The sequence below is a fragment of the Variovorax sp. YR634 genome (assembly GCF_900106655.1).
In the GTDB taxonomy this organism is placed as follows: Bacteria; Pseudomonadota; Gammaproteobacteria; order Burkholderiales; family Burkholderiaceae_C; genus Variovorax.
This window is the reverse complement of sequence record NZ_FNOL01000002.1, coordinates 1-56957: the sequence shown is the minus strand read 5'-3', so window position 1 is coordinate 56957 and position 56957 is coordinate 1. Positions and strand designations below refer to the sequence as shown.

Below are 56957 nucleotides of genomic sequence, written 5' to 3'. Positions count from 1 at the left end.
TTTCCGGCCTGGGCCGCGGGCACGCTGGCCATCGTGCTGATCGCGACCATGAAGCTGCCCGACGTGCGCGAGCCGCCCGCGGCGCACGACGCAGTGAAGGAGCCCATCGGGCCGGTGTTGCGCAATCCGGCGGTGCGGTGGTTCTTCGCGGCGCTGTTCTTCCAGGTGATGTCGCACTTCTCGGTGTACGCCTTCTTCTCGCTGTACCTCGATTCGATCGGCTACGGCAAGAGCACCATCGGCCTGCTGTGGGCGCTGTCTGTGGTGGCGGAAATCGTGTGGTTCTTCTTGCAGGGCCGGCTCATCGGCCTGATGCCGATGCCGCGCTGGATGCTGGTGTGCGGCATCGCGGCCGTCGCGCGGCTGGGGCTGACCGCAGGGCTGGGCGGCTGGATTGCGGCGCTCATCGTGGCGCAGTGGTTGCATGCGCTGAGCTTCGCGGCGCATCACACGACCTGCATCGCGGTGGTGTCGCGCCGCTTCCCCGGCCACCTGCGCGGGCGAGGGCAGGCGCTGTTCACGGTGATCGGCTATGGCTTCGGCGGCGTGCTGGGCGTGTTGCTTGGCGGTGCGGTCGCGCAGGCTTTCGGCTATCGCACGATGTTCACGGCGGCGGCGCTGCTGGCTGTGCTTGGCAGCCTTTGTGCGTGGCGTGTGGTGAGGCTGGATCGGATGGAGCGCGCGGCCAGTAAGAAGTAGGGCCTGACGGGGAAACAATGTGTCATGGGCCTTGCATGCGCATGTCACCGCAGCTTTCTACGCTGCGAGCTTCGCAATTTCTCCTCCTTTTCCATGTCCGTTTCCGACGACCCGCGCGGCGCCCGCACGCCGCGCATTGCTTCGCCTGCCGAATCGAATGATTCCGAACAGAACAACAACACGCCGCCGCGCCGCCAGGTGCTCAAGCTCGGCGCATCGCTGCTGACCGTTGGCGGCAGCAGCGCCTTGCTCGCGGCCTGCGGCGGTGGTAGCGGCGGTTCACCCGCCTTGGGCCCGCTGCCGGCGCCTGCACCCGCCCCGGCATCGGCGCCGCCGCCCGCTCCGCCGGCCGTCGCAGCCAAGATCTCAAGCTTCGCGCTCGCCGTGATGCCCGACACGCAGTTCTATGCACGCTATGCCACTGCCGCCGAGAGCGACCAATATGACAAGCGCTTCGGCAGCGCACCCTTCGCCGCCCAGACGAAGTGGATCGCCGCCAATGCCAAGGCGCTGAACATTCCCTTCACCATCCACCTTGGCGACGTGGTCGACCAGGTCGGCAAGCCCGATCAGTGGAAGGTGGCCGATGCCGCGATGAAGGTGCTCGAAGACGCGAAGCTGCCCTACAGCGTGCTCGCCGGCAACCATGACGTGATGAAAGACATCGACTACAGCATCGACCCCGTCGGCGGCACCGATGCCAGCCGTACTCCCGCCAACGAGCCCTACATCCAGTGGTTCGGCACTGAGCGCGCGAAGAAGCAGGCCACCTTCGGCGCGCGCGACCCCAGCGGCTTCCACGAGTACCACGTGTTCGAGGCGCAGGGCCAGAAGTTCATGGTGCTGTCGCTGTCATGGCGCATTTCTGACGCAGGCATCGCCTGGGCCCGCCAGGTGATCGCGAAGAATCCGACGTTGCCCGTCATCCTGGTGAACCACCAGTTGCTCAACATCGCGCCCGACGGCACCAGCCCGCTCGAGACCGACTACGGCAAGATGCTCTGGGAGAAACTGATCCGCGACAACGACCAGATCTTCATGACGCTCAACGGCCATCACCATGGCGCCGCGCATCTCACGAAGACCAACGACTTCGGCCGCAAGGTCGAGGAGATGGTGGTCGACTACCAGATGGCCTACCAGGGCGGCAACGGCCTGATGCGCCTGTACGAGTTCGACCTGACCAACAAGAAGATCAAGGTGCTGTCGTTCTCGCCGTGGGTGCCGCAGAAGCCGGCCGCCACGCTCAACAGCTTCGACCAGGCCGTGCTCACCACGCCCAACGAGGCCTTCGTCATCGACATGGATTTCGCGCAGCGCTTCGCGGGCTTCAACAAGAGCTTCGGCACCGGCAGCGCCACCATCGAGAGCTCGCTGGTGGACAAGGCCCGCGCGATGATCCTCGCCAACTACAAGGACCCGGCCACGATCGAGCAGCGGCCTGCGGCGAACTCGGACGACTACCCCAAGGTCGCGAACACGCTGGCGCACTGGCGCTTCTTCGGCGGCGCGGTCAACCAGCCGGTGCTGCCGGGCACTGTGGTAGCTGACGTCACGGGCAACAACCCGCTGCACCGTGATGCGCTGAATCAGGGCGGCGTGGTAGGTGCTGCCGACGGCGACATCGTGTGGACGGATGACCGCCACTACCTTTCCGCCGCACCGGGCTCGGTGCGTTTCCTGAACACCAACAAGAACACGCCGCGCCTGAGCTACTTCCTCACCGACACGGCTGCGCCGATCAACGCGCAGACGCTGGAAAGCGGCTACACCATCGAGGCTTTCATCAAGATCGACAAGAGCTGGACCAGCGCCAACCAAGCGTGGATGAACATCATGACGCGCGACGGCCGCCGCGGCGATCTGGCGGGCTATTCGGGCGGCGACCCGGAATCCCCACCCATGCTGTTCGCCATTTCGAGCCTGCGCGAAGTGCAGTGGGAAGTGGTGCCGAGCCCGGCCGGTACTCGCGAGCCCAAGGCCAACTGGTCGGGCGAGGTCATCGCCGATCGCTGGGTGCACGTCGCGATCGTGAACGACCCGGTGTCGCACGACACCACGATGTACGTCGAAGGCGCGCCCGTGCTGCGCAACGCGGCGGCCATCCCTGGGTTGGCCACGCTCTCGGCCACGTCGCCCTGGGTGGTGGGCGGTGGCTCGTGGGACGGTGCGCGCGCTGACGGCTTCTTCGGCAACCTCGGTGAGGTGCGCGTGGTGGCGGCGGCGCTGACGCCGGCGCAGTGGCTCACGGCACGCAAGCCGGCCTGAGCCCCCTTGGCACGGAAAGGCCGGCTTACTGCTTCTTGCCGGCCTTTCCCGCCTTCGCTGCTGTCTTCGCGGGACCCTTGCCGTTCCCTTCTCGAAGATCGCAAAGTGCTCCGAAGCCAGTTTGCGCAACGACCGCCCGATGTTCGGGTAGTCGTATTCATCGAGGTTGGCCAGCGATACGCGCCCTGACGCGTTTTTGTCGCCAAAGCCCCGGCCCGGCAGTGGCTTCGTCACGCATAGCCAAGGGCGAGCATCGGAAATAGCGCAATTCGGGCTCGCTTTTCAGTCTTCCGACCAGTGCTCACTCATCACGGGCCGAGCCTTCTCCGGCACGGCAATTGATTCGGACCAGTAATTCATCACGCATTGACCCTCCGCGTGACTTCCTGCACTGGCAGTGGCAGGGGGGCGAACTTTATGCTGATTTAATTGGCCATCTATTTTTCGCATCGATTCTTACGATAAATCAACATTTAAAATAATTGTCAAAATGTGCAGCGGGAGGTGGGCATGAGGCTCATTGCTAAAACAATATTCTTATTTTCTAAGTCTTTATTAATTAATTGGGGCTACAGGACTGACGGGGCGTTGCAATGACGCGCCGAGTAACGATCCAGACGCCCGCAGGCGAAGCGTTGCAATTCCGCCAGCTGGTAGGCCGCGAAGCGCTGAGCCAGCTGTACGCCTTCGACATCGAGTTGCTGGGCAACAGCAACAACATCGACCCCAAGACCCTGCTGGGCAAGGCCACCACCGTGTCGGTGGAAACCGAAGGCGGCGTGCGCTACCTGGGCGGCATTGCCACCCGCTTCGGGCTGGAGCAGGAGGATGCGCGGCACTCCTTCTACCGGATGCGCCTGCGGCCCTGGCTGTGGCTGGCCACGCGGCGCAGCGACTTTCGCATCTTCCAGGGCAAGAGCGTGCCCGACATCGTGATGGAAGTGCTCGGCAGCTACGGCTACCCCATCGAGAAGAAGCTCACGCGCGGCGACTACCGGCAGTGGGACTACTGCGTGCAGTACCACGAGAGCGACTTCGACTTCATCTCTCGCCTGTGCGAGCTCGAAGGCATCTACTACCACTTCAGGCACGAGGCCTCGCAGCACGTGCTCGTGTTCGCCGATGACATCGCCCACTCGCACAGCCCGCTGCCCGGCGGGGAAGAAGTGCGCTACCACCCGCTGGAGAAGTCCGGCATGGGCCAGCGCGAGCGCATCTATGCGTGGGAGATCGCGGAAGAAGTGCGCTCGGGCCACCACTACAACGACGACTACGACTTCCAGAAGCCCAAGGCCGAACTGTCGCACCTGCGCCAGATGCCGCCCGGGCACGACCACGACGCCTACGAACAGTACGAATGGCCCGGCGGCTTCGTGCAGCACGGCGACGGCGAGACCTACGCGCGCATCCGCAACGAAGAACAACTGAGCCAGCGCAGCCGCGTCACCGGCCGCGCCAACCTGCGCGAACTCGCCACCGGCCACACCCTGCGCCTGACCGGCCACCCCAAGGCCGACCAGAACCAGCAGTACCTGCTCGTGGGTGTGAGCTACCACCTGCAGGAGAACCTGCAGGCCAGCGAGGGTGCAGAAGGCACAGACGGCTCCGTGCAGCGCTTCGCCTTCGACGCGCAGCCCACCAGCTACGCCTGGCGCCCGCAGCGCACCACGGCCAAGCCGCGCACCCGTGGCCCGCAAACGGCCATGGTGGTGGGCCCGCAGGGCGAGCAGATCTGGACCGACCAGTACGGACGCATCAAGGTGCAGTTCCAGTGGGACCGCATCGGGCAGGAGAACGAACACTCCAGCTGCTGGGTGCGCGTGTCCACCGCGTGGGCGGGCGCCACCTTCGGCATGACCTCCGTGCCGCGCATCGGCATGGAGGTGATCGTCGACTTTCTGAACGGCGACCCCGACTACCCGATCGTCACCGGCTGCGTGCACAACGCCGACACCATGCCTGCGTGGCAGCTGCCCGAGCAGAAGCACCTGTCGGGCATCAGGAGCCGTGAGCTGGGCGGCGGGCGCAGCAACCATATCGTGCTCGACGACACCCAAGGCAAGATCCAGGCGCAGCTGCGCAGTGATCACCAGGCCAGCCAACTGAGCGTGGGGCACATCGGGCGCATCGAGGACACGGCGGGGCGCAAGGATGCCCGGGGGCAGGGCTTCGAGTTGCGTACCGACGGGCATGGGGTGATGCGTGCGGGCAAGGGGCTGCTGGTCACCACCGAAGCGCGCGCGAACGCGCAGGCGCACATCACCGACATGAGCGAGACGGTGGGCCGTCTCACTCAGGCGCGCGATCTGCATGAAGGCCTGAGCGAAGTGGCGCAAGGTGCGCAGGCCCACGAGGCTGGCGACCAGGACGAGGTCACCACGAGCCTCAAGGAGCAGAACGATGCCATCAAGGGACAGGGCGGCAATCGCGAGCAGGGCGACTTTCCCGAGTTCCAGGAATCGCACCTGACATTGGCCAGCGCCAAGGGCCTGCAAACCGTGGCGCAGGGCTCGACCCACATCGTGAGCAACGAGCACAGCGCGCTCACCAGCGGTGGCCATACGAGCGTGAGCGCGGGCAAGAGCCTGCTGGTGAGCGTGCAGAGCGCGATCCGCATGTTCGCCTCCAAGGCCGGCATGCGGCTCGTGGCGGCAGGTGCAGACATCGACATCAAGGCGCTGAAGGACAGCGTCAACGTGCTGGCCAAGCTCAACATCACGCAGACCGCCAACAAGATCACCATCCACGCAAAGGAAGAGGTGGTGATCAACGGCGGCTCGAGCTACAGCCGCTGGAGTTCGGGCGGGATCGAGCACGGCACTTCCGGCATCTGGCGCGAGCACGCATCGGTACACAGCCTCGTCGGGCCCGCCAACGAGGGCAAGCCTGCGCTGCCCAATCCGCCGCAGGTGCCGAAGGGGCAGCTCGACCTGTACCACCAGTACATCAAGCCGACTGGCGAAAAGCGCCAGGGCGTGGCGCAGGGCGACTTCACCGTGGTCGATTCGGAAGGCGGCACGCACGCCGGCAACTTCGACCGCAACGGGTTCGCGACCGTCTCGGGCCTGCCCATCGGCACCGCCAAGGTCACATTCGGCAAGGACCCCCGCGACCCGTGGGAGGAGGGGAGCTACTTCGGCACGCCCAAGGACTGGAAGGCAAAGGGTGCGACGGGCGCAGGCGCCGAGGGCGGCGGCGGCGCAGTATCAGGGCTTTCGGGCTTGACCAGCGGCTTTGCGGGCATGACCGGTTCGGCAGGCGGTGTTGCGGGCGCGCTCGCTGGTGTCGCAGGCATGGGCAGCAAGGCCGCGAGCACGCTGGGCCAGGTAACCCAGGCGGCCGGTGTCGCGCAGCAGGCTGTGGGTGCAGCGCAGGCCATCCAGCAAGGGGGCGCCAAGGCGCTGCTCGGCCAGGCGAGCCAGGCAGCAACCGGCATGGCGATCCAGGCGGCCGGCGCCAAGCTGGGGCCGATGGGTGCGCCGATCACCGGTGTGATGAGCGGCATGGCTTCGGGTGGCATGAAGCCGGGCATTGCAACAGCTGCCGCCAACCCCGCACTGACAGGTCGAACACCCGGCTTCATGGGCTGACCCGCCGCGGCGCGCCGCACTCCACCAACCCAACGCACAAGCTCGAAGAGAACAAGAAAAAATGGCAGGACCGGAAGCAGCGCCGACGCCGCAGGCGACGGAGCGCGAACCCCAGACGGCGGTTGCGCCACTGAACACCATCGTTACGGAAGACATCGCCGCCGCGAGCAAGGCGGTGGACGACTGGCTGCGTTCGTTCAGCGGTGGCTACGTCACGCTGGAGCGGTTGACGATGGTGCTGGGGAGCATCCCGATCGTCGGCAACATCATGGCGTTGGTGGATGTGTTCCTGGACATCATCAACATCGTCGAGAAGAAGGCCAAGGACGGGATCGACGCATTCCTGAACTGGGTCAGCCTGGGCATCAACCTGATCGGGTTGATCCCGTTGCCGATGAACATGGCGGCCGCGCGCATGAGCCTTCGGCCCACGCTGCATCTGGTGAGGCAGGAGCTGAAGGCGGCCGCCTCGAACCTGGGCGAAGCCATCGTCACTACGCTGGTAGGACACCTGAACGCGACCATCGTCGGCGAGCTGGAGGTCTTCATCGATGGCGCTATCGCCAAGCTTGGAGACATGTTGCAAGGCTGCACAAAGCTGGGCGACAGCATCGTGGACAACCTGGTCGACATCCTGCAGCGGGTGCTGGGCCAGAAGGACATGTTCACGGTCAGTACGCCCGTCGTGGCGGAAACCAGCGTGCACGACCCGAAGACCCAGAGCACATGGAACCGGTTGTGGGGCAGCGCTGTCAAGTACACGAAGCAGTCGGCCAACTACGCCGCCAAGGTTGCTGCCAACCGCTTGCCCGAGAGCGTGGCGGGGCAGGTCAATGGCGTGATCGGGAGCCTGCTGGACTTCAAGAAGAACTTTCGAAACCAGCTCGTGCGCTTGGCCGACAAGGAGGCGCAGGCCAGCATCATGTGGCTGCTGCACAAGCTGCTGGCCGCCATCCAGCGCAAGAAGGGACAGCGCGGCGCGATTGTTTCGCCGAATGCAGGCGCGGTGGCCCAGAAGGACAAGCCGGGCGACCAGCTCGGGCACATCGGCAAGCAGGCGGATGGCCAGAAGGACGCAGGTTGCAAGAATTGCCCGGCGCCTGTCGCGCTCGGCAAGTCGATCAGCCTCGTCACTGGCTGCGAGAGCTTCACCCACACAGACTTCGTGCTCGCCGCGCCGTTGCCGATCGAATGGGCACGCACGTACCGCAGCCAGCTCGATGCCTACGACCGAGGCATCCTGGGCGCGCGCTGGCTCACGCCCTACAGCACGCGCGTGGACCTGATGACGCCAGTCAGGGGCGAGCGCAAGGGCCAACCGAGTCTGGTCTATCACGCAGCCGATGGCCGCAGCCACGCCTACCCCTTGCTGGCCGTGGGCCAGGTCTATCGCGATCCCATCGAAGAGGTGACCGTCTCGCGCCTGAGCGAGGCGTTGCTGACGCTGGACTTCGGCAAGCCACTGCCTCTGGGTGAGCAGGGCAACTGGCGTGAGATCTACGAGCTTGTGGAAGGCCGGTCGCACTATCGGCTTGTGACGCTGCAAGCCAGGGACGGCGCCTCCATCGGCCTGCGCTATGACCATGTGATCTCGGACACGGGCGAGCAGGTGCTGAGCGACATCATCAGCAGGCAAGGCGAAGTCATCATGGCGCACGTGGGCACGCAGCCCGATGCGCGCACGGGCCTGATCAAGTCTCTGTGGGAGTTGAAGGACGGCCAGGTCGTGCGCCAGCTTGCCGCCTACACGCACGATGCAGAACGCGATCTCGTGTCCGCGAAGGACGAGAACGGCGCCAGCTGGAGCTACAGCTACAGCCATCACCTCGTGACCCGCTACACCGATCGCACCGGCCGCGGCATGAACCTCGAATACAACGGCACTGGCGCCGATGCCAAGGCGGTGCGCGAGTGGTCCGACGATGGCAGCTTTGCACTGAAGTTCGAGTGGGACAAGAACATCCGCCTGACCTACGTGACCGATGCCCTGGGCGGCGAGACATGGTTCTACTACGACATCCTGGGTTACACCTACCGCATCATCCATCCCGACAAGCTGCAGGAATGGTTCTTCCGCGATGACGCCAAGAACGTCACCCGTCATGTGCATACAGACGGCAGCACCGACGACTACACCTACGACGTCGCCGGCAACCTGCAAATGCACACACGGGCCGATGGCAGCCGTGTTCATTTCGAATACGACCGGCTGAATCGCCTGACGGGCTTGCGCGACGCCGAAGGCAGCATCTGGAAGCGCGACTACGACGCACAGGGTCATCTCACCGAAGAGATCGACCCGTTGGGTCACAAGACCGAGTACGCCTACGACAAGGCCGGCCGGCCGGCGTGCATCACCGATGCCAAGGGCGGTTCGAAGCAGCTGACGTACACCCCGGCCGGCCAGCTCGCCAGCTACACCGACTGCTCGGGAAAGACCAGCCGGTGGGAGTACGACAGTCGCGGGCGGCTGACCAAAACCATCGATGCGGCAGGGCAGGCCACCCGATATCGCTACACCCCGGAAGGCGAAGCTGCTTCAAGGAGCGATGGCAATCATCCGGGGCAACTCGAAGAAGTCTCCCTGCCCGACCAGACCCGCGAGCACTTCACGCATGACGCCGAAGGTCGCTTGCTCGCTCACACCGATGCGTTGGGTCGTCGCACTCGCTATAGCTACAACCGCGCCGGGCTCGTGGCCGGACGCACCGACGCCGCGGGCCAGACGCTGCAATACCACTGGGATCTGCTGGGGCGCCTGACCGAACTGCGCAATGAAAACGGCAGCCGCTACAACTTCAGCTACGACCCGGCGGGGAGACTGCTGGAGGAAACCGGCTTCGACAGGCAACGCAGGCAGTACCTCTACGAGGAATCCACCGGCGCGCTGGTGCAAGTCGTCGAGGCGCAGGCGCACACGACAGGGTTTCGTTTCGATCCGATGGGACGCCTCGTCGAGCGCAATGCGGGCGAGGGGCAGGTCGAGACCTTTGCCTTCGATCTCAACGGCATGTTGATCGAAGCAGTCAATTCCGACGCAAGGTTGCAGTGGTTCTACGATCCCGCCGGAAACCTGACGCGCGAGCACCAGCACCATCTGGCCAGTGCGCAGACGGCAGTCTGGCAGCACCGCTACGACGAGCTCAACCAGCGTATTGCGACCATTCGCCCCGACGGCCATGTCACGCAATGGCTGACCTACGGTTCGGGCCACGTGCATGGCTTGCTTGTTGATGGACACGACATCCTGGGCTTCGAACGCGACGATCTTCATCGGGAGATCGGTCGAACGCAGGGCAATGGCCTGAGCCAGCGCCTGCGGTACGACCCGGCCGGCAGGCTGCTGGAGCAGCAGATATCGCATGCGAAGCCGGACAGCTCCGGCGCACTGAGCCTTCGCCGGAGCTATGGCTACGACAAGGCCGGTCAGCTGACCGCCATCGGGGACAGCCGGCGCGGCAATCTGAACTACAGGTATGACCCCGTGGGCCGCCTGCTCGAAGCCAACAGTCGCCTGGGCCGCGAGACCTTTGCATTCGACCCGGCCGGCAACATCGCCGACGCCGCACGCGGCGATGCGCCGCAAGGCCTGCGCGCAGTCAGCAAGCTGTTGGACAACCTGCTGAAGGAATACGCGGGCACCACCTACCGCTACGACAAGCGCGGAAACTTGATCGAGCGCGTCAAGAACGGGAAGAAAACGGTCTTCGAATGGAACGGCTTCAACCGCATGACCGCGGCCACAAGCGAAGAGGGCTCCACGACCTTCAGCTATGACCCTGTGGGGCGACGCATCGCCAAGCGCTCACGCGAAGCCATGACGCTGTTCGGCTGGGACGGCGACACGCTGGCCTTCGAGAGCACGCAGAGCATGGCCGGCGAGAGCGAGCGGCAGGGCCGGGGCTGGAGCGTCCACTACATCCACGAGCCGGATTCGTTTGTGCCGCTGGTGCAGATCAGGCAAGCGCGAGCCGTCGCGCTGAGCTCGACCACGGACGTGAAAACGCTGATGGATGCCAATGGCGGGGAGTACGACATCGAGCAGGACCCGTTGTGGAACGGCGAGCAACTGCCGAGGCCGGGTGCCTTCGCGAAGGAGGAGATTGCCTTCTACCAGTGCGATCACCTCGGCACGCCCCAGGAGCTGACGGATCATGAAGGCCAGATTGCCTGGTCGGCGCAGTACAAGGCATGGGGCGAGGCAAGAGAGGTCATCAGCGAAGCAGGAAGACGGGCCGGCTTTGCCAACCCGATCCGTTTCCAGGGGCAGTATCTGGACGATGAGACCGGGCTGCACTACAACAGGCATCGTTACTACGATCCGCAGGCTGGCAGATTCATCAGCAGCGATCCGTTGGGCTTGGGCGGCGGTCTTAACACCCATGCATACGTGCCCAATCCCGTGGCGTGGGTCGACCCGTTGGGCTTGCAAGCTGCGCCTGTCAAATGCAAGACAGCCAAGGGAGGTCGTTTCGCCACGGCGGACGGCGCGGCCAAGGCGGCGATGATGCGTTACAACGACAAGTCCATTCGAGACAACGTGGAGTACGGCGGCCTGGTCTACAAGACGCCGGATGGCAAATACGACTTCACCAAGGCGACCAGGGGCGAGAAGGACACCGTCAACCCCTGGGGCCCTACGGCCAAGAGCATTCCGAAGTGCGCCCAGGAAGTGGGCTACTGGCACACCCATGGGGATCACTCGGATCAATACGGGAATCGCACAACGCGGGCCAAGGACTACTACGGAAGCAACAACTTCTCTCCCGAAGACAAGGACGCCGCCAAAGCAGGAATGCAACATGATCATCCGGACTACCGAGGCTACGTCGGCACGCCAAGCGACGGCTACAAGGGCTACAACCCGAAGGCGAATCAAACCTACAGGCTTTAAGAGCCTGATCATTGCGTTGGGAATTTTCATGAACTTCAATGCCTCTGCCGCACCGATCTTCGAAGTCGAGTCGCCGGATCAGCTGCTGCTCAATACACCTGTGGTCGTTGCGTTGGGCAACGCGTACAAGCTGTTCGAGAAGACCGGGCAGGACCTGAACAATTTCAACGTTCACATCGCCGAGAGGAAAAAGGAAAACGGCGAAGACGAGAACGGAGTCAACACCATCGGCATTGCATTCACGGCCAAGCTGCCTCCGGGGCAGAAGGGGCTCGGCAACGCCAGCAAGCTGGGGCGGTCGATCACGTACATCGCCTCCAAGACCACGGGCGAAATACTCCGGGAGCAAGGAAGCCGGTAGTGACGCCCGGCACCGGGTCTGGCTCGAAAGACGTTGCGCCTGCCTGGACTCGTGCTTTCAATTTTGCAGAGGGAGGAAGAATGAGAATGAACGAAACCATCGAAGTTGATGGTCTGGCGGCGCAGGCGATTGCGGCAGCCTGTGAAGATGCAAGGTCTTCAGGCCTGCAGCTCGCAAACTACAAACTCGTCCTGGCCGAAGAATCCGACGACTACAGCGCGTCGTGGGTGGCGAAGGGCAAGCCGCAAGGCCATCGGGGCGCCTTGCCGGGCCTGCCCGAACCCAGCCTGCTGATCGAGAAGCGCGCTGGCCGGATCCTCCGGAAGCAGCTCTCGCGTTGAGTCGACGGCGTCATCCAAGGATTCGACATGTCTTCTCAAGTCATCATCCTCGCCCACGACATGTGGCGCAAAGGCGCGGGCGGTGCGCCCGCCGGGCTCGTGGGTCAGGCCGACAGCTTCGCTTATGCAGGGCTCGACCTGGGGCTCGCTCAGTTCGCCGCAACGACCTTCACCGGCACCAGTTTCACCGCCACCAGCTTCAAGCAGGCGGGCTGGAGCGCCTGCCAGTTCACGGGCTGCAGCTTCACGCAGTGCGACTTCGGCGGCATTTCGATCACCGGCTGCACTTTCATCAACTGCAGCTTCACGCGCGCCAACTTCGATGGCGGCAGCATCAGTACCAGCACCTTCACGCAATGTCAGTGGGACGACATCAGCTTCGCGGGCGGCCACTGGAACGACGTCGGGGTGCTGAACTGCGGCGGCACCGTGGTGCGTGCGCAGGGACTGCAGGGGCGCAGCGTGGACTTCACGGGCAGCACATTCGAGCAGCTCGAGTTTCAGGGCGCGAATATCAATTGAGCCCTGACGGGCAACGCCATCACTTCATCGATTCCATGTTCATGAAAAACATCAAGACCGTCTTTATCGCCACTGCCCTCCTGGGCGCCGTCTCTCTGTGCTTGGCGCAAACGGAAACGAAAACCACGCTGACCAAGCTGCACCAGAGTTACGAGAAGCAGGGCCGCCGCGCGCTCGGCATGCCGGAGTACGGCAAGCGTGTGCAGTTCCCGGCGGTGGTCGTCGAAGCGTCTGATTCCTTCGGCGGCACGTCGATGATCCGCGCCGCCGATGTGCGCGGCAATCAGGAACTGGCGCGCTTGACCCCGGCGGACGACGCACAGAACCAGAAGATGGGCGAGATGCGCAGCGGTGCGAAGTTCACTGCGAGCTGCGAGGTCGGCTTTGCGATGGGCTCGGCGTTTCTCACGATGAAGGACTGCGTGATCCGGCCCTGAAGCCCGCATCCGCAGCAAAGGCAACGTACCAGTTCGAGGCAGGGAGGGAAGATGGCAGGAAACGAAGGCCCGCAACAACAAGGCCAGAAACCAACTGAGAGAGAACCCCAGACGGCGGTAGCGCCGCTGAACACCATCGTCAAGGAAGACGTCGCCGCCGCAAGCAAGGCGGTGGACGACTGGCTGCGCTCGTTCAGCGGCGGCTACGTGACGCTGGAGCGCCTCACGATGGTGCTCGGCAGCATCCCGATCATCGGCAACATCATGGCGCTGGTGGATGTGTTCCTGGACATCATCAACATCGTCGAGAAAAAAGCCAAGGACGGGGTCGAGGCATTCCTGACCTGGGTCAGCCTGGGCATCAACCTGATCGGGCTGATCCCGTTGCCGCCGAGCATGGCGGCAGCGCGCATGAGCCTTCGGCCCACGCTTCATCTGGTGAAGCAGGAGCTGAAGGCGGCCGCCTCGAACCTGGGCGAAGCCATCGTCACGACGCTGGTGGGGCACCTGAACGCCACCATCATGGGCGAGCTCGACAAGTTCATCGATGGTGCCATCGACAAGCTCGACGGCATTCTCAAGAGCTGCGCCGACCTTGCCGACAAGATCATCGACAACCTGGTGGATATCCTGCGGCGCGTGCTGGGCCAGAAGGATTTGTTCGACGTCGCGAAGCCCGGTGCGACGGAAACGCGCGTACACGATCCGAAAACGCAGAGTACCTGGAGCCGCATGTGGGGCACGGCCGTGCGCTACACCAAGCAGTCGGCAAACTATGTCGCCAAGGCAGCCGCCAGCCAGCTGCCCGCGGGCGTTGCCGGCAAGGTCAACGGCGTGATCACGCAGATGCTGGACTTCAAGCGCCTGCTTCGCAGCCAACTGTCGGCGCTGGCCAACAAGGAGGCTCAGGCCAGCATCATGTGGCTGCTGCACAAGCTGCGGGATGCACTGCTGCGCAAGAAGGGGAAGCGCGCGGCCATCGTGCCGCCGCAGGCGGGCGCCAAGGCAGAGAAGGACAACCCGGGCACGCCGCTTGGACACATCAGCAAGCAGGCGCCGGCGCAGGGAACTTCGGGCTGCAAGAACTGCCCCGCGCCGGCACGCAAGGGCGCCTCGATCAGCCTCGCTACCGGCAACGAGAGCTTCACGCACACCGATTTCGTGCTCGCCGCGCCGCTTGCGATCGAGTGGGCGCGCACCTATGCCAGCGACCTCGATGCCTTCGACCGCGGCAGCCTGGGGGCCCGGTGGATCACGCCTTACAGCATGCGGGTGGACATTGCCACGCCAGTGCGCGGCGCACGCCAGGGACAGGCGAGCTTGGTGTATCACGCAGCCGACGGGCGCAGCCATGCCTACCCGCTGCTGGAGGTGGGGCAGACGCATTTCGATGCCATCGAAGAGGTCAGCATCTCGCGGCTGAACGAGAGCCTGCTGGCACTTGACTTCGGCAAGCCACTGCCTGCGGGCGAGCATGGTGAATGGCGTGAGATCTACGAGCTCGTCGACAGCAAGCAGCCGCACTTCCGGCTCGTCGCGCAGCAGGCGAAAGACGGCATGTCCATCGGCCTGCGCTACGACCACGTGATCGCCTCGACCGGCGAACGCGTGCTGAGCGACATCATCAGCAAGCAGGGCGAAGCTGTCATGGCGCACGTGGGCACGCAGCCGGATGCGCAGACCGGCCTGATCAAGTCGCTGTGGGAGCTGAAGGACGGCCAGGTCATTCGTCAACTGGCCGCCTACACGCACGACGCAGAAGGTGACCTCGTCGCCGCGCAGGATGAAGACGGCGCGAACTGGAGCTATACCTACGCGCACCATCTCGTGACCCGCTACACCGACCGCACCGGCCGAGGCATGAACCTCGAATACGACGGCACCGGCGCAGACGCCAAGGCCGTGCGCGAGTGGTCCGACGACGGCAGCTTCGCGCTTACGCTGGAGTGGGACAAGAACATCCGCCTGACCTACGTGACCGACGCCCTGGGCGGCGAAACCTGGCACTACTACGACATCCAGGGCTACACCTACCGCATCATTCACCCAGACAAGCTGCAGGAATGGTTCTTCCGCGACGATGCGAAGAACATCACGCGCCACGTGCACACCGACGGCAGCACCGACGACTACACGTACGACGAAGACGGCAACCTGCAGACGCACACGCGTGCCGACGGCAGCCGCGTGTATTTCGAATACGACAAGCTGCATCGCCTCACGGGCATCCTCGATGCCGAAGGCGGCGTGTGGAAGCGTGACTACGACGCACAGGGCCATCTCACGGAAGAGATCGATCCGCTCGGCCACAAGACCGAGTACGCCTACGACAAGGCCGGCAGGCCCGTACGGATCACCGATGCGAAGGGCGGCGTCAAGGTGCTCGCCTATTCCCCATTGGGGCAACTGCTCAGCTACACCGACTGCTCTGCCAAGACCAGCCGCTGGGAGTACGACGAAAGGGGCCGTCTTGCCAAGGCGACCGACGCTGCCGGCAACACCACCGGCTATCGCTACGCAGCCGGCCAGCTCGAACAGATCGTGCAGCCCGACGAGACGAGCGAGCATTTCGAGCACGATGCCGAAGGCCGCCTGCTGACGCACACAGACGCGCTCGGACGAGCCACGCGCTACAGCTACACGCGCGCCGGGCTGATCGCCGGTCGCACCGACGCGGCGGGCCGCTCGCTCAAGTACTACTGGGACCTGCTGGGCCGCCTGACCGAGTTGCACAACGAGAACGGCAGCCGCTACGACTTCCGCTATGACCCGGTGGGCCGCCTGCTCGAGGAAACCGGCTTCGACCGCAAGACCACGCAGTACATCCATGAGGAGACCACCGGTGTCCTCGCCGGGGTGATCGAAGCGGGGCACCGCACCGAACTCGAGTTCGATCCGCTCGGCCGTTTGAGCGAACGCCGAGCCGGCGATCGGTCGGAGCGCTTTGCCTACGACCGCAACGGCCGCCTGCTCGAGGCGACCAACAGCGACGCACGCCTGCAGTGGTTCTATGACCCGGCCGGCAACCTGACGCGCGAACACCACCACTACCTGGAGCGCAAGCGCACGGCAGTCTGGCAGCACCGCTACGACGAACTCAACCAGCGCATCGCCACCGTGCGGCCCGACGGCCACGTGACCCAGTGGCTGACGTACGGCTCCGGCCATGTGCACGGGCTGATGCTCGATGGCCAGGACATCCTCGGCTTCGAGCGCGACGACCTGCACCGCGAGGTCACACGGGAACAAGGCAACGGACTGAGCCAGCGCCAGAAGTACGACCCGGCCGGGCGGCTGCTCGAGCAGCAGATCTCGCGCACCAGGCCCGGCGCCATCGAGTCGAGCGCTGGCATCCAGCGCAGCTACAGCTACGACAAGGTTGGCCAACTAGTCGCCATCGGCGACAGCCGGCGCGGCAACCTCAGCTACCGCTACGACCCGGTGGGCCGCCTGCTCGAAGCCAACAGCCGCGTCGGACGTGAGATCTTCGCCTTCGATCCTGCTGGCAACATCGTCGACGCTCCACCGAGCGGCGACCCGCTCAGGCATCCAGCCAACAAGCTGCTGGACAACCTGCTGAAGAACTACGCGGGCACCAGCTACCGCTACGACGAACGCGGCAACATGACCGAGCGCGTGCGCAACGGCTGGCGGACCGTCTTCGCGTGGGACGGCTTCAACCGGATGACGGCTGCGACGGACCACAGCGGCATCACCACCACCTTCAGCTACGACGCGCTAGGGCGTCGGTTGGCCAAGCGCTCGGGCGAGACCATGACGCTGTTCGGCTGGGATGGCGACGTGCTCGCGTTCGAGAGCACTCAAAGCAAGTTAGCGATCGAAGAGGGCGGTGAGCACGGCTGGAGCGTGCATTACATCCATGAGGCGAACTCGTTCGTGCCGCTGGTGCAGGTGCGCCGGGCAACAGCGATGACGCTGAGTGAGACGACGGATGCGAAGGCGCTGATGCAGGCCAATGGCGGCGTCTACGACATCGAGCAGGATCCTTTGTGGAACGGCGAGCAGAGGCATGTGCCGCGTGCGTTCGACAGGAAGGAGATGGCGTTCTATCAGTGCGATCACCTGGGCACGCCGCAAGAGCTGACAGACCATGACGGACAGGTCGCGTGGTCGGCGCAGTACAGGGCGTGGGGCGAGGCGCGGGAGGCGATCAGCGAGGCTGGCAGGAGGGCGGGGTTCAGGAATCCGATTCGGTTCCAGGGGCAGTATTGGGATGAAGAGACGGGGCTGCACTACAACCGATACCGATACTACGACCCGCAGGCGGGGCGGTTTGTCTCAAGAGACCCCATTGGTCTTATTGGTGGCCTCAATCTTCACCAGTTTGCGTCTAACCCGGTCATATGGATAGATCCTCTGGGCCTTGCTCGAAAGAAAGGGATCACGCCAAATGACCGAGGTACTCGGACCACCATTGAAGGAGGGAAGCTTTCCGAGCCTGCGGTCGGGTACAGCGGCGGGGCTGGCGGAAAGGGGGCGCAAAACCCTGTCGTTAAACAAATGTACGACGACGTTGAAGTCGACCAACGCTCTGAGACGCATGCTTGGTGTGGTGAGCCAGATGCACTCAGCAAAATTGCTGATGCTCATAAGGTAGCTAATGCTGATGAGCTTCGTAGCGTCGTTCAAGGGGCGACATCGATGACTGAACGAAATGATGGAAAGCTCCTACCGTACTGCCGCTCGTGCAGCATTGTTATGGGCCGGCTCGGCGTCTGTGACGGAGTAAAAAAATGACAGAACCATATAGTGAACATGAGGCGGAATTCCTCGATGCCATTGAAGATCAGTTGATGGAAAAAAACGTTCCCTTTCCCCGAATGATGAAAATGTATGCGGAATTTCTGCGTAATTGCATTCTGGCGGGACGTTTCAACGAGGCCGCTTCATCCGCGCAACTGGATAGTGTTGCTGAGCATTTGCAGGTGGCAATAGTTGGCTTGGGTCACGACAATAGTGACGAGTTACGGAGGCCGCACAGGATTGAGCTTTGGACGCTATTCGATTGTTCTGAAAAAGAAAACCCAGCTCTGGCTGCACTTATCCGGTGCGCTGTTTGCTGCTTTTACGATGAGGCTGGATGGGATCCAGACACGAGCGAAAGTGTGACCCCAATGCCGCTTTATCTCTTTCTCCTCAAGCGGATTATTCCTACTGTGGGCGTGGAGTTCTTGAAGTACGCGCAAAGGTCCTTGCTTGGTCCCTCGTTAAGTGAGTAATTCATCCGGACTTTGAGTGACTTAGCCGGCGACAGAAGTACGAACCGGCGAGGTGGTGGATGCCGCTTCGACATAGTTGGCCAACTGGTACGACCAAAGCGGCTTCACCACCACCTTCAGCTACGACGCGCTGGGGCGGCGCCTCTCCAAAAGCTCGGGTGAGACCACGGCGCTGTTCGGCTGGGACGGATACGTGCTCACACTTGAGAGCACGCAGGGCAGGTCGGTGATCGAGAAGGGCGGCGAGCGCTACATCCACGAGGCGGCCTCGTTCGCGCCGCTGGTGCAGGTGCGCCGGGCGACCGCGGTGGCGCGGAGCGAGACGACGGACGCGAGGCGCTGATGGAGGCCAACGGCGGCGTCTACGACATCATGGAAAAAATGATTGATTTCGCATTGATTGAATGTTCCAGGATTGACTGGAGCAAGTACGAAGTGATCCAAGGGCGAGCGGATTCAGTCCCCCTCGCCTTGGAGGCTTTGTTGACTTCCCCAATAAAAGAGGCAGAAAAATATTATTGGAGAATTGAAAATCATGTTGTCGTTCAAGGGCGGCTGTTTAGCGCTGCCGAACCGACGCTTCAGGTGCTCATTGCCTCGCTTTTGAATGCTCGCCCTAGGCATACTAAAATTGACGTGCTTGAACTTATATTTCAGATTGTTGTTGGTGCTGCTGCAGAGTCTGCAAATGAGGAATATAAGAAAATGCAGCAGCGAGTTCAATTTCGCGCTCTGGAAGGATTGTGGGTTTTTTATGCCGAATTGAACGGAGAGCATGCCAAAGCTGTGGGTGAGGTGTTGGATGTGCTCGATCCGTCACGTTTGAAATTTTTTCTTGATGCCAGTAAATGATTAATTTTTATTTTTTAGCGTAGAGGCTCTAAATGGATGAGGCTAAAGAGGTTTGGGTTTTTAATGGGTCTAGGGCGAAATTTCCTTCTGCGATTTTTATGGCCAAGGAGAATGCCCTGGAGTGGATAGAAAAATATAGATTAACTGGAATTTTGACCAAATATCCCGTGGGTGTTTCAGTTTATGAGTGGTCAATTCAAAGCGGAAATTTCCAAGTGAGGTTGGAAAGAGATTCGACGCCGGACTTCATCGGGAACTTTTCTAGTGCGGCGCAAGAGCACATGCATTTCGAAAACGGGACCACGGCGAGCGCGGCAACATGATCGAGCGCGAGCGGTTGGCGAACCGTCTTCGCAGGGGATGGCCTCCCCATGACGGGGGTGACTGGCCACAGCGGCATCACCGTCGCCTTCAACTGCGACGCGCCGGGCACCGGCCATGCGACGCTCAGGGGGAGCCTCGAAACTGTTTGATTGAAGGTCTCCATGAGGCCGACTCGTCTTTTCGCTGGTGTGAGCACATCAACCTCTTTTTCATCTTCGGGTTTCCGATAACTAAATCGCCTTGATTTAGTCGCCCCGCTGCCCGATAGTCCCCTTGCGCCCGGACGCCCACCTGCAAGGCCAGCGATCCGGATCCAAAACCGCAGGGCGCATCACCCAGCGCCCGCCCAAGGAGACAAACCATGCCCAGCAGCAGCCCCCGCACCATCCTGGCCGTCGCGGCCCTGTCCCTCGCCGCAGCAACCGCATCGTCCACCGCCTTCGCCGCAGACCAACCCATCATCGGCCTCGTCACCAAGACCGAAACCAACCCCTTCTTCGTCAAGATGAAGGAAGGCGCGCAGGAAGAAGCCAAGAAGCAGGGTGCCAAGCTGCTCTCCGGCGCGGGCAAGGCCGACGGCGACAACGCGGGTCAGATCACCGCGATGGAAAACATGATCGCGGCCGGCGCCAAGACCATCCTCATCACGCCGAGCGATGCCAAGGCCATCGTGCCGGCGATCAAGAAGGCGCGCGACAAGGGCGTGATGGTGATCGCGCTCGACAGCCCGGCCGATCCGCCGGATGCGACCGACGCGCTCTTCGCCACCAACAACTACACGGCCGGCGTGCTGATCGGCGAATACGCCAAGGCCGCGATGGCCGGCAAGCCCGCAAAGATCATCGCGCTCGACCTGCTGCCGGGCCACCCGGTGGGCGCGCAGCGCCACAACGGCTTCATGAAGGGCTTCGGGCTGCCGGCCAACGAGGCGAAGTCGAACGAGCTGTCGAAGGCGCCCGAGATCGTCTGCATGGCGGACAGCTATGGCGACCAGGCCAAGGCGCAGACGGCGATGGAAAACTGCCTGCAGAAGGCGCCTGACGTGAACCTGGTCTACACGATCAACGAGCCCGCCGCGGCCGGTGCCTACAACGCGCTGAAGCGCGCGGGCAAGGAGAAGGGCGTGCTGATCGTCTCGGTCGACGGCGGCTGCCAGGGCATCAAGGACACCAACGCCGGCATCATTGCCGCGACCTCGCAGCAGTACCCGCTGAAGATGGCCGCGATGGGCGTGGCCGCGGGCGTCGAATTCGCCAAGACGGGCAAGAAGGCCTCGGGCTATGTCGACACGGGCGTGACGCTGATCGCGGGCAAGAGTGTGGCGGGCGTCGACAGCAAGGACACCAAGACTGGCGCCGAGCTGTGCTGGGGCAAGAAGTAAATAGCTGACAGCCCCCAGGGAGTATCTCGATGGCGAAATCTGCGACGCACCACATTCCGTGGGGCGCCTTGGGGCCGTGGCTGGCCCTTCTTGGCGCGTGCATCTTTTTTGCAACCCAGTCCGACCGTTTTCTCACGGGCGGCAATCTTTCGCTGATCCTGCAGCAGGTGATGGTGGTCGGCGTGATCGCCATCGGCCAGACGCTGGTGATCCTCACGGCGGGCATCGACCTGTCGTGCGGCATGGTGATGGCGCTGGGCAGCATCATCATGAGCAAGTTCGCCACCGAACTCGGGCTGCCCGTGCCGGTGGCCATTCTGTGCGGCATCGGCGTGACGACGCTGTTCGGCCTGCTCAACGGGCTGCTGGTCACGCGCATCAAGCTGCCGCCTTTCATCGTGACGCTGGGCACGCTGAACATCGCCTTCGCGATCACGCAGCTGTACTCGTCGTCGCAGACCATCACCGACCTGCCCGGCGGCCTCACGGGCCTGGGCACCACCTTCACCATCGGCAATGCCGAGGTGGCGTGGGGTTCGGTGCTGATGGTGGTGCTCTATGCGCTCACGTGGTTCGTGCTGCGCGAGACGGCGGCGGGCCGGCACATCTATGCGGTGGGCAACAACGCGGAGGCCACGCGGCTGGTCGGCATTCCGACGCAGCGTGTGTTGCTGGGCGTGTACGTGGCGGCGGGCGTGCTGTACGGTATCGCCTCGCTGCTGTCCGTGGCGCGCACCGGCGTGGGCGACCCGAACGCGGGGCAGACCGAGAACCTCGACGCCATCACGGCGGTGGTGCTCGGCGGCACCAGCCTGTTCGGCGGGCGCGGCATCGTGCTGGGTTCGCTGATTGGCGTGCTCATCGTCGGCGTGTTCCGCAACGGGCTCACGCTGATGGGCGTGTCGTCGATCTACCAGGTGCTGGTGACGGGCGTGCTTGTGATTCTCGCGGTGGCCGCGGACCAGCTCTCGCGCCGGGGAGCCCGCTGATGAACACCGTCACCAACCCCAAGATCGTCATGCAGGCCAAGGGCCTGGTGAAGCGCTATGGCCAGGTCACGGCGCTCGACGGCGTCGACTTCGAACTGCGTGAAGGAGAAATCCTCGCGGTGATCGGCGACAACGGCGCGGGCAAGTCGTCGCTCATCAAGGCGCTGTCGGGCGCGGTGGTGCCCGACGAAGGCCAGATCCTGCTCGACGGCCAGCCGGTGCACTTTCGCAATCCGCTGGATGCGCGCCGCGCCGGCATCGAAACGGTTTATCAAGACCTGGCCGTGGCCCCGGCCATGACCATCTACGAGAACCTGTTCCTCGGCCGCGAGCTGCGTCGCCCCGGCTTCCTGGGCAGCGTGCTGCGCATGCTCGACAAGAAGCAGATGCTGCTCGAAAGCACGGCCCGCATGGCGGACCTGAAGGTCGGCATCCAGTCGATGACGCAGGCGGTCGAAACGCTCTCAGGCGGCCAGCGCCAGTGCGTGGCGGTGGCGCGCAGCGCGGCCTTCGCGCGGCATGTGGTCATCATGGACGAGCCCACCGCCGCGCTGGGCGTGAAGGAGGGCAACATGGTGCTGGAGCTGATCCGCCGCGTGCGCGACCGCGGCCTGCCCGTGGTGCTCATCAGCCACAACATGCCGCACGTGTTCGAGGTGGCCGATCGCATCCACGTGGCGCGTCTCGGCAAGCGCGCGGCGGTGCTCGACCCGAAGAAGATCAGCATGAGCGACACGGTCGCCGTGATGACCGGCGCCATGACGGCCGACCAGTTGCCCGCGGAGGCGCATGCCTGATGCGGACACTTCTGCGCGCACGCCCGACCTGTTGCGGCCCCGTGGCTCCAACCAGGTCGGCATGCGCCAGTTCAACGAACGCACGGTGCTGCAGGCATTGCGCGTTCACACCAGCCTGCCAAAGGCCGACCTCGCTCGGCTGACCGGGCTCAGCGCGCAGACCATCGGGCTCATCACCGCGCGGCTGGAAGAAGACGGACTCATCGTCAAGCAAAGCCGCGTGCGCGGGCGCATCGGGCAGCCTTCGGTGCCGCTGGCGCTGAACCCGGACGGCGCCTTTGCCATCGGCATCAAGGTGGGCCGGCGCGGCGCCGAATGGCTGCTGATCGACTTCACCACGCAGGTGCGCGAGCGCCATGCCATCAGCTACGACTTTCCCGACGTGGACGAGCTGCTGCCCGCCATCGCGCAGCACATCCACCGGCTGCGCGACGGGCTGGGGCCGCTGGCGGCGCGCAACGTTGGGGCCGGGCTGGCCGCACCGTTCCAGCTCGGCGGCTGGCACCGCACGCTGGGCCTGTCGAAAGCGCAGTCCGACCTGTGGAACCAGATGGACCTGGCCGCCGAGGTGCGCGCGCGCACCGACGTGCCGGTGAGCTTCGCGCGCGACACGGTGGCCGCCTGCGTGGCCGAGCTGGTGGGTGGGCGAGGGCACGACCTCAAGAGCTTCCTGTACATCTTCGTCGACACCTTCGTGGGGGGCGGGCTGGTCATCAACTCGCACCTGCACACCGGTGCGCACGGCAATGCGGGCGCGCTCGCTTCATTGCCGATGCAGCCACCGGGCAGTCGCGGTGCGTTGCCGCCTCAACTGGTTGCGCAAGCGTCGCTCTGGGAGCTGGAGCAGCGCCTGATCGGCGAAGGCCTCGACGCCATGGCCGCGTATGACGACCGCGCCTTGCAGCCTCCCTATGCCGCGACGACGCAAGCGTGGCTGGAAAGCGCATCGCAGGCGCTGGCGCATGCCATCGTGAGCGGCACCGCCATGCTCGACCTGCCGGATGTGGTGGTGGACGGCTCGATGTCGCGCCCGCTACTGCAGGCGCTGCTCGACCAGACCCGCGCCGCGCTGGACCGCTGCAACTGGGAAGGCCTGTGGCAGCCGCGGCTGCATGGCGGCAAGGCGGGGGCGCAGGCTTGTGCGCTGGGCGGCGCGATGCTGCCGCTGCACGCGAACTTTGCGCCGGACCACGATGTGTTTTTGAAGGCGGCCTAACCTGCTTTACGCGAGCGCGCGAGGCTCAATGCCTCGGCGATCAGCGGCTTCACCGTCTCGAAGGTCTTCGCACTCGGATTGATCACGCTGACCCAGTACATCTTCGCATACACCGGGTGCGGCATCAGCGTGTCGAGCGCGGCGTGGTCGGCGGTAGCGGGCACTTCGCCGAACAGTGCGCGAAAGGTCTCTTTGCCCACGCCTATGTTCAGGCGAAACACGCCCGGGCGGTTCAGCTGCGAGGCGCTGTCGAAGTCGTTGTCCTTCGTCACGATCGTGGCGAAAGGAAACTTGTTGTCCCCGTCGTGAAAGAAGAAGGTGTTGTCGTCGGCGATCTGAAAGTGGCCGCCGGCCAGCATGTCGATGATGTGTTGGGTGATGGCGTCTTCGGTCATGAGCGCGATCTTGCCTGCGTTCATCAGGAGGGCCAGCGCCGCAGTCCCAGTTCGTCCGCCAGCCGGCGGTAGGCCTTGATCTGCGCCTGCACGTAGTCGTCTAACGCTGCGCCGGTGAGCGCGAAGGGGTACAGGCCGTGCTGCTCGCGCAACGCGGCGTAGCCGGGCGCGGCACTCGCTTCGCCGAAGGCCGCGACCCATGCGCGTACCGCGGCTTCAGGCACGTCAGCGCTCAGGTACAGGCCGCGCACGGTCGGCCACACCAGGTCGATGCCTTGCTCGCGCGCGGTCGGCACGCCGGTGAGCGCGCCGCCCAGCCGCTTGTCGGACAGCACGGCCAGCAGGCGCACCGCCGCGCCGCCCGCAATGGCCTGCAGGGCTTCGGCTGCATCGCCGGGGAACACGTCGACATGCTTGCCCTGCATCGCACCCAGCGCGTCCCCGCCGCCCTCGAACGACACGAAGCGCATGGCCTTGTGATCGCGCCCCGCCGCGCGCACCAGCAGCGCGGCCTTTACCCAGTCCTGGCTGCCCACAGTGCCGCCCGCGCCGAAGGCGATGCGCGACGGGTCTTGCCGCAGCGCGGCGACCAGGTCTTGCAAGCGCTTGTAGGGCGAGTCGCGATGCACCGCGATCACGCCGTAGTCGGTGCCCAGCGTGGCGATCCAGCGTACAGCCGAGGGCGAATGCGGACCGAAGCGGCCTTGCGCGAGGTTGAGCAGCGAGCCGCTGGAAAACGCCACCAGCGTGCCCGGGCCGCCGAGCTTGCCTGTGGCAACGCGGTCGAAGGCTACGGCGCCAATGCCGCCCGGCAGGTAGCGCTGGGTGAGCGGTGGGCGCGCGGGTCGCACGGCCTGAAGCGCGTCGCGCGCCAGTGCGCAGGTCAATGCGAAGCCGCCGCCGGCCTTGGCGGGGATCACGCAGTCGGCAGCGTTTTCGGAGGGATCGTTCGCGGCGGCCATCGCGCGCACGCTGAAAGGCATCAGCAACGCGCACAACGCGCGAAGTGCATGGCGGCGGGTGGGCGGCGTGGACATGGAAATGGGCCCGTCAGGTGGCGGCCGGGCGAGGCCACCAGATGATCGCATGCAGCCCCGGGCCGGCCTCGCGCGCCTCAAGTCGCAGTTCGCCCCGGTGCCGCTGCGCAATGGAGCGCGCAATGGCCAGCCCGAGCCCGAAGCCGCCCTTGCCGGCGCGCGCGCCGCGCCGGAAGCGCTGGCCCAACGCGGCGCGCTCTTCGTCGTTGAGACCGGGCCCGTTGTCCTCGACGTTGAGGCTCCAGCCCGCTGCGTCGCCCGCGGCAAAGAGCGTGATCGTGCCTTCGGCCGGCGTGTAGGTGATCGCGTTGCTCACCAGGTTGCCCAGCGCCTCGCGCATCAGCCCCCGGTCTGCCACGGCAAGGAACTCCGGCGTGGGCGAATGAATGCCCAGGTCGATGCGCTTGGCGCGTGCCAGCGGCAGCAGGTCGACCGCCACTTCGCGCAGCAGCGCCGCAAGGTCGAACTCGGCGGGCTCCACCGACACCGTGTCGCTGCGGCCCAGCGCCAGCAGCTGCTGCGCGCTGCGCGTCGCGCGGCCGATCTCGGTGCCCAGCGCGTCGAGCGCCACCTGTACTTGCGCCGGGTCTTGTTCGCGCCGTGCGTAGTCGGCCTGCATCTGCAGCGTGGTGAGGTGGGTGCGCAGCTGGTGCGAGGCGTCGTCCAGAAACTGGCGCTGCTGCGTCACGAGGTCTTGCGTGCGCGACATCTGCTGGTTGACTGCGGTCACCAGCGGGCGCACCTCGGCAGGCAGGTCGGTCTCGGCGATGCGCGTGAGGTCGTCGGGCGTGCGCGAGCCCACCTCGCGCGCCAGTCGCGAGAGCGGCCGCAGCGCCGCCGCGAGTGCCAGGGCGGTGCCGCACAGCAGCATCGCCAGCACTAGCCCGTCGCGCAACGCCGCGCTGCGCACAAAGCGCGCGCTGAACTCCTGCCGCGAGCGCGTGCTTTCCCCCACCTGGATCAGCACGCTGCGCCCGGTGCTGCCGGCCGGCGCGCGGTCGAGATCGCGGCGGTAGGCCGCGAGCCGTACTGCTTCGCCGAAGTAGGTGGCGTCGTAGAAGGCCGGCACGCCCATCGCCAGTTCGGTGGGCGGCGCGGGTAGGTCGGCGCTGCCGAGCTCCACCAGCCCGTCAGACGTGGACACGCGAAAGAAGACCTGGCCGCTCGCCGTCAGCTCGAAGAACTCGAACATCGTGTACGGCAGCTCGACCGACAGGCCGCCCGATGCGGTCGAGATGTTGGCGTCGATGGACTTGAGCGCACCCAGCAGCGAGCGGTCGTAGGCCGCGTTGGCCGCGGCCAGCGCGTCGTGCCGCGTCATCCACAGTTCCAGGCCGGTCACGACCAGCAGGGCGGGGAAGAGCAGCAGCGCGAGCCGCTGCCAGAGGCTGGCGCGGCGCAGGCGTTCACGCAGGCCGCTCACTCAGTCTGCTTCCAGTACATAGCCGAGCCCGCGCAGCGTGACGATGCGAACCCCGGTGCCGTCGAGTCGCTTGCGCAGCCGGTAGACGAAGACTTCGACCGCCTCCGGGTGCACCTCTTCGTCGTCGGAGAACACGCGTTCGAGGATCTGCTGCTTCGACAGCGGTTCGCCACTGCGCTGCACCAGCACGCGCAGCACCGCCAGTTCGCGCGGCGAGAGCGCCAGCGCCTCGCCGTTCAGCGTGAAGTGCCGGCGCGCGCCGTCGTACACCAGCGGGCCGCAGGCCAGCCGCGGATGCTCTACGCCACGCGCGCGCCGCACCAGCGCGTGCAGGCGCGCTTCGAGCTCGGCCAGCGCGAAGGGCTTGGCGAGGAAGTCGTCGGCGCCCGCGTTGAGCGAAGCCACGCGCTCGTTCAGCGAGTCGCGCGCCGTGAGGATCAGCGCCGGCAAGCGCTGGTCACGCTCGCGCAGCCGTTGCAGCACCGTGTGCCCGTCGAGCCCGGGCAGGCCCAGGTCGAGCACCAGCGCATCGTGGTCGCGCTGCTGCAGCGCCCGGTCGGCCAGGCGCCCGTCGTCCACCCATTCGACCTGGATGCCCGCATGCTCCAGCGCCTTGCAGAGCCAGGTGCCCAGGGTGTGTTCGTCTTCCGCCAGCAGGATGCGCATGGCGCCGATGCTAGGGCCTGCCGGGATCAATCAGGCTTGATGTTTGCCCTTGCGATGACCTTTTGCCAGCGGGTTTGCTCGGCAGCGATGAACTGCGCGAACTGCTCGGGCGTGCCGCCAATGGCTTCGGCCGCATCGGCCGTCAGGCGCTGCATGGAGTCGGGCGACTTCACCGCCTTCATCGTCTCGGCCGAGAGCTTGGCCAGGTTGGCGGGCGTGATGTTGGCGGGCGCGAGCATGCCGTACCACTGAGTCATTTCGAAGCCCGGGAAGCCTTGCTCGGCCACGGTCGGCACGTCGGGCAGCTGGGGCAGGCGCTTGGCCGATCCGGTCGCGATGCAGCGCACCTTGCCCGCCTTGATGAACGGAATGATCGCCGCCGCGCCGATGGCCGATGCGTCGAGCCGGCCCGAGAGCAGGTCGGTCACCATCGGGCCGGTGCCGCGGTAGGGCACGTGCAGCATGAACACGTCGGCCGTCATCTTCAGGTACTCGAAGGCCAGGTGGCCCGCGCTACCATTGCCCGCCGAACCGTAGCTGAGCTTGCCCGGCTTCGACTTGGCGTACGCGATGAACTCCTTGAGGTTCTTCGCCGGCACGTCGGGGTGCACCACGTAGAGGCTGGGCACCTTGGCCAGCAGGCTCACGGGCTTGAAGTCCTTGTTCGCGTCGTAGGGCAGCTTGGCGAAGATGTACGGGTTGACCGCCAGCGTGCCGATGTGGCCGAGGATGATCGTGTGCTGGTCGGTGCTGCGCGCCACTTCGCTCATCGCGATGTTGCCGGCCGCACCGGGCTTGTTGTCGACGAAAACGCTCTGGCCCAGCGTGCGCGAGAGTTCGGCGGCGGTCGAGCGCGCGACGATTTCGGAGCTACCGCCCGGCGCGAAGGGCACGACGAAGCGGATCGACTTGCTGGGCCAGGTGTCCTGGGCGGAGGCCAGCGAAGGCAGCAGGCCGCCGAGGGTGAGGGCGCCGCCGGCTTGCAGCCAGTGGCGGCGGCTCAGGCTGTGGGCGTCGTCAGGGGAAAAGAGATCGGACATGGTGCTTGTGTCTCCAGCGCTTTTGGATTGAAAGCGCGCATCCTGCCCGGTCGATGCTGTCGGAAAGCTGTCAGTTGCGGTTCGTCCAGTAATCCCGACCGAATTCGCCCGCGAGCCGGGCAATCAAGGTTTCCACGCGCGCCAGCACGATTTCGACCTGCGCGCGCACTGGAGCGTATGCGAAGCGCAGGTTGTGGAAGGTCTTGCCTTCGTCGGGGTCGTCATCGCGCAGGTACAGCGTGCCGTCGTGCAGCCGCAGGTCGAGGAACCAGCCCTGCTCGTAATCGGAGAAGACTTCGCCGGGTGTGCCTCTGGTCAGCGATTCGATGAAGGCTCGGCCCTCGCTGAAGCGGTCGTGCCATGGGAAGCTCAGGAGGAAGCGGCCGGGCGCATGGACTACCGGCCTGTTCCAGAAGTAGGGGCCTTCGGCCGGGTCCTTGCCGTGGCGCGCGGCCTTGGCCAGCAGGTCGCGGTAGTGACTGCCGAGCTCGTCCTCGTGGCCGACGCAGTCGGCCGACAGCACGAAGCCTTGTGCCGCGCCCGGAATTGCCGGCTGGTACAGCGGTTCGCACAGGTTCGCCCATTGTTCAGGCGAGATGCGCGACGACGGGCCGTAGTAGAACGAGTGCTCGACGATGAATGCAATGTCGATGTGCACGTCTTCCAGGGGCTCCGACTGCGCCGCCCAGTCGGGCAATGTCGTCTGGCTCGAAGAACCCGAGGCGTTTACGGTCATGGCGCTTCTCAGATCAGATTGCGCATCGCCTGCGCCGTCTCGCGCAGCACCGGCAGCACTCGCGCAACAGCGTCTTCCGAGCTCTCGTGCCCCATCGGCATCGTGATGTTCAGCGCCCCCACCAGCGTGCCGTGCCGGTCGCGCAGCGGCACCGCGATGCCGCGAGAGTTCAGGTCGAGCTGCTGCTCGGAAAGTGCCCAGCCCTGCGCCCGGATGCGCGCGAGCTCGAGCTTCATGCGCTCCATGCTCGCGATGGTGTGCGAAGTGAAAACCGTCAGCTGCCGTGTCGTCAGCCATTCATTCAGCTCGGCGTCGCTGCGCAGCGCCAGCATCAGCATGCCCGAGGCCGTGACCTGCGCCGGCACGCGCGCGCCGAGCACGTAGCCGGTGCTCATGCTGCGGTTGGGGCCGTTGCGCGCGATGTAGACCACCTCGTCGCCGTCCATCACGCTGAGGTAGGCGATCTCGTTGGTGCCCGCCGCCACCCGCTGCAGAAAGGGCTGCACCACACGCGGCAGCCGGGCCGATTCCAGGTACGACTGGCCTAGGCGCAGCACGCGCGGCGTGAGCCAGAACAGCTTGCCGTCGCTCGCCACATAGCCCATGTGCTGCAAGGTCAACAGATAGCGCCGCGCGGCGGTGCGGGTCATGTTCGTGCGCTGGCCGGCCTGGCTGGCAGTCAGGCGCGGGTTGGCGTCGTCGAAGGCCTCGATGATGCTCACGCCACGCTCCAGGCCGGCGATCCAGTCGCGCTTGTCCAGGCCGGGCGGCGGCGCCGGGTCGTCCTTGCTGTCCTTGCTCATGGGCGGAAGTGTGCCTGCGTGGATGGGTTCGGAGTTTGCATTTGATGACAGTGAAAACCCTTGAATTGAACGATCAGTGATTTTTTGAGTTCGATAATCGCACGATTATTGGTGCCAATGGCTGCGTGATTCAGGCGAAGCGACTATAAAGCTCGGCATCCGCCCTCGAAAAGAGCGATTGACGAACGGAAGCACGCACATGAGCCATTCCATCCGCGGCAGCACCCAGGCTTACCTGATCCCCGGCGACCCGGTTCGCAATGTGCGGCTGCCCCGCATGTTCAACGCCGCCTTCGAGCGCTTCGGCATCGACGCTGTGCTGCTCCCCATGCAGGTGCCGGTGCGCGACTTCGCGGTGTTCTTCAAATCGGCCTTTCTCGCGCGCAACGTGCGCGGCATGGTGATCGCGCCGCCGCACAAGCCGCTGGTGGTCGACCTGCTCGACGGCTGCGGCCTCTTCGGCCGCGTGGCCGGTTCGGTCAACGTGGTGCGCCGCACCGAGGGCGACCAGCTCGAAGGCGACCTGTTCGATGGCGAAGGCCTGATCGGCGCGCTCGACCACTACAACATTCCCTTCCGCGGCAAGCGCGTGCTGATCCTCGGCGCGGGCGTGAGTGCGGCGGCCATCGGCGTTGCGCTGGCCGAAGGCGGCACGGTGAACGGCGCGGAGTACATCGCGTTCTACGACAGCGCCGCAGGCAAGGCGGCCGGTGTGGCGGCCAAGCTCAACGCCTTCTTCGATGCGACTGTGGTCTCGGCCGACAGCAACGCGCCCGAGGGCTACGACCTCGTCATCAACGCCACGCAGCTGGGGCTGGTCGAAGGCGATGCGTTGCCCCTCGACGTGTCGCGCATGGACGGCCATGCGGCACTGTTCGACATTCTTCTGCGCAACCAGCCCACGCCGCTGGTGCAGGCAGCGCGAGCGCGCGGACTCAACGCACAGGCGGGCTTCGAGATGCTCATCCAGCAGATGCCGCACTACTTCCGCTACTTCGGCCATCTCGACGCGGCCGCCGCGATGCAAGCCGACGCCGACTTCCTGCGCGAAATCATCTATCCGCCGGCAATGCACGCCGAAATTGCGCAGCCCTTGCGCTACCACTCGCCCAGCGTCGCCTGAGCCCCGATTTTTCAAAGAAACAACCGACATGATTTCCGGCAAGACCACGCTCATCGCCCACATCGGCTATCCCACCGAGGCCTTCAAGGCCCCGATGATCTACAACCCCTGGTTCGACAAGCACGGCATCGACGCTGTGGTGGTTCCGATGGGCGTGAAGCCCGAGGACTACGCGGCCTCGCTGCCGCAGATCTTCAGGTTCAGCAACCTGCGCGGCGCGCTCGTGACCATGCCGCACAAGGTGACGACGATGTCGCTGGTCGACGAGGTGACGCCCACGGCGCGCGTTGCGGGCGCCTGCAACGCCATCCTCAAGCGGCCCGACGGCACGCTGTTGGGCGACCAGTTCGACGGCGCGGGCTTCGTGCGTGGCGTGGAGCGCAAGGGGCGCCTGTTCAAGGGCACGCGCGTGCTGGTGTCGGGCACGGGTGGCGTTGGCTCGGCCATTGCCGCATCGATTGCCGCCGCCGGAGCCGCCGAGCTGATGCTGTTCGACATGAGCGAGGCCTCGGCCGGCGCATTGGCCGCACGGCTGCGCGAGCACTATCCGCAAATGAAGGTGGCAACGGGGTCGAAAGACCCGGCCGGCTACGACGTGGTCGTCAACGCCACGCCGCTCGGCATGAAGGAGGGCGACCCGCTGCCCTTCGACGTGGACCGCATCGAGCCCGGCACTTTCGTCGGCGAGGTGGTCATGAAGACCGAATACACGCCGCTGCTGCAGGCCGCCAAGGCCAAGGGCTGCCAGGTGCAGGTCGGCACCGACATGCTGTTCGAGATGATCCCGGCCTACCTGGAGTTCTTCGGATTCGGCACTGCCTCCCCGGAGGAATTGCGTGCCGTGGCTCAATTGAAATACTGAAAGGCCAGGTCATCGCATGAGTATTTTTGAAGGTTTCCTCTCCACGTCCGAAACGCTCGGCGCTTTCAGCGACCGCGCCTTCGTCGACGCCATGCTGCGCTTCGAAGCGGCACTCGCGCGCGCACAGGTTGCCGAAGGACTGATCCCCGAGAGCGCTGCGCATTCGATCGTCAGCAGCTGCAAGGTCGAGCTGTTCGATGTTGCCAAGATCGTGCGCGAGAGCGGCCGCGCGGGCAGCGTCGCGATTCCGCTGGTGAAGGCGCTGCGCGAAGCCGTCGGCCTCTTCAATGCCGACGCCGCGCCCTTCGTGCACTTCGGCAGCACCAGCCAGGACGTGATCGACAGCGCAATGGCGCTGGTCACGCGCGAAGCGGTCGCGCTCATCGAGACCGATCTTGCCAAGGCCGCCGACGCGCTGCTGCGCCTGGCCGTCACGCACGCCGAAACGCCGATGCTCGCGCGCACGCTGATGCAGCCGGCCTCGGTCACCAGCTTCGGCTTCAAGTGCGCGGGCTGGGCCGCGCCGCTGGTGCGCAGCCGCATCCGGCTGCGCGATGCCGCGAAGCACGCACTGCAATTGCAGCTGGGCGGCGCCGTCGGCACGCTGGCGCAGATGAAGGGGCAGGGCGCTGCCGTGCGCAAGCGCATGGCCAAGGAGCTTGGCCTGGGCGACCCCGGCGCAACGTGGCACACGCAGCGCGACGAATGGGTGGCGCTCGGCTGCGAGCTGGGCCTTATCACCGGCAGCCTCGGAAAGATCGCGGTCGACATCGCGCTTCTCGGGCAGTACGAAGTGGCCGAAGTCGCGGAGCCCAGCGAGCCGGGCCGCGGTGGTTCGTCGGCAATGCCGCACAAGCGCAACCCGGTGGCTTCGATGGTCGCCATCGCCGCCGCGCACCGTGCGCCGCAGCGCGTGGCCGCATTGCTTGGCGCCATGCCGCAACAGCACGAACGTGCCCTCGGCGCCTGGCAGGCCGAACTGGCCGAATGGCCGCAGCTGCTGATGTCGGCGCACGGCAGCGTGCGCGCAATGGCAGGCGCATTGCCCGGCCTGCAGGTCGACGCCGCGCGCATGCGCGCCAACATCGACCGGCTGCGCGCCGAACTCCCTCGCGACGCGGCCGACGAATGGTTCGACCCCGCGCTCGCTCACAACGCCGGACAGACAGCCCTCGCCGAGGTGAAGGCGCTGCAGGCCCGGCTCACAGACAAGGAACTTGCCCAATGACCGCCCCCGAAACCCCGGCCAACGACTACGAAGCCGGCCTCGTCAACCGCCGCCGCGTGCTCGGCGATGCCTGGGTCGACAAGTCGCTCGCCAACCGCAACGGCTTCAACGCCGAGTTCCAGGAACTCATCACACGCCACGCGTGGAACGACATCTGGGGCCGCCCCGCACTGGGCGACAAGACGCGCCGCTACATGGTGCTGTCGATGATGCTGGGCATCCACGCGTATGAAGAGTTCGCGATGCACGTGCGTGCCGCGCTCGACGGCCCGCCCGAGTCGCGCCTCACGCCGGACGACATCAAGGAAGTGATCATGATGGCCGCCATCTACTGCGGCGTGCCGGTGGCCAACCACGCCTTCGGCATCGCGACCGGCATCCTGCGCGAAAAAGGCCTGCTGCCTGCGTTGCCCCAGTGACCGCGCCGGTCGCCCGCAAGAAGGGCCGGTTCGACGTCACTTTCACCTTGCTGCTGCCGCTGCTGCTGGCGGCGCAGCCGGTGGCCACCGACAGTTATTTGCCCGCGCTTCCCGCCATTGCGAAGGAGCTCGGTTCGGCCAGCACCAGCCTCACGCTGTTCGTGCTGGCCTTCGGCTTTGCGCAGTTGCTGTGCGGCCCGCTGGCCGATCGCTTCGGTCGCAGGCCGGTGCTGCTGGCGGGGCTCGGCTGCTATGCCATTGCCGCGCTGGGCGGCGCGTTCGCAGGCAGCGTGGCGCTGCTCGCGGGCTGGCGCACGCTGCAGGGCTTTTCGATGGCGGCGATTCTCGTGTGCTCGCGCGCGGCGGTGCGCGACCTGTATCCCGCGCACGAAGGCCCGCACGTCATGGCGCGCGGCCTCACCGGGCTGGGCGTGGTCGGCCTGATGGCGCCGCTGCTCGGCGCGTGGCTGGTGCAGGGCGCGGGCTGGCGCTGGGTGATGGTCGCGATGGCGGTCTATGCCTCGCTGCTGTTCGCGCTGTGCTGGCGCTCGTTCGGCGAAACGCGCAAGCCGATGCTGGGCGAGGGTGAGTCGTCCGCGCCGCGCGGCAGCACGCGCGCGGTGTTCGCGAGCCGGTCTTTCCGCGCCTGGGCCTCGGTGGCAGCGACGACCTACGGCGGGCTGTTCTGCTTTCTGCTGCTGTCGCCGATGGTCTACATCGGCTATCTGGGCTGGTCGCCCGCGTGGTACGGCTGGATCCCGGCCGGCGGCTCGCTGGTCTACATCTTCAGCACCACCATGTGCCGCACGCTGTTGCGGCGCTACGGGCCGGTGCGCACCGTGCGGCTCGGTGCTTCATTGAGCCTGACCGGCGCCGTCATCCAGGCGCTCGGCTGCTGGCTGATGCCGCTGAGCGCCGTGCCGCTGCTGTTCGGCCACGCCGTGTACTGCCTCGGCCATGGCATCCACCAGCCCTGCGGGCAGGCGGGCGCGGTGGGCGACCTGCCGCATCTGGCGGGCCGGGCCGTGTCCTGGTCGGGCTTCGGCATGATGATGGTCGCGTTCTGCGTGGGGCAGCTGGCAGCGCGATTTGTCGATGCCGATTTTTCCAATGGCGCCTGGCCGATGGTCGTGCCGATGCTGCTGGCCGGCTGCGTGCTGATGGCCATCGCGTTCCTCTGGCTGCCGCGTCTTCAACACCCGAAAAAGGAAACCACACCATGACCCGTTTGAATGTCGTTCGCGAGGGCGAAGGCCCGATCGTCGTGCTCAGCCATGCGCTCGGTTGCGACCTGAGCATGTGGGACGGCGTGGCCGCGCAGCTCTCGCGCGCCCACACGGTGCTGCGCTACGACCACCGCAACCACGGCGCGTCGGAGGTGGTGCCCGGCGCGCTGCGCGTCGAGACGCTGGCACAGGACGTGGCCGAACTCATCCAGCGCGAGGCGGACGGCGAGCCCGTGCATTTCGTCGGCCTGTCGATGGGCGGCATGACCGCGCAGGCGCTGGCGGTGCGGCACCCCGAGCTGCTGAAGACAATGGTGATCGCCAATTCGGCCGCTCACTACCCCGACCAGGCCCCCTGGCGTGCACGCGCCGAGACGGTGGCTGCCAAGGGTGTGGCCGCCATCGCCCCGGGTGCCGTGGCGCGCTGGCTCACGCCAGCCTACGTGGGCACGCCCGAAGGCGCAGTCGCCGCGAAGACGCTGCATGACGTGCTGGTGCGCACCGATGCGCAGGGCTACATCGAGAGCTGCAATGCCGTCGCGGCCATCGATTTCCGCGAGAGCAACCATCGCATTGCAGTGCCCACGCTGGTGATCGGCGGGCTGCAGGACGAGGCCACGCCAATGGCCATGTCGCAGGCCATGGTGGGTGCCATTCCAGGCGCGCGCCTGGCCACCATCGACGCTGCGCACCTGAGCGCGGTCGAACGGCCGGTGGAGTTCACACAGCTGCTGATCGATTTCTGGCGCAGCCTTTGAGGGCTATTGGCCGGGCAGCCGGCCTAGGTGTATCCCGTATTTCGTGCGAATAATGCACGTATGTGATCGATGATCGATCAAAAGCTCGCTGAATAGATTGTGGCGGGGCCCGGGTGTTCCTAAAGTCCACCCCCATGCATCGCTCCATTGCTACCGTCTCGCTCAGCGGCACGCTCCGCCAGAAGCTCGAAGCCGTCGCCGCCGCCGGTTTCGACGGCATCGAGCTGTTCGAGGCCGACTTCATCAACTTCAAGGGCACGGCCACCGAATTGCGCCGCATCACGGCGGATCTGGGCCTGACCATCGACCTGTACCAGCCGTTCCGCGATTTCGAAGGCATGCCCGAGCCGCAGTTTCGTCGCAGCCTGGAGCGCGCCGAGCGCAAGTTCGACCTGATGGAGGCCATGGGTGCGCCGATGGTGCTGTGCTGCTCCAACACTTCGCCGCTGTCGGTGAACGATCGGGCTCTGGCCGCCGCGCAACTGCACGAACTGGCCGAGCGCGCTGCGCGCCGCAACCTGCGCGTGGGCTTCGAGGCACTCGCCTGGGGCCGCCACACCTCGCTGTACGGCCAGGCCTGGGAGATCGTGAAGCAGGCGAACCACGCGCACCTGGGCCTGATCCTCGACAGCTTCCACACGCTGTCGCTGAAGGACGATCCGGCCGGCATCGCCAGCATTCCGGGCGACAAGATCTTCTTTCTGCAGATGGCCGACGCGCCGCTGCTGTCGATGGACGTGCTGCAGTGGGCGCGCCACCATCGTTCGTTTCCGGGGCAGGGCGATTTCGACGTGGTCGGCTTCTTCGAACAGGTGCTGCGCGCGGGCTACACCGGGCCGCTGTCGCTGGAGATCTTCAACGACATCTTTCGCGAGACGCCGAACCGCCGTACCGCGGTGGATGCGATGCGCTCGCTGCTGTACCTCGAAAGCGAAGCGCGGCAGCGGCTGGACGACGTCGAGCCCGTGCAGTTGTTCAACCCGCCGCCGGTACCGGCGCTCTCCGGCCTGTCGTTCATCGAGTTTGCGGCCGACGAGGCATCTGCAGCAACGCTGTCCACGCTGGTGAAGCAACTCGGCTTCCGCCGCATCGGCAAGCACCGCTCGAAGGCCGTGACGCTGTACCGCCAGGGCGAGATCAACCTGATCGTCAACGCGCAGCCCGATTCGTTTGCGCGCGGCCGCTTCGAGGCGCACGGCACCTCGGTGTGCGCGCTGGGTGTGCGCTGCGACGATCCCATCGCGGCCGTGGGCCGAGCCACCGCCATGCGTTCGCAGCGGCACGACAGCCCGGTCGGCCCCAACGAACTGCGCGTGCCGGCCATCGTTGCGCCGGGCGGCAACCTGATTCATTTCGTGCCCGAAGCGCTGGGCGCCAACGGCTTGTACGAAGCCGACTTCATTCTCGAAGACGACGGTGCCGGCGCGAACGACGCAGGCCTGCAGCGCATCGACCACGTGGCTCTTGGCCTGGCGCTAGACCAGCTCGACACCTGGGTGCTGTTCACGCGCGCCGTGCTCGGCCTGGAGCCCGGCGAGAGTCTGGAGCTGGCCGACCCCTTCGGCCTGATCCGCAGCCGCGGCGTTGCCAACAGCGACCGCAGCCTGCGCCTGGTGCTCAACGTGTCGCTGAGCCAGCGCACCCGCACCGCGCGCACGCTGAGCGTGACGGGCGGTGGCGCGGTGCATCACATTGCGCTGAGCTGTGCCGACATCTTCGAGACGGCCGCCAAGCTGCGCGCCAACGGCACGCGCTTCGTGCCCATCTCCGACAACTACTACGACGACCTGGCCACGCGCATCGACGTCGCGCCCGAACTGCTGGCGCGCATGCGCGAAGCGGGCGTGCTGTTCGACCGTTCGCCAGCCGGCGACTACCTGCACATTTATACCGAGAGTTTCGAGGGCGGACTGTTTTTCGAGGTCGCACAGCGCGTGGGCAACTACGACGCCTACGGTGCCCTCAACGCACCGGCGCGCATGGCTTCGCAGGCGCAGGATTGATTTGATTTCTTGATCTGATTTTTTCGTCAACACTGGAGACAACACATGGCAACCAACACAGCCCATGAGCCGCAAGGCAGGCACCAGTCGAAGAAGGCCGCCGCAAGCGGCTGGATCGGCTCGGCGCTGGAGTACTACGACTTCTTCATCTACGCCACCGCGGCGGCGCTGATCTTTCCGCAGATCTTCTTCCCGAAGGGCGACCCGACGACGGCCATCGTCGCCTCGCTCGCGACCTACGGCGTGGGTTATGTCGCGCGTCCCATCGGCGCCTTCGTGCTCGGCCACTGGGGCGACACGCACGGGCGCAAGCAGGTGCTGGTGCTTTGCATGTTCCTGATGGGCTTTTCGACCGTGGCCGTCGGCCTGCTGCCTACCTATGACCAGGTCGGCCTGCTGGCTCCGGTGCTGCTGGTTCTGCTGCGCCTCATCCAGGGCTTTGCAGTGGCCGGCGAGATCTCGGGCGCGAGCTCGATGATTCTCGAGCACGCACCGTTCGGGCGTCGCGGCTTCTTCGCGAGCTTCACGCTGCAGGGTGTGCAGGCCGGCCAGATTCTGGCGGCTGCCGTGTTCCTGCCGCTGGCGCACTACATGCCCGAGGAGGCCTTCAACTCGTGGGGCTGGCGCATTCCCTTCCTGCTGAGCTTCCTGGTCATCGTGGCGGGCTACATCATCCGCCGCGAGGTCGACGAGACGCCGGCTTTTGCTGAAGTGGACAAGAAGGGCGAAGTGGCCAAGGCACCGATCATCCAGGCCTTCACCGACAGCTGGGCCGACATGCTGCGCGTGGTCTGCATGGCGCTGATGAACGTCATCCCGGTGGTGGCCACAGTGTTTGGCGCGGCCTATGCCGTGCAGGCGGCCTACGGCATCGGATTCCAGAAAGACGTGTACCTGTGGATTCCGGTGCTCGGCAACATCCTGGCCGTGATCGTGATCCCGTTCGTGGGCAACCTCTCGGACCGCATCGGCCGCCGCCCGCCGATCATCGTCGGTGCGCTGCTCTCGGGGCTGCTGTCCTTCGTGTACCTGTATGCCATCAGCATCCGCAACGTGCAGCTGGCCATCGTCATGTCGCTGCTGATGTGGGGCATCGTGTACCAGGGCTACAACGCGACCTTCCCGAGCTTCTATCCGGAGTTGTTCCGCACCCGCAACCGCGTCTCGGCCATGGCCATCTCGCAGAACATCGGCACCACCTTCACCGCACTGCTGCCCGCTCTGTTCGCCGCCGTGGCGCCTCCCGGCTCGACCAACGTGTGGTTCACCGTGGGTGCCATCACCTTCGCGGTGACGGTGCTGGCGGCCCTGGCCGCACTGAGTGCACGGGAAACCTACCGCATCCGGATGAACGACCTCGGCAAGCCCGATGCGGTGCCGGTCGACAAGCAGGAGTACGACCGCATGCGCGAGAAGACGCTGCAGGACGCGCGCCTGGCCAAGGCCGCGGCCTGAAAACCTTTCGTGCACCAAGGGTTGTGGCGCCGTGAAGAATGGCGCCATGACTACCTCTACCTCTTCCCACCTCAAGATCGACTTCGTCTCCGATGTGTCCTGTCCCTGGTGCGCCATCGGCCTGAGTTCGCTCGAGGCGGCGCTCAGGAAGGTGGCCCCCGAGGTCACCGCGGAGCTGCACTTCCAGCCCTTCGAGCTGAACCCGCAGATGCCGCCCGAAGGCCAGGACACCTTCGAGCACCTGAACCAGAAGTACGGCTCCACGCGCGAGCAGCAAGCAGAGGCGCGCGAAATGATCCGCCAGCGCGGCGCGGCAGTGGGCTTCGAGTTCAGCCCCGGAGGCCGTCCGCGTGTCTACAACACCTTCAACGCACACCGCCTGCTGCACTGGGCCGAGCTGGAAAGCCCGGCCAAGCAGGCGGCGCTGAAGAAGCTGCTGCTGAAGGCCTACTTCACCGATAGCCAGAACCCCTCGGACTCTGAAGTGCTGGTGCGCGCGGCGACCGAAGCCGGGCTCGACGCAGCCCGTGCCCGCGAGATCCTGAACAGCGACGAGTTCGCACAGGAAACCCGCGAACGCGAGCGCATGTACACCGACGCCGGCATCCACTCGGTGCCCGCGATCATCATCAACGACCAGCACCTCATTTCGGGTGGCCAGCCCGTCGAGGTGTTCGAGCGCGCCCTGCGGCAGATTGCCGGTGCTGCGCCGTCCAGCCTGTCTGTAGCCTGACTTAGCTGGCGCTTAGGCGCTGCCTTTGCGCGGCGTTACGAGGGTAAAGAGCGTCAACGCGGAGCGGGTCCCGATGGTTGAGGATGCGTCCTCGATTCGCCATCACTCCCAGGAGCTCCGAAGATGAAGAAGAAAAGCCTAATCGCCGCACTCGCCCTCATGGCTGCGGCTTCGTTGCCCGCATTGGCCGACGAATACGGCAGGCACCCGTTCTACCTCCACGCCTTGTCCGACCTGCAAACGGCCGCCTGGAAGGTGGAGCATCGCCGCCCCGAAGACGGGCAGATCTCGCGCGACGAGCAGGTGGTGGTCGACGAGATCCACGCCGCCATCGGCGATCTCCAGCACGCTGCATGGCTGGACGGCAAGCCCCTCGAATGGCGCGAGCCCACCGATGCGTGGCTGCCGCGCGAAGGCCGCCTGCATGCCGCGGCCGACCTGCTGCGCAAGGTGCGCTCCGATGTGGCGCGCGAAGAAGACGACCCGCGCTCGCGGCCGTTCCAGCAACGCGGCCTGGCGCACGTCGACGTCGCGCTCAACACCGCACAGCACGCCATCGGCGACGTGCGCCATCACGACATGCGCAGGGAGTGATGGCGGTGCCGGCCGCCGCCTCGTTGTTCTCCATGCGTCGCGCCTCGATGGCGCTCGGTGCATGTGCGCTGGCCTTGCTCGCGGCCTGCGCAAGTGCACCGGGCGACCAGCGGCCGGTGGTGTCAGTGTCGTTGCCTTCCGCACCGCTCAATGACGCCGCCCGCCTGCGCTGGCTCGACCGCGTGAGCTGGGGTGCCAACGCGAGCAGCGACGCGCAGCTCGCAAAGCGCGGCCTGTCGCTGTGGATGCGCGACCAGCTCAACCCGCGCCCCGCGCCGTTGCCGTCCGCGGCGCAGGCGCAGATCGACGCGATGAGCATTTCGCGCACGCCGCTCGACCAGCTCGTCACCGAACTCGACGCTCAGCGCAAGGCGGCCGATGCGTTGCCCGACGAAGACCAGAAGAAAGCCGCGCGACAGGCCTACCAGCAGCGGCTCAACGACCTGGCCCGCGAGGCGCAACAGCGCTTCGTGCTGCGCGCCCTGTATTCGCCCAACCAGCTGCAGGAGCAGATGACGTGGTTCTGGATGAACCACTTCAACGTCAACCTGCGCAAGGACAACATCCGCGCGATGGTGGGCGACTACGAAGAGAACGCGATTCGCCCGCACGCGCTCGGCAAGTTCCGCGACCTGCTCGGCGCCACGCTGCACCACCCGGCGATGCTGCGCTACCTAGACAACGCGCAGAACGCCGCCAACCGCATCAACGAGAACTACGCACGCGAGCTGATGGAGCTGCACACGCTGGGCGTGGGCGGCGGCTATTCGCAGGCCGACGTGCAGGAGCTGGCGCGCGTGCTCACCGGCGTTGGCGTGAGCAACCAGCCGCTCGATGCGCCGCCGCCGAACGTGCGGCCGGCCGTGCGCGCCGACTACGTGCGCAAGGGCCTGTTCGAGTTCAACCCCAACCGTCACGACTACGGGCCGAAGACGCTGCTGGGCCAGCCCATCAAGAGCAGCGGCCTGGCCGAGGCCGACGAAGCGCTCGACCGCCTGGCGCGCGCGCCGGCCACCGCGCGCTTCATCTCGCGCAAGCTCGCCGTGTACTTCGTCTCCGACGATCCGCCGCAGGTATTGGTCGACCGCATGGCTGCGGCCTTCACCCGCAGCGACGGCGACATCGCCATCACGCTGAAGGCGCTGTTCGAGTCGCCCGAGTTCGCCGCCTCGCTGGGCCGCAAGTTCCGCGACCCGGTGCACTACGTGATGGCCGGCGTGCGGCTCGCCTACGACGACCGCGTGGTGGTGAACGTGAACCCGATGCTCAACTGGATCAACCGCATGGGCGAACAGCTGTACGGCCACGAAACGCCCGACGGCTATCCGCTCAACGAGGCAGCCTGGGCCAGCGCCGGGCAGATGAACACGCGCTTCGAGATCGCGCGTGCCATCGGTGCGAACGGCGCCGTGCTGTTCCGCACGGATGACAAGGCGCCGCTGGAAAAACCCGCGTTTCCGCAGTTGGCCGATTCGCACGCGGTGCGCGCAATGCAAGTCGGCATGAGCGCGGACACGCGCGAGGCGCTGGCGCAGGCGAAGAACCCGCAGGAGTGGAACACCTTCCTGCTGGCATCGCCGGAGTTGATGCGTCGTTGATCAAGAAGAAGGACACACCGTCATGCAACGTCGAGAACTCTTGAAGCTCATGGCCGCCGCCCCGTTCGCGGGCGCCGCCGGCCAGTTGATGGCCGCGCCCGCGGCCGAAGGCGCCAAGCTGCTGGTCGTGTTCCTGCGCGGCGCGTACGACTGCAGCAACCTGCTCGTGCCAACGAGCAGCGACTTCTACTACGCCTCGCGCCCCAACATCGCCATTGCACGCCCCGGCACGCCCAACGGCGCGCTGCCGCTCGACGGCAATTGGGGCCTGCACCCCGCGCTGGCACAGAGCGTGATGCCGATGTTCCAGCAGAAGCAGGCCTCCTTCATCGCCTTCGCGGGCACAGACGACCTCACGCGCAGTCACTTCGAAACGCAGGACTCCATCGAGCTCGGCCAGGCGCTCGACAAGCGGCGCGACTACCGCTCGGGCTTTCTCAACCGGCTGGCCGGCGTACTCGGCGCGGGGCCCGTTACCGACGTGTCGCCCATCGCCTTCACCGACCAGTTGCCCATCTCGATGCGCGGCAGCGCCAAGGCCGCCAACATGGCGATCGCGGGCAATGCACGTTCGGGCATCGACGCGCGGCAGAGCCAGATCATCACGAGCATGTACCGCAACACCGCGCTGGCCCAGCCGGTGGCCGAGGGCTTCCAGGTGCGCGACGAGGTAACGCGGGCGGTGCAGGCCGAGATGGACGCCGCCAGCCGCAACGCCATGACCGCCAAAGGCTTCGAGCTGGTGGCGCGCCGCATGGCCTTGCTGATGCGCGACCGCTTCGACCTCGGCTTTGTCGACGTCGGCGGCTGGGACACGCACGTGGGGCAGGGCGGCGCTACCGGCTACCTCGCCAACCGTTTCGAAGAACTGGGCCGCGGCGTAGCCGGCTTCGCACAGGAGATGGGCGACGACGCATGGCACCAGACCGTGGTGGTCGTCATCAGCGAGTTCGGCCGCACCTTCCGCGAGAACGGCAACCGCGGCACCGACCACGGGCACGGCACCGTCTACTGGGTGCTCGGCGGCGGCCTCTCGGCGCAGGCCGGCGGGCGCGTCGTGGGCGAGCAGCAGGCGCTGACGCAGGCCACGCTGTTCCAGAACCGTGATTACCCGGTGCTCAATGAGTACCGGGCGGTGTTCGGGGGGCTGTTCAAGCGGATGTATGGGTTGTCGCCCGCGCAGCTTGCGCGGGTGTTCGATGGCGTGGCGCCGAAAGACCTGCAGCTGGTCTAGCGCGCGGAGGCCAAGGCCGAAGCCGAAGTACGCGAAGTACGGTCAGGCGATCATCGACTCGAGGTCCGCCGCGAGTTCACGCGGCGCCGGCATTTCCTGGACCATGTCCTCGGTGATACCGACGGCCAGCGCCGACTGGCTCGGCCAGAAGCCGCCGATATTGCTCAGGTCCACGCCCTGGCGCTCCAGTGCCACGCGCCACACGGCCAGATGAAGAATGCCGCCGAGCGCATCGGCATGTTCCGACTTTGCCGGGCTCACGAAGCTCGAAAGCCCACCGACGAGGTCGGGAGCGAAGCCCCAGCGCTGCGCCAGGGACGCACTCACGTCGCCGTAGTGATACCCGAATTCGACAAGCTCGAGTTGCGCGCGCCCCAGTGCGTCCAAGGGGTGAACGGCATTCAGCGCGGCCATGCGATCGGGCATTGCCTGCGCCATGATCAGGTGGCCGATGGCATGCATGCTGCCCGCGGTGAACGCCAGGTTGGGGTCGACGTGCCGGGTCTTCGAAGCCAGATACCTCGAGACCGACGCCACGCGCAAGCTGTGGGCCCAGAAGGCCGGAAGGTTGACTCCGTCCACCTTCCGGAAGGCGCCCGACAGACCCGAACTCACCACGAATGACCGGATGGCGGAGAGCCCGAGCATCAGGATCGCGCCCTGGATCGAAGAAATCTTTCGCCGGAGCCCGAAGAACGGCGAATTGACCATCTGCAGCACCCTGGCCGCGAGCACCTGGTCAAGCTCGATCCGATGCGCGATGGCCGCGAAAGGCACATCGTCGTCGCGCAGCATCTCAATCAGGTCGGACACCACCTTCGGCACGGTGGGAAGCGACTCGTCATTGGCAAAGAGTTCGTCGAGTGTCATGGCGTTATGGGTGTATTGCCTTTGTATGCAATGGATTTTCCTCCAGCGCAGGGCCTGCCAGAGCCTCTATCGGCGCGAATGTGTAATTTCTACGGATTCCGGTGGGACCGAGAATCGGCGCATGCCCCACGCCGTCTCCCTCCTTCGCGCCGCCCGCCTGGCGCGAAGCGCCAAGCCCTTTCTCGCCCGTGGTGGCTTCAAGCGCGAGCGCTGCGCGGGCTGCCGCCTGGTGCCCAGCCATTGCATGTGCGCCGTGCGCCCTTCGGTGGCAACGCGCGCGGGGGTGTGCCTGCTCATGGCCGACATCGAGCCGCTCAAGCCCACCAACACCGGTTGGCTGGTCGCCGACGTGGTGGCCGATACCTTCGCCTTCGGCTGGGCCCGTACCGAAACCGATCCCGCGCTGCTGGCACTGCTGAACGACCCGCAATGGCAACCCTACGTGGTGTTCCCGGGGCAGTACGCGGCGCCCGAGCGCGTGGTTCTGACCGTTCCGTCGCCTGACCAGGCCAGCAGCGGCACCGCGAAACGCCCGCTCTTCATCCTGTTCGATGCGACATGGGCCGAGGCACGCAAGATGTTTCGCAGGAGCCCCTACCTCGACCGGCTGCCGGTGTTGAGCCTGCAGCCGGAGCAGATCACGCAGTACAAGCTGCGCAACTCCGGCCGCGACGACCATTTCTGCACCAGCGAGGTGGCCGCGATGTGCATGAACCTGGCAGGCGAGCATGCCGCCGAACAGACGCTGGATGCCTACCTGGTGGTGTTCACGCACCACTATCTGAGCGCGAAGAACCAGCAGCCCGTGGCGTGGGATGGTGCAGCGCATCAGCGCCTGCGCGAAGTGTCCGCCTCGCGGCCCTGAAGACTCTGCCCGCCGCGGCGCCGCGCGGGTGGGCGCAGCCGTGCCTCGCTCCGCCATCTACCTAGTTCCGGTGATGGCGAAGAAACAAATAGTTAACAAAAATCAACGATCTGAAACCGCCGGTAGCACTTCGACCGGAGCGCGGGTTTCTCTTCGTGAATCGACAAAACCAAAGAGGGCAGTGGATGTTTTCCAGTCAAGTGAGTTTTTACGGGCGCTGCGGTGCCGTGGCCAGTGCGATCGTGTTGCTGGCTTCCTGCGGCGGTGGGGGTGGCGGCGGCTCGGGCTTCGTGCCGATCGTCGCGCCGGCGCAACCCCAGACCCCCGTCGTCGTGACGCATACGGTCGGCGGCACCGTCACCGGCCTCACCGGCAGCCTGGTGCTCCAGAACAATGCGGGCGACGACCTGAAACTCACGGCCGACGGCAAGTTCACCTTTGCCGCCGCGCTCACCGAAGGTTCGGCCTACGAGGTCAGCGTGCGCACCCAGCCCCTGTGGCAGTTCTGCACCGTGACCAAGGGCAGCGGCAAAGCCTCGGCCGACATCGGCGACGTGGCGGTCGCCTGCTCGGCGGCGGTGGCGCAGGTGTCCACGCTCGCTGGGTCCGGCACTCCCGGCTCGGTCAATGGCAACGGTACCGCCGCATCGTTCTATCTCCCGTACAGCGTGGTCGTCGACAAGAGCGGCAACCTGCTCGTGTCGGATACGGCAACGAACCTTGTGCGAAAGATCTCGCCCGCTGGCGATGTCACGACATTTGCGGGCGGTGGCGGCAGCGGTACTTCGCAAAACGGCAACGGCACTGCAGCCTCGTTCTCGGGCCTGTCCGGTCTTGCGCTGGACTCCACGGGCAATGCCTATGCTGCGGAATTCGGCGGCAACCGCATCCGCAAGATCACGCCCGCGGCCGACGTGATCACGATCGCGGGCAGTGGGGCCATCGGGTCGCTCGATGGCCACGGCACCTCTGCCACGTTCAATACCCCTTCGTCGGTGGCCACGGACGCCGACGGCAACATCTATGTGCTCGAATTCATCGGCGCCGTTGTCCGCAAGATCACGCCTGCCGAGGACGTCACCACGCTGGCCGGCTCGGGCACTGCAGGCTTCGCCGACGGCACGGGGACTGCGGCATCTTTCGGGCAGGCCTACGGCATAGCGACTGACGCGGCCGGCAACATTTACGTTGCCGACAGCGGCAACAACCGGATCCGCAAGATCACGCCCGGCGGCGTGGTCATGCCGCTGGCTGGTTCGGGCCAGGTTGGTGCGACCGACGGGGCCGGCAGCTCGGCATCTTTCAGCAGGCCCGGCGGCTTGACGGTGGACAGCGACGGCAATGTCTACGTGGCCGACACAGGCAACAGCCTGCTGCGCAAGATCACGCCGGCAGGCGTGGTCTCCACGCTCGCCGGCCAGCCCGGTGTGCTGGGCGCGCAGAACGGCATCGGCGCGGCTGCCACGTTCAAGCAGCCTTACGGGGTGACGGTGGATGCTGCCGGCAACCTGTACGTGGCCGACACCTTCGGCAACCTGATCCGCAAGGTCACGCCGGTTCGCGCACCCTGAGGTCGTCGAAGACGCAGGGGCCACCGTCGGTAACGGAATGAAAAGGCTGCATCCGGAGCATCGGCATATGTCTACTGGAGCGCGGGCGCGCAGAATCGCGCTCGCACTCCCGAGGACTTGACCATGACGATTCCGTACTTTGTCTTGACGCCCGACCGGCGTGAACTTCCTCTGAACGTGCTCGGCACGAAGGTGACGGTGCTGGCATCGAACGCGGCGACGCAGAGCTATGGCATCACCCTGCAGCGGGGTGACGAAGGAACCGGGCCGCCGCCGCACAGCCACGACTGGGACGAATCCTTCTACGTGCTCGGCGGCGAGGTCGAGTTTCTCTGCGATGGCGCCGCTCACATGTGCCGGCCCGGCACGCTCGTGCACGTACCGCGCGGCACGGTGCACGGCTTTCACTACGGCAAGGGTGGCGGGCAGATGCTCGAGATCACCGGGCAGAACGCGCTGGCCGCTCAGATGTTCGCCGCCGTCGACCACGAGATCCCGGCCGGGCCGCCCGATATTCCAAAACTGCTGGCGGTGCTCGAGCGCAACGGCGTTACCGTCGCGGCCTGACATCGCTTCGGCCGTCGACAGGCGCGTGGCGTGCCATCAGCTCGACGACCCAATCGATGAACACCCGCAGCTTGGCGCTGACATGCCGGTTCGGCGGAAACGCCACGTACAAGGGCATCCGATCGAGTTGCCAGCCTTCGAACAGAGGCACCAACTCGCCGCTCGGCAGATGTGGTTCGGCCATGTAGTCCGGCAGCCAAAGCACCCCCATGCCCGCCAGCCCGGCCGCGAGGTAGGCGTTGCCGTCATCGACCGACAGCACGTAGCGGCCTTGCACTTCGATGCTCTCGTCGCCGAGGCGCATGGCATACGGAAAGGTCTTGCCGCTGCGCGACCACAGGAAGCCCACGATGCGGTGATGCGTGTCTTCCAGCTCCCGCGGGTGTGAAGGCATGCCTGCGCGTTCCAGATAACTCGGCGCCGCGTAAACCCCCAACTGCAGGTCGCCCACGCGGCGCGCCATGAGTGACTGGTCGGTGAGCTCGCCGCCGCGCACCACGCAATCGACGTTCTCGCCGATCACGTCCACCATGCGATCGCTCACGCCCATGTCGAGCTGGATGTCGGGGTAGCGGGCGTGGAACGCCGGCATTGCCGGCACCAGGATCATGCGGGCCAGCGGGCTGGGCACATCCACCCGCAACCGTCCGCGGGGCAACGCCGAGGCGCTCGACAGACTGGTCTCCGCATCGTCCATGTCGGCCAGCAGGCGCACCACGCGCTCGTAGTAGGCCGCTCCGTCGGCCGTGACGTTCACCTTGCGCGTCGTGCGGTTGAGCAGCTTCACGCGCAGCCTTGCCTCCAGTTGCTGCACCAGCTGCGTCACGCTGGTCTTGCTCATGTGCAGTGTCTCGGCCGCCTTGGTGAAGCTGCCTGCTTCCACCACGCGGGCGAATGCCTGCATTGCGTCAAAACGATCCATGCCTGCTGTTCCTGTTGATCCGACGATTGTTTGGGTTCTGCAAACAGTGATTGTTGGCTTTGCCCGTTTATCGGGAAGGCTCGGCTCCCTAAAGTCCCTTCATCGCCATCAAAGAAGGAAGAAGCAACTCATGGCCAAACGCGACGTCGTTTTCCCGCCCGGGCGTCAGGCGCTCTATGAAAAGAACCGCTACTCGCCGGCAGTCCGCTCCAACGGCTTCCTGTTCGTCTCAGGGCAGGTCGGCAGCCGCGAAGACGGCTCGCCCGAGCCCGACCTCGAGGCGCAGGTGCGGCTTGCGTTCGAAAACCTGAACGGAATCCTGGGGGCCGCGGGCTGCACGTTCGACGACGTGGTCGACGTCACCGTCTTCATCGTCGACCCGGAATCGAACTTCGACACGGTCTGGAAGGTGCTGCCGGACTATTGGGGCGGCGCGCCGCACCCAACGCTGACCGGCATCGGCGTGACGTGGCTCTATGGCTTCAAGTTCGAGATCAAGGTGATTGCGAAGCTTCCCTGAAAGCCACGGCACGCCAGTTCTTCGCAATCAGGGCCGAGCGGCTACTCCTCGTCGAGTCGATCCCGCCGCATGGCACGCCAGAGCGCAAGGTCATAGGAAATCTTTAGCAACCCGCATGCGACGAGCGGCAATGAGATCCATCCGGCTGCGAACAGCGCGCCGCTGAGCGTCGGGCTGATGGCTGCGGCCAGACTCCGCGGCACGGCGGTGAAGCTCGCCGCAGCGCTGCGTTCCGCTGGCGTCACGACCGCCATCACGTAGGCCGTTCGCGTGGGCACATCCATCGACGACAGTGCGCTGCGGATCATCAGCAGGCCCAGCGCGACGGGCAGGCTTGGCGCCAGCGCTGCCAGCACCAGGCAGACGTTGGCCGGCAGGTGCGTGAAGACCATGGTGTTGAGCAACCCGATGCGTCGGGCGACCAGCGGTGCAGCGAGCTGCGACGCCGCGCTGAGCAAGCCAGTCCAGAAGAAGAACACGCCGGCCTGGGTCAGCGAGAAGCCGAATCGCTCCAGCAGCCACAGCGACATCAGCGCGTTGACCGTCAGTCCGCCGGCAAACGCGTCGACGCTGAAGAGTGCCGCCAATCGCACCACGACGCGGCGCGACGGCCCCAGGGGTGTTGGCGCGACGGGCAGGCTGTCTGCGTTGTTGGCGCCGGCGTGGGCCGGCAGATTCCGATAGAGCCAGAAGACGATCAGCCCGATTGCCGCGTAGACCACGAACATCCCGCGCAGCGCGTCGAGCCGCGCGAGCTCGCTGTGCCGAACCAGCCAGTCCGGCACGGCGGCGGCCAGCGCGCCCAAGGCTGCGCACAGGGCACCCAGGAGGCTGTAGCGTGCAAACAATGCTGTTCGTGCATGGCCTTGTGCCGCCGCTGCCAGGCGGGCGTGCTCAAGCGGAAGAAACACGCTGACGTCGCCGGAACTGGGGTTGAGCGTGCCGACCAGTGCGACCACCAACAACGGCCAGAACGAAGACAGGCCCGCAAAGCCCAGGCCCGTAGCGGCCATCAGCAAAGCAGCGCCGCGCAGCAGCCGACCGCCAGCAAAGCGGTATCCCCAAGCGCCGACCGCGAGCGTGGCCAGCGCCGAGCCCAGCATCGTCGCGGTACTGACGATGCCTACCTCCAGCGTTCCGAGCCCGATCGACAGCAGGTAGGCCGGCAGCAGTACCGCCATGTACCCGTCTCCGAAGGCGCGAAGCCCCCGCGCCGCGAGCAAGGGCAATGCGCCAGGATCGACTCCGGAAGGCAGCAGGCGCGCGAAACCCATGCGTGGGCGAGATGCGGAAGTGGTGCTCATCGGGTTTTCACAGCCAGAAGCGCAGGGGCTTCGATGAGAGAGATGGGCTGGGGTGGCGCGGCAAGCGCAATGGGTGCGTCAGGAAAGGCGGTGTCCACGGATAGCTCCGTTGTGAGTCACCAGCGCTTGGACGGGACACCGTCTGACTTTGCAGAACGGGAGGCTGTTTTCCCGCGAGCGGCATCGTAGCAGACCCAAAACCACATTGCGTGGTTCTACGGCTTCCAGTTCGGGATCAGGGCCGCACCCACAAGGCAAAGACAGGCGAGCATCGCGAAGGCATTTCTCGCCCCTTGAGTGAATGCAGCGACATCGACGCCCGAGAGCCCTGAACCGCCATTCCCGAGAATCATGAGCTGCGAGCTGTAGGGCAGACCGGCCATCGCCACGCTCAACGCCAGGGCCGTTCCCATCATGATTCCGGTGTTCTGCAGCGTCGAGCGCACGCCGTTCGCAATGCCCCGGCGCTGCGGCACCACGCTTTGCAGAATCGACGCGTTGTTGGGCGTCACGAAGCTCCCGATGCCCAGGCCCAGCATCCACAGGCATGCGGCCAGTTGCCCGGCGCCGATGGCCGGCTGCAGCATTGCCGCCAACAGCGCCAGCGCGCCTGCGGCAAGCAGCATGCCCGCCATGCAGATGGCTTCGGGCGAGAAGCGCCGCATCAGGCTGCCGGCTGTAGGAGCGGCCATCAGCATCCCCAGCGCGACCGGCGCGATGCGCATGCCCGCCTCCGATGGCGCCAGCCCCGCGCAAGCCTGGAGATACAGGGCCACGAGCAGCAGTGGCGCAGCCTGCGACATCGACAGAAGCAGGATGCCTGCGTACGCCGTGCGACGCCCCGAGTCCCTGAACAACGCCGGGTCGACCAAGGGGCTCGCCGTGCGCTGCTGCACCTTGGCGAACAAGAGGAGGGCGCAGACGCCTGAGAGCATGAAGGCCCACACCGGCGTGCTCGCCCAGCCGCGCGTTCCCACCATCGAGAGCGCATAGATCACGCCTCCGATGCCGGCGAACGACAGCAGGGCACCGGTCAGGTCGAAGCGCTCGGCCTTGGCCGCCGCCGCGCTCTTCGGCAGAACCCGCCATGACCAAGCCAGCACGCAAAGCCCGACAGGCACGTTCAGCACAAAGAGAACGCGCCAGCCCCACCACGACACGACAAAGCCGCCAGCCAGCGGCCCCACGACCTGCGCAAGCGCGGCCACCATGGCGAGTACGCCGAGCGCCAGCCCCACCTTCTTGCGGCCGAAGGCATCGCCCACCAATGCGCTGGAGTTGGCCATGACGCCAGCCGCACCCACGGCCTGGCAGATGCGAAAGAACAGCATGGCGCCGAAGCTCGTTGCGGCCGCACAGGCCGCACACGCAATCAGAAAGAGCCCCAGCCCCGCAAGAAAAAGCCGCCGCCGTCCCCACAGATCAGCCAGCCTCCCGAAGCTGAGGATGCACACCGTGCTGACCAGCATGTAAGACAGCAGGATCCAGCTCGCCTGCGATGGCGAAGCGTTCAGGCCGCGCGCCACCGAAGGCAGCGCCACGTTGAGCGCGCTGAGATTCAGGAAGCAGAGAAACGCACCCAGGCTTGCAACAACGAGCACCGCCCATGCGGCCCTTTCCTCGTCTTCCGCCGCCGTGTCACTCATCGCTCTTGAAGCCCGAAGCCTTGACGATGGGCCGCCAGTACTCGCGGTCTTCGTTCATGAGGCGCGTCACTTCGGCGCCGGGCAGCCCGGTCGCGTCGAGCCCCATGCGGTCGAGCTGGCCGCGCACCTGCTGGCTGCGCATTGCGGCCAGGAAGGCTTTTTCAAGCTTCGCGACAACGTCCTTCGGCGTGCCCGCCGGCACGAAGGCGGCATAGGACGCGTTGGCACGGTCGAAGGCGTCGTAGCCCGCTTCCTTGAGGGTCGGAACATCGGGCAGCCAGCTCAGCCGCTTCGTGCCCGCCACGCCAAGAATGCGCAGCTTGCCCGAGCGGTGCAGCTCCAGCTGGGTGGCCAGCGCGTCGGCGCCCAGCGGCACGTGGTCGCCGATGATGTCCGTCGCCAGCGGAGCGCCGCCCCGGTAAGAGACGGCCGTGAGCGGCACGCCGATGGCCTTCGACAGCTGCCACACGCTGAAGTGCAGGCCGCCGCCGAGGTTTGTTATGCCCACACTGCCCTGAGCGGGGTTCTTCTTGATCCACGCGATGTATTCGGGAATCGTCTTGTACGGCTGGTCTGCGCCGGTGGAAACGACACTGGGCACGTTGGCCAGATGCGCGACGGGAATGAAGTCTTTGTCGACGTCGTAGTTCAGCCGCGCATAGGTCATCGGAAACAGCACGAAGGGCGGTGTTGCGCCGATGAGGATCGTGCGGCCATCGGGTCGAGCGGCCTTCACCGCCTCGATGGAAATGCGCGTGGACGCACCGGGGCGGCTCTCCACCAGAACGGGCTCCTTGAGCGAGCCGCGCAATTCTTCGGCGATGGAGCGTGCCAGGTTGTCGAGCGCTCCGCCCGGCGGAACGCCGATGATGAGGCGCACGGGCGCGTTGTCGGCGTGCGCGGTGATGCCGGCCAGGGCAATCGACGCGCCGAGCACGAGTGTCTTCAGGAACGAGGTCATGGTGGCTACCTGTTGGTTGAAAAATCGGAAGAGAGAAAAGGGCAAAAAGGGGCGGTGGCTTCAGAAAGCCACGACCGGCAGCGGATTCGCCGGCCAGTGCGCTGCTTCGAACGAGGCAGCGGCTTGCAGCAGTTGCCCGTCTTCGCGGAAGCGGCCGACCAACTGCATGCCGATGGGCAGGCCCTCACGGTCCGCGCCGCAGGGCAGGCTGATCGCGGGGTGACCCGTGAGGTTGAACGGCATCGTCCAGGGGAACCAGTTCGCGCGCACCTCGGCGTATTCCTTGCCGTCGATCTCGATGCTGCCGAACAGGTCCTGGTCGATGGGCAGGGCCGTGCGCGAGAGCGTGGGCGTGAAGATGAAGTCGTGCGTTTCCAGCCGCGCCTGCACCTCGCGGAACAACGCGGTCCGCGCGAACATGGCCTGCTGGAACGCAACGCCATCCACATGCTCGGCCAGCGCAAGCTGCTGCAGCAGCGACGGGCTCATCTGGTCGCCATGCGCCGCAGCCATGGGCGCGAAGCGGCCGCGCCAGCTGGTGTGGTTGATCACGCGCCACACAGGCTCCACGTCGAAGCCTTCGCCCGACATCGGCTCCAGCACGGCACCCATCGACTCCAGCGTTGCAAGAGCGGCTTCGAAGGCAGATGCAACGTCTGCCGCAATCGGCCGCCCCACCGGCGCGGCGCAGAAAAGAATGCGCTTGCCGCGAAGGTCGCCGCCGGCTTGCAGGTCGTCGAAGTAGCGCTGGGCCGGCACGCCCAGCGACCACGGGTCGGACCCGTGCGCGCCGGTCATGGCCTGCAGCATCAGCGCCGTGTCGGCCACGTTGCGCGTGGTGGGCGTCACGTAGGTGTAGTTGCCGAACGCGTCTTGCACCTGGCTGTGGGGCACCACGCCCAGGCTCTGCTTCAGGCCGACCACGCCGTTGCACGCGGCGGGAATGCGCGTGGAGCCGCCGCCGTCGGTGGCAATGGCGAGCGGCGCGATGCCCGCCGCCATCGACGCCGCCGCACCGCCGCTGGAGCCGCCGCTCGTGCGCGACGCATTCCACGCGTTGCGGGTGCTGCCGAACAGCGGCGCATCGGTCAGGCACTTCGCGCCGAATTCCGAAGAGGTGGTCTTGCCGATGAGGATGGCGCCGGCCTCGCGCATCCGCCCCACGGCCACGGCGTCTTTCGTGGGCACATGGTCGCGGTGCAGCAAAGAGCCGTAAGTGGTGCGCACCTTCGCCGTGTCGACGATGTCCTTCACCGTGAAGGGCAGGCCATGCAGCAGGCCCGAAGCCTCGCCGCGCATCAGCGCCTGTTCGGCCTCCCTGGCCTGCTGCAGCGCCTGTTCATGGCACAGCGTGATGAAGCAGTTCAGGTGCGGCTGCAGCGCATCGGCGCGGCGCAGCACCTCTTCGACGATCTCCACCGGCGAGAGTTCGCGCTGCGCGACCAGCCTGCGCATGGTTGTTGCTGGCATCTCGCAGATCTCGGACTTTGGAAGAAGGACGGGAAAGTTTTTCATGGCGCAAATGATTGATGCGCCGCAACAAGTCGTCCAATACTGTTTTCCAGAAAAGGCATATGCACAGCGTATGGCTACCCCAGACCTTCGAACCCTTCGCTATTTCGTGGCCGTTGCCGAGGAGCGCAGCGTCGGCAAGGCCGCGCGCCGGCTCAACATGGCGCAGCCGCCGCTGTCCGTTCACATCAAGAACCTCGAGGCGGCGGTGGGCACGCCGCTCTTTCGCAGGGCCGCGCACGGCATGGAAATAACCGATGCTGGCAATGCACTGTTTCGGCGCGCGAAAGAGGCACTGCTGCTGGCTAACGAAGGCTTCGACGCCGCGCGCGCCGTCGGCTCGGGCAGCCGGGGCCGGCTCACCATCGGCACGATGGTCGTGCTGTCTTACCTCGTGCTGCCGCGGCTCGAAAACGAATTGCGGCGCAGGCTGCCCGAGGTGGAGATCCAGTATGCGGAGCTGAACGCCGTCAACAACGTATCGGCCCTCACCAACTCCGACGTGTCGGTGGCCATCTGTATTCCTCCCATTGCGCAGGCGGGCATTGCGGCAGAGCGCATCGGCAGCCAGCCGCTGATGCTTGCGGTGCGCGCCGATTCACCCCTGGCGCGACTGCCCAGCATTCCGCTGGCGCGCCTCTCGGGCCTGCCGCTCATCGGGCTGCCCATGCCCGAGGGCGACGTAGACAAATCGGTCGTCGCGTCGCTGCTGCGTCGGCATGACGTGAGCATGCCGATTGCGCAGCGGGTCGAGACGATGGTGTCGGCACTGGCGCTGGTGCTGGCGGGGAAGGGCGTGGCGATATTGCCCGCCTGCGCGCAGATCGGGCGGCCGCCCGGGGTGGTGTTCAGGGCTTTGCGCAATGTCGATGCGCGGATGGAGATTGCGGCTTGCTGGCGGAGTGATTGGGATAGTCCGTTGATTGAGCCGTTTTTGGTTTGTGCGCGGGCGGCGGTGCGGGAGGTGGCTTAGGTGAGTAAGTGAGTCTGTTCGGCGGACGGTCGTAAGTCGCGCTTAGACTTCCGAAGTCGACCAGAACCGGACATTCAAGGCGCCGCGATTTCATGCCAATAGACGCCCAACTCTCCGTCCCCGCAGACGGCAAAACAGTTGAACGCCTTCGACATTGCATGGGCTTGCGTGCTGCCTTGAGCGAGGCGAAGGTAAGTGACGGTCTTCTGTTCGTCGACGTGAAGTGCGTGTTGCTTCTCGAAGATGCGTACGGGCGCATCCAGGAACAGTCGACCTCCGATGAAGTTCTCTGGCGGACGAAAGGCGCTCGCCCTGTGCTCCACGAGGAAGATCTTGGCGACCCTGAAAAGGTGGGCTTCATCGGAAGGTGGAATCTAGACTTCCTCCGTTGGCTCCACGGCGTTTCCGCCGAAACCAGCGAGCCGGTAGAAATCAGCTACACGCATGAGCGCGGCGACACGCTCTACGAGTCTGCTTGGTGGGCGGCCGACCCGTCGTCAGCGGAGGGGCGGATCGAGACCTTCGGCATACAGAACGACGAAGGTATGGATGAGACGCTTTGGCGGGCGGAGGCGATACGCCTTTCAGATGGCCGCCTTGAACTTCGTTGAGGCTATGCTGCTTTCGGCCACAACCAGTCATTTGGCCTTTTGCCAGTTACTTTGAAGCTATCCCTGTCTCTGGCTTACCTGCCAGAGAGGCGTGGAGATTGAACCATGTCCCAACCCACACAAACCTCGCTTCGGGCGCGACTGGATGCGATTCCTTGGAGCGATTTCAAGACCTGCCTCGGCCCAGCGGACAAGATGGGGGAAGTACTGGAACGCCTCGCAAGTACGGATTCGGCCGCCGCACTCGCTGCAAGCCGCGAACTCTGGTGCGATTTGGTTTCGAGTGGTATCGGCCCTCCGTCAGTAGCGATTCATGCGCTCCCGTTTGTTCTCGACGTCTTGCCTCAAGCCGATGAAGAACTGACGACTGAACTCCTCGAGCTTGTCTGGCGCTGCGTTCACTTCGACCGACCAGATGAGACGGCAACTTTTCAAGAACTGCGGCGTATGGTCATCGCGCAGCGCCCGCGACTGTTCGGGTACACCGCCGGCCCCAATCAGGAAATAGCGGAGTTGGCGAAGGACATCCTTGCCGATATAGGTGAGAGGACCGTCAGCAGTAAGCCCGCTTAAGAGCGGGTGGAGTATCTGTTGTGGGCCCACTGACGGCGGCGCGTCTACGGCAGAATGCGGCCAAAAACCGACTTTCCTGATAGAGAAAAACAACCGTGTACGGATGCATATGAGAAGACGAAGATTCTTGACTGTTGCTCTTGCGCCGATCGCTGTGGTCGGATGCACGTCTATGGAAAGCATCTCGAAGCCATCCAAGGATGAGTATTTCGTGCTTGACAAGACCTATACGCGCGCCGAGGTTCGAGGTCTGATTCCTTACAACTACGTCATTGGACTTCGTGCAGGAACGTACTCTTCCGTCGGGGAAGATCGAGATGGACGCTATTTTCAAGGAGAGGGAGATTGCGTAATCCAACTCGGTACTGAACGAGCAGACCATTTCCTTAAATCTGGAGAGATCCCGCGAGCCATGGCTGGCTTTCCGGGTGGAGAAGGCGGAATCTGGTTGCCTAGAGTCGGAAGCAATAGTCCGCCTAGGCTGTGGTACAAAATTCGAAATAAGGGGTTGGATACGATGCAAATCGTGCCATTTCTTGTTGTGAATGCGACGGAGGGCTCTTTCGGGTGGGTGCCATTGGAGAACGATGCTGCATTGTTGGCAGAAATCAAGGTCCGCGAAAGATAGCTAGCGCTGGTCGGTGTGCAATGTCTGGTTTCGATGGGGCGCAAGGTCACGTATGGGCTCACGCCGCCGACAGTACTTCGGCTGCAGTCGGCCACAACCAATGGGATGGACGCCCCCACCCGTACCGGCATCGATGTGCCAAAGTGGAAGTGTCAGCAACCACTTGAACTGAAAGGGGCGTCCACCATGA

50 protein-coding genes (1 of these 50 running past the window's edge) are annotated in these 56957 nt (G+C 65.4%); 37 read left to right on the top strand and 13 right to left on the bottom strand.

Annotated elements, in window-relative coordinates; all coding sequences use genetic code 11:
- The 17 genes from BLV60_RS04425 to BLV60_RS04350 all read left to right on the top strand — a co-directional run.
- Positions 1-699: the 3' portion of an MFS transporter gene (locus tag BLV60_RS04425; protein WP_256328851.1), read on the top strand. 498 nt of this gene lie to the left of the window's left edge; the window shows 699 of its 1197 coding nt (coding positions 499-1197); its start codon lies beyond the left edge, outside the window; it ends in the stop codon at positions 697-699.
- Between the two features lie 93 nt (positions 700-792).
- Complete coding sequence (locus BLV60_RS04420) at positions 793-2967, top strand: LamG-like jellyroll fold domain-containing protein (RefSeq protein WP_093050595.1); 2175 nt, start codon at positions 793-795, stop codon at positions 2965-2967.
- A gap of 593 nt (positions 2968-3560) precedes the next feature.
- Positions 3561-6557 (top strand): type VI secretion system Vgr family protein, encoded by a 2997-nt coding sequence (locus tag BLV60_RS04415; protein WP_093050592.1) that lies wholly within the window; start codon positions 3561-3563, stop codon positions 6555-6557.
- A 61-nt stretch (positions 6558-6618) separates the two neighbouring features.
- Complete coding sequence (locus tag BLV60_RS04410) at positions 6619-11451, top strand: RHS repeat-associated core domain-containing protein (protein WP_093050590.1); 4833 nt, start codon at positions 6619-6621, stop codon at positions 11449-11451.
- Positions 11452-11479: 28 nt separating this feature from the next.
- Complete coding sequence (locus tag BLV60_RS04405) at positions 11480-11812, top strand: hypothetical protein (RefSeq protein WP_093050587.1); 333 nt, start codon at positions 11480-11482, stop codon at positions 11810-11812.
- A gap of 86 nt (positions 11813-11898) precedes the next feature.
- A complete protein-coding gene (locus tag BLV60_RS04400; RefSeq protein ID WP_093050584.1) occupies positions 11899-12153 on the top strand; it encodes a hypothetical protein in 255 nt (84 codons plus the stop codon).
- Positions 12154-12180: 27 nt separating this feature from the next.
- A complete protein-coding gene (locus BLV60_RS04395; protein ID WP_093050581.1) occupies positions 12181-12675 on the top strand; it encodes a pentapeptide repeat-containing protein in 495 nt (164 codons plus the stop codon).
- A gap of 41 nt (positions 12676-12716) precedes the next feature.
- Complete coding sequence (locus BLV60_RS04390) at positions 12717-13112, top strand: hypothetical protein (protein ID WP_143042546.1); 396 nt, start codon at positions 12717-12719, stop codon at positions 13110-13112.
- A 51-nt stretch (positions 13113-13163) separates the two neighbouring features.
- Positions 13164-17870 (top strand): RHS repeat-associated core domain-containing protein, encoded by a 4707-nt coding sequence (locus BLV60_RS04385; RefSeq protein ID WP_093050576.1) that lies wholly within the window; start codon positions 13164-13166, stop codon positions 17868-17870.
- A complete protein-coding gene (locus BLV60_RS33935) occupies positions 17867-18352 on the top strand; it encodes a hypothetical protein (RefSeq protein ID WP_093179504.1) in 486 nt (161 codons plus the stop codon). Before BLV60_RS04385 ends, BLV60_RS33935 begins: the two co-directional genes overlap by 4 nt.
- A gap of 76 nt (positions 18353-18428) precedes the next feature.
- A complete protein-coding gene (locus BLV60_RS04380) occupies positions 18429-18695 on the top strand; it encodes a hypothetical protein (RefSeq protein ID WP_093050573.1) in 267 nt (88 codons plus the stop codon).
- Complete coding sequence (locus tag BLV60_RS33930; protein ID WP_143042545.1) at positions 18695-19204, top strand: hypothetical protein; 510 nt, start codon at positions 18695-18697, stop codon at positions 19202-19204. Before BLV60_RS04380 ends, BLV60_RS33930 begins: the two co-directional genes overlap by 1 nt.
- 32 nt (positions 19205-19236) lie before the next feature.
- The gene (locus tag BLV60_RS04370; protein WP_093050567.1) at positions 19237-19527 is read left to right on the top strand and encodes a DUF7710 domain-containing protein; all 291 of its coding nucleotides are present in this window, start codon (positions 19237-19239) and stop codon (positions 19525-19527) included.
- A gap of 362 nt (positions 19528-19889) precedes the next feature.
- Positions 19890-20909 carry a sugar ABC transporter substrate-binding protein gene (locus BLV60_RS04365; protein ID WP_093050565.1) on the top strand — a complete coding sequence of 340 codons (1020 nt, stop codon included), beginning with the start codon at positions 19890-19892 and terminating at the stop codon, positions 20907-20909.
- A gap of 29 nt (positions 20910-20938) precedes the next feature.
- Entirely contained in the window at positions 20939-21898 is a 960-nt protein-coding gene (locus BLV60_RS04360; RefSeq protein WP_093050562.1) for an ABC transporter permease, read from the top strand.
- Positions 21898-22695: an ATP-binding cassette domain-containing protein gene (locus BLV60_RS04355; protein ID WP_093050559.1), complete on the top strand. Its 798-nt coding sequence runs from the start codon at positions 21898-21900 to the stop codon at positions 22693-22695. The genes BLV60_RS04360 and BLV60_RS04355 overlap by 1 nt, the downstream gene beginning before the upstream one ends.
- A complete protein-coding gene (locus BLV60_RS04350) occupies positions 22688-23911 on the top strand; it encodes an ROK family transcriptional regulator (RefSeq protein ID WP_093050556.1) in 1224 nt (407 codons plus the stop codon). Before BLV60_RS04355 ends, BLV60_RS04350 begins: the two co-directional genes overlap by 8 nt.
- Here BLV60_RS04350 and BLV60_RS04345 read toward each other — a convergent pair.
- From BLV60_RS04345 to BLV60_RS04315, 7 genes are all read right to left on the bottom strand, one after another.
- Positions 23908-24330: a DUF6194 family protein gene (locus BLV60_RS04345; RefSeq protein WP_256328850.1), complete on the bottom strand. Its 423-nt coding sequence runs from the start codon at positions 24328-24330 to the stop codon at positions 23908-23910. The two genes, BLV60_RS04350 and BLV60_RS04345, sit on opposite strands and share 4 nt — an antisense overlap.
- A complete protein-coding gene (locus BLV60_RS04340) occupies positions 24330-25343 on the bottom strand; it encodes a Bug family tripartite tricarboxylate transporter substrate binding protein (protein WP_093050553.1) in 1014 nt (337 codons plus the stop codon). The genes BLV60_RS04345 and BLV60_RS04340 overlap by 1 nt, the downstream gene beginning before the upstream one ends.
- A 13-nt stretch (positions 25344-25356) precedes the next feature.
- Complete coding sequence (locus BLV60_RS04335) at positions 25357-26766, bottom strand: sensor histidine kinase (protein WP_371127347.1); 1410 nt, start codon at positions 26764-26766, stop codon at positions 25357-25359.
- On the bottom strand, positions 26767-27432 hold the full coding sequence (locus tag BLV60_RS04330; protein ID WP_093050550.1) for a response regulator: 666 nt from the start codon (positions 27430-27432) through the stop codon (positions 26767-26769).
- Between the two features lie 26 nt (positions 27433-27458).
- A complete protein-coding gene (locus tag BLV60_RS04325; protein ID WP_093050548.1) occupies positions 27459-28472 on the bottom strand; it encodes a Bug family tripartite tricarboxylate transporter substrate binding protein in 1014 nt (337 codons plus the stop codon).
- 70 nt (positions 28473-28542) lie between these two features.
- Positions 28543-29208 (bottom strand): hypothetical protein, encoded by a 666-nt coding sequence (locus BLV60_RS04320; protein ID WP_143042544.1) that lies wholly within the window; start codon positions 29206-29208, stop codon positions 28543-28545.
- Between the two features lie 8 nt (positions 29209-29216).
- A complete protein-coding gene (locus BLV60_RS04315) occupies positions 29217-30011 on the bottom strand; it encodes an IclR family transcriptional regulator domain-containing protein (RefSeq protein ID WP_093050543.1) in 795 nt (264 codons plus the stop codon).
- A gap of 199 nt (positions 30012-30210) precedes the next feature.
- On the opposite strand from BLV60_RS04315, the gene BLV60_RS04310 reads away from it, so the two are divergent.
- The 12 genes from BLV60_RS04310 to BLV60_RS04255 all read left to right on the top strand — a co-directional run bounded on the left by BLV60_RS04310 (position 30211) and on the right by BLV60_RS04255 (position 43244).
- The gene (locus BLV60_RS04310; protein WP_093051775.1) at positions 30211-31134 is read left to right on the top strand and encodes a shikimate dehydrogenase family protein; all 924 of its coding nucleotides are present in this window, start codon (positions 30211-30213) and stop codon (positions 31132-31134) included.
- A 28-nt stretch (positions 31135-31162) separates the two neighbouring features.
- Positions 31163-31996, top strand: coding sequence for a shikimate dehydrogenase family protein (locus BLV60_RS04305; protein ID WP_093050540.1), 834 nt, complete (start codon positions 31163-31165; stop codon positions 31994-31996).
- 16 nt (positions 31997-32012) lie between these two features.
- On the top strand, positions 32013-33224 hold the full coding sequence (pcaB, locus tag BLV60_RS04300; RefSeq protein ID WP_093050537.1) for a 3-carboxy-cis,cis-muconate cycloisomerase: 1212 nt from the start codon (positions 32013-32015) through the stop codon (positions 33222-33224).
- A complete protein-coding gene (locus BLV60_RS04295; protein ID WP_093050534.1) occupies positions 33221-33643 on the top strand; it encodes a carboxymuconolactone decarboxylase family protein in 423 nt (140 codons plus the stop codon). Before pcaB ends, BLV60_RS04295 begins: the two co-directional genes overlap by 4 nt.
- Positions 33640-34866, top strand: coding sequence for a multidrug effflux MFS transporter (locus tag BLV60_RS04290; protein ID WP_093050531.1), 1227 nt, complete (start codon positions 33640-33642; stop codon positions 34864-34866). The genes BLV60_RS04295 and BLV60_RS04290 overlap by 4 nt, the downstream gene beginning before the upstream one ends.
- The gene (locus tag BLV60_RS04285; RefSeq protein ID WP_093050528.1) at positions 34863-35627 is read left to right on the top strand and encodes an alpha/beta fold hydrolase; all 765 of its coding nucleotides are present in this window, start codon (positions 34863-34865) and stop codon (positions 35625-35627) included. Before BLV60_RS04290 ends, BLV60_RS04285 begins: the two co-directional genes overlap by 4 nt.
- 134 nt (positions 35628-35761) lie before the next feature.
- On the top strand, positions 35762-37630 hold the full coding sequence (locus tag BLV60_RS04280; protein ID WP_093050525.1) for a bifunctional sugar phosphate isomerase/epimerase/4-hydroxyphenylpyruvate dioxygenase family protein: 1869 nt from the start codon (positions 35762-35764) through the stop codon (positions 37628-37630).
- Between the two features lie 45 nt (positions 37631-37675).
- Positions 37676-39085: an MFS transporter gene (locus BLV60_RS04275; protein WP_093050522.1), complete on the top strand. Its 1410-nt coding sequence runs from the start codon at positions 37676-37678 to the stop codon at positions 39083-39085.
- Positions 39086-39131: 46 nt separating this feature from the next.
- Positions 39132-39818, top strand: coding sequence for a DsbA family oxidoreductase (locus BLV60_RS04270; protein ID WP_093051772.1), 687 nt, complete (start codon positions 39132-39134; stop codon positions 39816-39818).
- A gap of 123 nt (positions 39819-39941) precedes the next feature.
- Positions 39942-40412, top strand: coding sequence for a hypothetical protein (locus BLV60_RS04265; RefSeq protein WP_093050519.1), 471 nt, complete (start codon positions 39942-39944; stop codon positions 40410-40412).
- 32 nt (positions 40413-40444) lie between these two features.
- The gene (locus BLV60_RS04260) at positions 40445-42010 is read left to right on the top strand and encodes a DUF1800 domain-containing protein (protein WP_093051769.1); all 1566 of its coding nucleotides are present in this window, start codon (positions 40445-40447) and stop codon (positions 42008-42010) included.
- Between the two features lie 22 nt (positions 42011-42032).
- Positions 42033-43244 carry a DUF1501 domain-containing protein gene (locus BLV60_RS04255; RefSeq protein WP_093050516.1) on the top strand — a complete coding sequence of 404 codons (1212 nt, stop codon included), beginning with the start codon at positions 42033-42035 and terminating at the stop codon, positions 43242-43244.
- Between the two features lie 42 nt (positions 43245-43286).
- On the opposite strand, the gene BLV60_RS04250 is transcribed toward BLV60_RS04255, so the two are convergent.
- The gene (locus BLV60_RS04250) at positions 43287-44114 is read right to left on the bottom strand and encodes an HDOD domain-containing protein (protein ID WP_093050513.1); all 828 of its coding nucleotides are present in this window, start codon (positions 44112-44114) and stop codon (positions 43287-43289) included.
- A gap of 121 nt (positions 44115-44235) precedes the next feature.
- On the opposite strand from BLV60_RS04250, the gene BLV60_RS04245 reads away from it, so the two are divergent.
- The 3 genes from BLV60_RS04245 (at position 44236) to BLV60_RS04235 (ending at position 47117) form a co-directional block, all read left to right on the top strand.
- Positions 44236-44979 (top strand): tRNA-uridine aminocarboxypropyltransferase, encoded by a 744-nt coding sequence (locus tag BLV60_RS04245; protein WP_093050510.1) that lies wholly within the window; start codon positions 44236-44238, stop codon positions 44977-44979.
- 185 nt (positions 44980-45164) lie between these two features.
- Positions 45165-46550 carry an NHL repeat-containing protein gene (locus BLV60_RS04240; RefSeq protein WP_093050507.1) on the top strand — a complete coding sequence of 462 codons (1386 nt, stop codon included), beginning with the start codon at positions 45165-45167 and terminating at the stop codon, positions 46548-46550.
- A 123-nt stretch (positions 46551-46673) separates the two neighbouring features.
- Positions 46674-47117: a cupin domain-containing protein gene (locus BLV60_RS04235; RefSeq protein WP_093050504.1), complete on the top strand. Its 444-nt coding sequence runs from the start codon at positions 46674-46676 to the stop codon at positions 47115-47117.
- Here BLV60_RS04235 and BLV60_RS04230 read toward each other — a convergent pair.
- Positions 47101-48039 carry a LysR family transcriptional regulator gene (locus tag BLV60_RS04230; protein WP_093050500.1) on the bottom strand — a complete coding sequence of 313 codons (939 nt, stop codon included), beginning with the start codon at positions 48037-48039 and terminating at the stop codon, positions 47101-47103. The genes BLV60_RS04235 and BLV60_RS04230 overlap by 17 nt on opposite strands.
- 130 nt (positions 48040-48169) lie before the next feature.
- On the opposite strand from BLV60_RS04230, the gene BLV60_RS04225 reads away from it, so the two are divergent.
- Entirely contained in the window at positions 48170-48559 is a 390-nt protein-coding gene (locus BLV60_RS04225; protein WP_093050497.1) for a RidA family protein, read from the top strand.
- Positions 48560-48600: 41 nt separating this feature from the next.
- On the opposite strand, the gene BLV60_RS04220 is transcribed toward BLV60_RS04225, so the two are convergent.
- The 4 genes from BLV60_RS04220 to BLV60_RS04205 form a co-directional block, all read right to left on the bottom strand.
- Positions 48601-49863, bottom strand: a complete 1263-nt coding sequence (locus BLV60_RS04220; protein WP_093050494.1) for an MFS transporter — start codon at positions 49861-49863, stop codon at positions 48601-48603.
- Between the two features lie 215 nt (positions 49864-50078).
- Positions 50079-51509: an MFS transporter gene (locus BLV60_RS04215; RefSeq protein WP_093050492.1), complete on the bottom strand. Its 1431-nt coding sequence runs from the start codon at positions 51507-51509 to the stop codon at positions 50079-50081.
- A complete protein-coding gene (locus BLV60_RS04210) occupies positions 51502-52470 on the bottom strand; it encodes a tripartite tricarboxylate transporter substrate-binding protein (RefSeq protein WP_093050489.1) in 969 nt (322 codons plus the stop codon). Before BLV60_RS04210 ends, BLV60_RS04215 begins: the two co-directional genes overlap by 8 nt.
- A gap of 60 nt (positions 52471-52530) precedes the next feature.
- Positions 52531-53940 carry an amidase gene (locus BLV60_RS04205; RefSeq protein WP_256328849.1) on the bottom strand — a complete coding sequence of 470 codons (1410 nt, stop codon included), beginning with the start codon at positions 53938-53940 and terminating at the stop codon, positions 52531-52533.
- A gap of 43 nt (positions 53941-53983) precedes the next feature.
- Here BLV60_RS04205 and BLV60_RS04200 point away from each other — a divergent pair, with 43 nt between their 5' ends.
- From BLV60_RS04200 to BLV60_RS33920, 4 genes are all read left to right on the top strand, one after another.
- Positions 53984-54955, top strand: coding sequence for a LysR family transcriptional regulator (locus tag BLV60_RS04200; protein ID WP_256328848.1), 972 nt, complete (start codon positions 53984-53986; stop codon positions 54953-54955).
- Positions 54956-55047: 92 nt separating this feature from the next.
- Entirely contained in the window at positions 55048-55566 is a 519-nt protein-coding gene (locus tag BLV60_RS04195; protein WP_143042543.1) for a hypothetical protein, read from the top strand.
- A 105-nt stretch (positions 55567-55671) separates the two neighbouring features.
- Complete coding sequence (locus BLV60_RS33925) at positions 55672-56139, top strand: hypothetical protein (protein WP_143042542.1); 468 nt, start codon at positions 55672-55674, stop codon at positions 56137-56139.
- Between the two features lie 172 nt (positions 56140-56311).
- A complete protein-coding gene (locus BLV60_RS33920) occupies positions 56312-56767 on the top strand; it encodes a hypothetical protein (RefSeq protein WP_143042541.1) in 456 nt (151 codons plus the stop codon).
- The last annotated feature ends 190 nt before the right edge of the window (positions 56768-56957 follow it).

What these genes read in the sequence shown, in the direction of transcription:
- BLV60_RS04420 (WP_093050595.1), top strand. Translation starts at nt 793, where the DNA reads ATGTCCGTTTCCGACGACCCGCGCGGCGCCCGCACGCCGCGCATTGCT.
- BLV60_RS04415 (WP_093050592.1), top strand. Translation starts at nt 3,561, where the DNA reads ATGACGCGCCGAGTAACGATCCAGACGCCCGCAGGCGAAGCGTTGCAA.
- BLV60_RS04410 (WP_093050590.1), top strand. Translation starts at nt 6,619, where the DNA reads ATGGCAGGACCGGAAGCAGCGCCGACGCCGCAGGCGACGGAGCGCGAA.
- BLV60_RS04405 (WP_093050587.1), top strand. Translation starts at nt 11,480, where the DNA reads ATGAACTTCAATGCCTCTGCCGCACCGATCTTCGAAGTCGAGTCGCCG.
- BLV60_RS04400 (WP_093050584.1), top strand. Translation starts at nt 11,899, where the DNA reads ATGAACGAAACCATCGAAGTTGATGGTCTGGCGGCGCAGGCGATTGCG.
- BLV60_RS04395 (WP_093050581.1), top strand. Translation starts at nt 12,181, where the DNA reads ATGTCTTCTCAAGTCATCATCCTCGCCCACGACATGTGGCGCAAAGGC.
- BLV60_RS04390 (WP_143042546.1), top strand. Translation starts at nt 12,717, where the DNA reads ATGAAAAACATCAAGACCGTCTTTATCGCCACTGCCCTCCTGGGCGCC.
- BLV60_RS04385 (WP_093050576.1), top strand. Translation starts at nt 13,164, where the DNA reads ATGGCAGGAAACGAAGGCCCGCAACAACAAGGCCAGAAACCAACTGAG.
- BLV60_RS33935 (WP_093179504.1), top strand. Translation starts at nt 17,867, where the DNA reads ATGACAGAACCATATAGTGAACATGAGGCGGAATTCCTCGATGCCATT.
- BLV60_RS33930 (WP_143042545.1), top strand. Translation starts at nt 18,695, where the DNA reads ATGGAGGCCAACGGCGGCGTCTACGACATCATGGAAAAAATGATTGAT.
- BLV60_RS04370 (WP_093050567.1), top strand. Translation starts at nt 19,237, where the DNA reads ATGGATGAGGCTAAAGAGGTTTGGGTTTTTAATGGGTCTAGGGCGAAA.
- BLV60_RS04365 (WP_093050565.1), top strand. Translation starts at nt 19,890, where the DNA reads ATGCCCAGCAGCAGCCCCCGCACCATCCTGGCCGTCGCGGCCCTGTCC.
- BLV60_RS04360 (WP_093050562.1), top strand. Translation starts at nt 20,939, where the DNA reads ATGGCGAAATCTGCGACGCACCACATTCCGTGGGGCGCCTTGGGGCCG.
- BLV60_RS04355 (WP_093050559.1), top strand. Translation starts at nt 21,898, where the DNA reads ATGAACACCGTCACCAACCCCAAGATCGTCATGCAGGCCAAGGGCCTG.
- BLV60_RS04350 (WP_093050556.1), top strand. Translation starts at nt 22,688, where the DNA reads ATGCCTGATGCGGACACTTCTGCGCGCACGCCCGACCTGTTGCGGCCC.
- BLV60_RS04345 (WP_256328850.1), bottom strand. Translation starts at nt 24,330, where the DNA reads ATGAACGCAGGCAAGATCGCGCTCATGACCGAAGACGCCATCACCCAA.
- BLV60_RS04340 (WP_093050553.1), bottom strand. Translation starts at nt 25,343, where the DNA reads ATGTCCACGCCGCCCACCCGCCGCCATGCACTTCGCGCGTTGTGCGCG.
- BLV60_RS04330 (WP_093050550.1), bottom strand. Translation starts at nt 27,432, where the DNA reads ATGCGCATCCTGCTGGCGGAAGACGAACACACCCTGGGCACCTGGCTC.
- BLV60_RS04325 (WP_093050548.1), bottom strand. Translation starts at nt 28,472, where the DNA reads ATGTCCGATCTCTTTTCCCCTGACGACGCCCACAGCCTGAGCCGCCGC.
- BLV60_RS04320 (WP_143042544.1), bottom strand. Translation starts at nt 29,208, where the DNA reads ATGACCGTAAACGCCTCGGGTTCTTCGAGCCAGACGACATTGCCCGAC.
- BLV60_RS04315 (WP_093050543.1), bottom strand. Translation starts at nt 30,011, where the DNA reads ATGAGCAAGGACAGCAAGGACGACCCGGCGCCGCCGCCCGGCCTGGAC.
- BLV60_RS04310 (WP_093051775.1), top strand. Translation starts at nt 30,211, where the DNA reads ATGAGCCATTCCATCCGCGGCAGCACCCAGGCTTACCTGATCCCCGGC.
- BLV60_RS04305 (WP_093050540.1), top strand. Translation starts at nt 31,163, where the DNA reads ATGATTTCCGGCAAGACCACGCTCATCGCCCACATCGGCTATCCCACC.
- pcaB (WP_093050537.1), top strand. Translation starts at nt 32,013, where the DNA reads ATGAGTATTTTTGAAGGTTTCCTCTCCACGTCCGAAACGCTCGGCGCT.
- BLV60_RS04295 (WP_093050534.1), top strand. Translation starts at nt 33,221, where the DNA reads ATGACCGCCCCCGAAACCCCGGCCAACGACTACGAAGCCGGCCTCGTC.
- BLV60_RS04285 (WP_093050528.1), top strand. Translation starts at nt 34,863, where the DNA reads ATGACCCGTTTGAATGTCGTTCGCGAGGGCGAAGGCCCGATCGTCGTG.
- BLV60_RS04280 (WP_093050525.1), top strand. Translation starts at nt 35,762, where the DNA reads ATGCATCGCTCCATTGCTACCGTCTCGCTCAGCGGCACGCTCCGCCAG.
- BLV60_RS04275 (WP_093050522.1), top strand. Translation starts at nt 37,676, where the DNA reads ATGGCAACCAACACAGCCCATGAGCCGCAAGGCAGGCACCAGTCGAAG.
- BLV60_RS04270 (WP_093051772.1), top strand. Translation starts at nt 39,132, where the DNA reads ATGACTACCTCTACCTCTTCCCACCTCAAGATCGACTTCGTCTCCGAT.
- BLV60_RS04265 (WP_093050519.1), top strand. Translation starts at nt 39,942, where the DNA reads ATGAAGAAGAAAAGCCTAATCGCCGCACTCGCCCTCATGGCTGCGGCT.
- BLV60_RS04260 (WP_093051769.1), top strand. Translation starts at nt 40,445, where the DNA reads ATGCGTCGCGCCTCGATGGCGCTCGGTGCATGTGCGCTGGCCTTGCTC.
- BLV60_RS04255 (WP_093050516.1), top strand. Translation starts at nt 42,033, where the DNA reads ATGCAACGTCGAGAACTCTTGAAGCTCATGGCCGCCGCCCCGTTCGCG.
- BLV60_RS04250 (WP_093050513.1), bottom strand. Translation starts at nt 44,114, where the DNA reads ATGACACTCGACGAACTCTTTGCCAATGACGAGTCGCTTCCCACCGTG.
- BLV60_RS04245 (WP_093050510.1), top strand. Translation starts at nt 44,236, where the DNA reads ATGCCCCACGCCGTCTCCCTCCTTCGCGCCGCCCGCCTGGCGCGAAGC.
- BLV60_RS04240 (WP_093050507.1), top strand. Translation starts at nt 45,165, where the DNA reads ATGTTTTCCAGTCAAGTGAGTTTTTACGGGCGCTGCGGTGCCGTGGCC.
- BLV60_RS04235 (WP_093050504.1), top strand. Translation starts at nt 46,674, where the DNA reads ATGACGATTCCGTACTTTGTCTTGACGCCCGACCGGCGTGAACTTCCT.
- BLV60_RS04230 (WP_093050500.1), bottom strand. Translation starts at nt 48,039, where the DNA reads ATGGATCGTTTTGACGCAATGCAGGCATTCGCCCGCGTGGTGGAAGCA.
- BLV60_RS04225 (WP_093050497.1), top strand. Translation starts at nt 48,170, where the DNA reads ATGGCCAAACGCGACGTCGTTTTCCCGCCCGGGCGTCAGGCGCTCTAT.
- BLV60_RS04220 (WP_093050494.1), bottom strand. Translation starts at nt 49,863, where the DNA reads ATGAGCACCACTTCCGCATCTCGCCCACGCATGGGTTTCGCGCGCCTG.
- BLV60_RS04215 (WP_093050492.1), bottom strand. Translation starts at nt 51,509, where the DNA reads ATGAGTGACACGGCGGCGGAAGACGAGGAAAGGGCCGCATGGGCGGTG.
- BLV60_RS04210 (WP_093050489.1), bottom strand. Translation starts at nt 52,470, where the DNA reads ATGACCTCGTTCCTGAAGACACTCGTGCTCGGCGCGTCGATTGCCCTG.
- BLV60_RS04205 (WP_256328849.1), bottom strand. Translation starts at nt 53,940, where the DNA reads ATGCCAGCAACAACCATGCGCAGGCTGGTCGCGCAGCGCGAACTCTCG.
- BLV60_RS04200 (WP_256328848.1), top strand. Translation starts at nt 53,984, where the DNA reads ATGGCGCAAATGATTGATGCGCCGCAACAAGTCGTCCAATACTGTTTT.
- BLV60_RS04195 (WP_143042543.1), top strand. Translation starts at nt 55,048, where the DNA reads ATGCCAATAGACGCCCAACTCTCCGTCCCCGCAGACGGCAAAACAGTT.
- BLV60_RS33925 (WP_143042542.1), top strand. Translation starts at nt 55,672, where the DNA reads ATGTCCCAACCCACACAAACCTCGCTTCGGGCGCGACTGGATGCGATT.
- BLV60_RS33920 (WP_143042541.1), top strand. Translation starts at nt 56,312, where the DNA reads ATGGAAAGCATCTCGAAGCCATCCAAGGATGAGTATTTCGTGCTTGAC.